48 protein-coding genes and 1 tRNA gene (1 of these 49 running past the window's edge) are annotated in these 57,671 nt (G+C 37.2%); 24 read left to right on the top strand and 25 right to left on the bottom strand.

The features are described 5' to 3' along the window. Positions 1-59 precede the first annotated feature (59 nt). A complete protein-coding gene (locus PTQ27_RS10335; RefSeq protein ID WP_273748753.1) occupies positions 60-1,544 on the top strand; it encodes a nicotinate phosphoribosyltransferase in 1,485 nt (494 codons plus the stop codon). 86 nt (positions 1,545-1,630) lie between these two features. Here PTQ27_RS10335 and cpdB read toward each other — a convergent pair whose 3' ends face one another. Then, positions 1,631-3,610, bottom strand: coding sequence for a 2',3'-cyclic-nucleotide 2'-phosphodiesterase (gene cpdB / locus PTQ27_RS10330; RefSeq protein WP_273748754.1), 1,980 nt, complete (start codon positions 3,608-3,610; stop codon positions 1,631-1,633). 275 nt (positions 3,611-3,885) lie between these two features. Between cpdB and PTQ27_RS10325 the strand changes: the two genes are divergently transcribed. From PTQ27_RS10325 to tadA, 8 genes are all read left to right on the top strand, one after another. After that, on the top strand, positions 3,886-5,094 hold the full coding sequence (locus PTQ27_RS10325) for an acetate kinase (RefSeq protein ID WP_273748755.1): 1,209 nt from the start codon (positions 3,886-3,888) through the stop codon (positions 5,092-5,094). Positions 5,095-5,145: 51 nt separating this feature from the next. Beyond that, the gene (gene pta / locus PTQ27_RS10320; RefSeq protein ID WP_273748756.1) at positions 5,146-7,281 is read left to right on the top strand and encodes a phosphate acetyltransferase; all 2,136 of its coding nucleotides are present in this window, start codon (positions 5,146-5,148) and stop codon (positions 7,279-7,281) included. A gap of 129 nt (positions 7,282-7,410) precedes the next feature. Then, the gene (gene sodC, locus PTQ27_RS10315) at positions 7,411-7,959 is read left to right on the top strand and encodes a superoxide dismutase [Cu-Zn] SodC (RefSeq protein WP_273748757.1); all 549 of its coding nucleotides are present in this window, start codon (positions 7,411-7,413) and stop codon (positions 7,957-7,959) included. Between the two features lie 109 nt (positions 7,960-8,068). Beyond that, positions 8,069-8,368: a hypothetical protein gene (locus PTQ27_RS10310; protein ID WP_273748758.1), complete on the top strand. Its 300-nt coding sequence runs from the start codon at positions 8,069-8,071 to the stop codon at positions 8,366-8,368. Between the two features lie 299 nt (positions 8,369-8,667). Then, the gene (gene pnp, locus PTQ27_RS10305; RefSeq protein ID WP_273748759.1) at positions 8,668-10,812 is read left to right on the top strand and encodes a polyribonucleotide nucleotidyltransferase; all 2,145 of its coding nucleotides are present in this window, start codon (positions 8,668-8,670) and stop codon (positions 10,810-10,812) included. Between the two features lie 79 nt (positions 10,813-10,891). After that, entirely contained in the window at positions 10,892-11,815 is a 924-nt protein-coding gene (nlpI, locus tag PTQ27_RS10300; RefSeq protein WP_273748760.1) for a lipoprotein NlpI, read from the top strand. A 195-nt stretch (positions 11,816-12,010) separates the two neighbouring features. Next, on the top strand, positions 12,011-13,825 hold the full coding sequence (locus PTQ27_RS10295) for a DEAD/DEAH box helicase (RefSeq protein ID WP_273748761.1): 1,815 nt from the start codon (positions 12,011-12,013) through the stop codon (positions 13,823-13,825). 66 nt (positions 13,826-13,891) lie between these two features. Beyond that, the gene (tadA, locus tag PTQ27_RS10290) at positions 13,892-14,413 is read left to right on the top strand and encodes a tRNA adenosine(34) deaminase TadA (RefSeq protein ID WP_273748762.1); all 522 of its coding nucleotides are present in this window, start codon (positions 13,892-13,894) and stop codon (positions 14,411-14,413) included. 38 nt (positions 14,414-14,451) lie between these two features. On the opposite strand, the gene PTQ27_RS10285 is transcribed toward tadA, so the two are convergent. From PTQ27_RS10285 to rnd, 15 genes are all read right to left on the bottom strand, one after another. Beyond that, positions 14,452-15,546 (bottom strand): lytic murein transglycosylase, encoded by a 1,095-nt coding sequence (locus tag PTQ27_RS10285; RefSeq protein ID WP_273748763.1) that lies wholly within the window; start codon positions 15,544-15,546, stop codon positions 14,452-14,454. A 3-nt stretch (positions 15,547-15,549) separates the two neighbouring features. Further along, positions 15,550-16,473, bottom strand: coding sequence for a tRNA pseudouridine(55) synthase TruB (gene truB, locus PTQ27_RS10280; RefSeq protein ID WP_273748764.1), 924 nt, complete (start codon positions 16,471-16,473; stop codon positions 15,550-15,552). Positions 16,474-16,475: 2 nt separating this feature from the next. Beyond that, positions 16,476-16,856, bottom strand: a complete 381-nt coding sequence (gene rbfA / locus PTQ27_RS10275) for a 30S ribosome-binding factor RbfA (protein ID WP_273748765.1) — start codon at positions 16,854-16,856, stop codon at positions 16,476-16,478. Between the two features lie 116 nt (positions 16,857-16,972). Beyond that, positions 16,973-19,465 (bottom strand): translation initiation factor IF-2, encoded by a 2,493-nt coding sequence (infB, locus tag PTQ27_RS10270; protein WP_273748766.1) that lies wholly within the window; start codon positions 19,463-19,465, stop codon positions 16,973-16,975. A gap of 17 nt (positions 19,466-19,482) precedes the next feature. After that, entirely contained in the window at positions 19,483-20,979 is a 1,497-nt protein-coding gene (nusA, locus tag PTQ27_RS10265; protein WP_273748767.1) for a transcription termination factor NusA, read from the bottom strand. A gap of 15 nt (positions 20,980-20,994) precedes the next feature. Further along, entirely contained in the window at positions 20,995-21,456 is a 462-nt protein-coding gene (gene rimP, locus PTQ27_RS10260; RefSeq protein ID WP_273748768.1) for a ribosome maturation factor RimP, read from the bottom strand. A 236-nt stretch (positions 21,457-21,692) separates the two neighbouring features. Then, positions 21,693-21,769, bottom strand: a tRNA-Met gene (locus PTQ27_RS10255). Positions 21,770-21,817: 48 nt separating this feature from the next. Continuing rightward, positions 21,818-23,956 (bottom strand): transglycosylase SLT domain-containing protein, encoded by a 2,139-nt coding sequence (locus tag PTQ27_RS10250; RefSeq protein ID WP_273748769.1) that lies wholly within the window; start codon positions 23,954-23,956, stop codon positions 21,818-21,820. Between the two features lie 282 nt (positions 23,957-24,238). Continuing rightward, entirely contained in the window at positions 24,239-24,526 is a 288-nt protein-coding gene (gene rplY, locus PTQ27_RS10245; protein ID WP_273748770.1) for a 50S ribosomal protein L25, read from the bottom strand. A 205-nt stretch (positions 24,527-24,731) separates the two neighbouring features. Further along, positions 24,732-25,424 carry a tRNA (adenosine(37)-N6)-threonylcarbamoyltransferase complex dimerization subunit type 1 TsaB gene (tsaB, locus tag PTQ27_RS10240; protein WP_273748771.1) on the bottom strand — a complete coding sequence of 231 codons (693 nt, stop codon included), beginning with the start codon at positions 25,422-25,424 and terminating at the stop codon, positions 24,732-24,734. Positions 25,425-25,498: 74 nt separating this feature from the next. Next, positions 25,499-26,581: a 3-deoxy-7-phosphoheptulonate synthase AroG gene (gene aroG, locus PTQ27_RS10235; RefSeq protein WP_273748772.1), complete on the bottom strand. Its 1,083-nt coding sequence runs from the start codon at positions 26,579-26,581 to the stop codon at positions 25,499-25,501. A gap of 116 nt (positions 26,582-26,697) precedes the next feature. Further along, positions 26,698-27,531, bottom strand: coding sequence for a KPN_02809 family neutral zinc metallopeptidase (gene ypfJ, locus PTQ27_RS10230; RefSeq protein WP_273748774.1), 834 nt, complete (start codon positions 27,529-27,531; stop codon positions 26,698-26,700). Positions 27,532-27,673: 142 nt separating this feature from the next. Further along, entirely contained in the window at positions 27,674-30,361 is a 2,688-nt protein-coding gene (locus PTQ27_RS10225; protein WP_273748775.1) for a DNA translocase FtsK, read from the bottom strand. Between the two features lie 10 nt (positions 30,362-30,371). After that, positions 30,372-30,854, bottom strand: coding sequence for a leucine-responsive transcriptional regulator Lrp (lrp, locus tag PTQ27_RS10220; protein WP_273748777.1), 483 nt, complete (start codon positions 30,852-30,854; stop codon positions 30,372-30,374). A 48-nt stretch (positions 30,855-30,902) separates the two neighbouring features. Continuing rightward, a complete protein-coding gene (gene rnd / locus PTQ27_RS10215) occupies positions 30,903-32,021 on the bottom strand; it encodes a ribonuclease D (protein WP_273748778.1) in 1,119 nt (372 codons plus the stop codon). A 132-nt stretch (positions 32,022-32,153) separates the two neighbouring features. Here rnd and PTQ27_RS10210 point away from each other — a divergent pair, with 132 nt between their 5' ends. Next, on the top strand, positions 32,154-33,341 hold the full coding sequence (locus PTQ27_RS10210) for an ROK family protein (protein ID WP_273748779.1): 1,188 nt from the start codon (positions 32,154-32,156) through the stop codon (positions 33,339-33,341). 51 nt (positions 33,342-33,392) lie between these two features. Further along, complete coding sequence (gene bioD, locus PTQ27_RS10205) at positions 33,393-34,112, top strand: dethiobiotin synthase (protein WP_273748780.1); 720 nt, start codon at positions 33,393-33,395, stop codon at positions 34,110-34,112. A gap of 56 nt (positions 34,113-34,168) precedes the next feature. Here bioD and PTQ27_RS10200 read toward each other — a convergent pair whose 3' ends face one another. Then, positions 34,169-34,366 carry an alternative ribosome-rescue factor A gene (locus tag PTQ27_RS10200; protein WP_273748781.1) on the bottom strand — a complete coding sequence of 66 codons (198 nt, stop codon included), beginning with the start codon at positions 34,364-34,366 and terminating at the stop codon, positions 34,169-34,171. Positions 34,367-34,518: 152 nt separating this feature from the next. On the opposite strand from PTQ27_RS10200, the gene PTQ27_RS10195 reads away from it, so the two are divergent. From PTQ27_RS10195 to PTQ27_RS10185, 3 genes are read left to right on the top strand one after another with little or no spacing between them, the layout of a single operon-like run. Next, positions 34,519-35,274: a class I SAM-dependent methyltransferase gene (locus PTQ27_RS10195; RefSeq protein ID WP_273748782.1), complete on the top strand. Its 756-nt coding sequence runs from the start codon at positions 34,519-34,521 to the stop codon at positions 35,272-35,274. 59 nt (positions 35,275-35,333) lie between these two features. Continuing rightward, positions 35,334-36,410 carry an AI-2E family transporter gene (locus PTQ27_RS10190; RefSeq protein ID WP_273748783.1) on the top strand — a complete coding sequence of 359 codons (1,077 nt, stop codon included), beginning with the start codon at positions 35,334-35,336 and terminating at the stop codon, positions 36,408-36,410. A 16-nt stretch (positions 36,411-36,426) separates the two neighbouring features. Further along, the gene (locus tag PTQ27_RS10185; RefSeq protein ID WP_273748784.1) at positions 36,427-37,344 is read left to right on the top strand and encodes a gluconeogenesis factor YvcK family protein; all 918 of its coding nucleotides are present in this window, start codon (positions 36,427-36,429) and stop codon (positions 37,342-37,344) included. 55 nt (positions 37,345-37,399) lie between these two features. Here PTQ27_RS10185 and topA read toward each other — a convergent pair whose 3' ends face one another. Continuing rightward, a complete protein-coding gene (gene topA, locus PTQ27_RS10180) occupies positions 37,400-40,006 on the bottom strand; it encodes a type I DNA topoisomerase (protein ID WP_273748785.1) in 2,607 nt (868 codons plus the stop codon). A gap of 129 nt (positions 40,007-40,135) precedes the next feature. On the opposite strand from topA, the gene PTQ27_RS10175 reads away from it, so the two are divergent. Further along, entirely contained in the window at positions 40,136-41,026 is an 891-nt protein-coding gene (locus PTQ27_RS10175; protein WP_273748786.1) for a LysR family transcriptional regulator, read from the top strand. A 58-nt stretch (positions 41,027-41,084) separates the two neighbouring features. On the opposite strand, the gene PTQ27_RS10170 is transcribed toward PTQ27_RS10175, so the two are convergent. The 4 genes from PTQ27_RS10170 to PTQ27_RS10155 form a co-directional block, all read right to left on the bottom strand. Beyond that, on the bottom strand, positions 41,085-41,345 hold the full coding sequence (locus tag PTQ27_RS10170; RefSeq protein ID WP_273748787.1) for a GlsB/YeaQ/YmgE family stress response membrane protein: 261 nt from the start codon (positions 41,343-41,345) through the stop codon (positions 41,085-41,087). Positions 41,346-41,491: 146 nt separating this feature from the next. Beyond that, complete coding sequence (locus PTQ27_RS10165) at positions 41,492-42,451, bottom strand: ABC transporter substrate-binding protein (protein ID WP_273748788.1); 960 nt, start codon at positions 42,449-42,451, stop codon at positions 41,492-41,494. Positions 42,452-42,640: 189 nt separating this feature from the next. Next, the gene (locus tag PTQ27_RS10160; protein ID WP_273748789.1) at positions 42,641-43,048 is read right to left on the bottom strand and encodes a ClpXP protease specificity-enhancing factor; all 408 of its coding nucleotides are present in this window, start codon (positions 43,046-43,048) and stop codon (positions 42,641-42,643) included. Next, positions 43,048-43,692: a glutathione S-transferase N-terminal domain-containing protein gene (locus PTQ27_RS10155; protein WP_273748790.1), complete on the bottom strand. Its 645-nt coding sequence runs from the start codon at positions 43,690-43,692 to the stop codon at positions 43,048-43,050. Before PTQ27_RS10155 ends, PTQ27_RS10160 begins: the two co-directional genes overlap by 1 nt. A 222-nt stretch (positions 43,693-43,914) precedes the next feature. On the opposite strand from PTQ27_RS10155, the gene purE reads away from it, so the two are divergent. Genes purE through purK form a run of 3 tightly spaced genes read left to right on the top strand, consistent with a single transcriptional unit; the run spans position 43,915 to position 46,500 of the window. Further along, positions 43,915-44,412 (top strand): 5-(carboxyamino)imidazole ribonucleotide mutase, encoded by a 498-nt coding sequence (purE, locus tag PTQ27_RS10150; RefSeq protein ID WP_273748791.1) that lies wholly within the window; start codon positions 43,915-43,917, stop codon positions 44,410-44,412. A gap of 11 nt (positions 44,413-44,423) precedes the next feature. Beyond that, positions 44,424-45,389 (top strand): asparaginase, encoded by a 966-nt coding sequence (locus tag PTQ27_RS10145; RefSeq protein ID WP_273748793.1) that lies wholly within the window; start codon positions 44,424-44,426, stop codon positions 45,387-45,389. A gap of 22 nt (positions 45,390-45,411) precedes the next feature. Beyond that, the gene (gene purK, locus PTQ27_RS10140) at positions 45,412-46,500 is read left to right on the top strand and encodes a 5-(carboxyamino)imidazole ribonucleotide synthase (protein ID WP_273748794.1); all 1,089 of its coding nucleotides are present in this window, start codon (positions 45,412-45,414) and stop codon (positions 46,498-46,500) included. 101 nt (positions 46,501-46,601) lie between these two features. Here the strand turns inward: purK and PTQ27_RS10135 are convergent, their stop codons facing one another. Next, positions 46,602-47,480: a LysR family transcriptional regulator gene (locus PTQ27_RS10135; RefSeq protein WP_273748795.1), complete on the bottom strand. Its 879-nt coding sequence runs from the start codon at positions 47,478-47,480 to the stop codon at positions 46,602-46,604. Positions 47,481-47,613: 133 nt separating this feature from the next. On the opposite strand from PTQ27_RS10135, the gene PTQ27_RS10130 reads away from it, so the two are divergent. The 5 genes from PTQ27_RS10130 (at position 47,614) to hcr (ending at position 53,538) form a co-directional block, all read left to right on the top strand. Next, positions 47,614-48,702, top strand: coding sequence for an alpha/beta hydrolase (locus PTQ27_RS10130; RefSeq protein ID WP_273748796.1), 1,089 nt, complete (start codon positions 47,614-47,616; stop codon positions 48,700-48,702). A 57-nt stretch (positions 48,703-48,759) separates the two neighbouring features. Continuing rightward, entirely contained in the window at positions 48,760-49,200 is a 441-nt protein-coding gene (locus PTQ27_RS10125) for a cyclophilin-like fold protein (RefSeq protein ID WP_273748797.1), read from the top strand. A gap of 221 nt (positions 49,201-49,421) precedes the next feature. Next, entirely contained in the window at positions 49,422-50,507 is a 1,086-nt protein-coding gene (gene queA, locus PTQ27_RS10120) for a tRNA preQ1(34) S-adenosylmethionine ribosyltransferase-isomerase QueA (protein WP_273748798.1), read from the top strand. Between the two features lie 262 nt (positions 50,508-50,769). After that, positions 50,770-52,431, top strand: a complete 1,662-nt coding sequence (hcp, locus tag PTQ27_RS10115; RefSeq protein WP_273748799.1) for a hydroxylamine reductase — start codon at positions 50,770-50,772, stop codon at positions 52,429-52,431. Between the two features lie 87 nt (positions 52,432-52,518). Beyond that, entirely contained in the window at positions 52,519-53,538 is a 1,020-nt protein-coding gene (hcr, locus tag PTQ27_RS10110) for an NADH oxidoreductase (RefSeq protein ID WP_273748800.1), read from the top strand. Positions 53,539-53,609: 71 nt separating this feature from the next. Here the strand turns inward: hcr and yedE are convergent, their stop codons facing one another. Together yedE and parC are read right to left on the bottom strand one after the other, a co-directional pair. Beyond that, positions 53,610-54,671, bottom strand: a complete 1,062-nt coding sequence (yedE, locus tag PTQ27_RS10105; RefSeq protein WP_273748801.1) for a YedE family putative selenium transporter — start codon at positions 54,669-54,671, stop codon at positions 53,610-53,612. 296 nt (positions 54,672-54,967) lie between these two features. Beyond that, the gene (gene parC / locus PTQ27_RS10100; RefSeq protein ID WP_273748802.1) at positions 54,968-57,214 is read right to left on the bottom strand and encodes a DNA topoisomerase IV subunit A; all 2,247 of its coding nucleotides are present in this window, start codon (positions 57,212-57,214) and stop codon (positions 54,968-54,970) included. A 186-nt stretch (positions 57,215-57,400) separates the two neighbouring features. Between parC and ycaO the strand changes: the two genes are divergently transcribed. Beyond that, a protein-coding gene (gene ycaO, locus PTQ27_RS10095) for a 30S ribosomal protein S12 methylthiotransferase accessory factor YcaO (protein WP_273748803.1) crosses the window boundary here: on the top strand, positions 57,401-57,671 show its beginning. It continues 1,493 nt past the right edge of the window; the window shows 271 of its 1,764 coding nt (coding positions 1-271); it begins with the start codon at positions 57,401-57,403; its stop codon lies off the right edge, out of view.

Below are 57,671 nucleotides of genomic sequence, written 5' to 3'. Positions count from 1 at the left end.
AAATACTTTACATTATGATATTTTGTATCAATCATTTAATAGAACTTAAAATGTAAAATATGCATAACTTATCTAATAAAAAAATACGTTCTACAGCTATTCCGTCTTTATTATGTGATTTTTATAAAACATCACACCGAATTCAGTATCCAGAAAACTCACAGTTTTTATATAGTACATTCACCCCTCGTAGTAATGCAAATGCACCATTTCTTACTCAAGTCGTTTCATTTGGATTTCAAGCTTTTATCAAAAAGTATTTAATTCATTATTTTAATGATAATTTCTTTACTCGCTCTCAAAACGAAGTGGTATCGGAATATACAACCTTTATTGCTGATACTTTGCAAATAAGCGATAACGGTGAACATATTGCTCAATTACATCAGTTAGGATACTTACCTATTCGAATTAAAGCGATTCCAGAAGGTAAATCCGTAGCAATTAAAGTACCGATGATGACGATTGAAAACACCCATCCAGATTTTTTCTGGCTTACTAACTATTTAGAAACTTTAATCAATGTTTCTTTATGGCAACCTATTACTTCTGCATCTATTGCATTTGCTTATCGTAAAATTCTAACTGAATTTGCGAAACAAACTTGTGATAATCAAGCTCATATTCCATTTCAATCTCACGATTTCTCTATGCGAGGAATGAGTTCTTTGGAATCGGCGGAAAGTTCGGGAGCTGGGCATTTAACGGCTTTTTTAGGCACAGATACCATTCCTGCAATTTCATATGTTAAGACATATTATGGTGCTACATCACTTATTGGCACTTCTATTCCAGCCTCTGAACATTCAGTAATGAGTTCACACGGTGTTGATGAGCTGCCAACTTTCCGTTATTTAATGAAAAAATACCCTAATAATGCTCTCTCTATTGTCGCTGATACTACAGATTTTTGGCACAATATTACGGTAAATCTCCCCTTGTTAAAAGGTGAAATATTAGCTCGACCTGAAAATGCAAAAGTGATTATCCGTCCTGATAGCGGTGATTTTTTTACCATTATTTGTGGCAATCCAAATGCGAAAACGGAATATGAACGTAAAGGATTGATCGAGTGTTTATGGGATATATTTGGCGGAACCACAAATAATCAAGGTTATAAAGAGCTCGATTCGCATATAGGAGCTATTTACGGAGATGGTGTCACTTATGAAAAAATGATTACTATTTTAGAAGGTTTAAAAGCCAAAGGCTTTGCATCAAGTAATATTGTGTTTGGTGTCGGTGCACAAACCTATCAACGTAATACACGTGATACCCTTGGTTTTGCCATTAAAGCGACATCAATTACTATTGATGGCATTGAAAAGGCAATATTTAAAGCCCCTAAAACGGATTCTGGATTAAAAAAATCGCAAAAAGGACGTGTAAAAGTGACTTCGCTAGACTCTTATGTTGATGGCTTAACTGCCCTTGATGATTTTTCAGATGATCTTTTAGAAGTGATTTTTGAAAATGGTAAATTAATAAAATTAACCAATTTTGATGAAATTCGCCAGAATATAGACAGTCAATTTAACGGGTAAATAACCTTTAAAATCAAGCGGTTAAATTTGCAAAATATTTTACAAATTTAACCGCTTGTTTACTTGTTTCGTTTATGAAATCGTCCTTATTTTGTTAAATCAACTCGATACACTGCAAAACCTATCTCATCATTTTCCACATATTCCATTGGATATTGTGCATTAGTTTGAATAAAGGCTTTTGCTTTTTCTGTTGGCGATGTTTCAAAGCGAATATCTAATTTCACGTTTGATGAAATTGGTGCAATTCGCCAGTTGTTGTCTGCTTTTGGACTTACTTTTCCGTGTGCTTTAGTTTCTGCTGAAATATAGTTTGCTAACACTTGACGGTTTTCATCAGGAGCTGCAAACACAATGTGTTTATCGCCTGTACCCGGGAATTTACCACCATAAGCACGATAGTTATTCGTTGCAATTAAAAACTCTTGTTTTTCATCAACAGGTTTACCGTTAAAAGTCAGATTAACCACACGGTGTGAATCTTTATTAATAAGTTTGCAATCGCCATCGTAACGAGCTGGCTGAGTTAAATCAAATTGATATTCTACCCCATCAATAACATCGTAATTATAGGTACGGAAACCTGTCCAATCTAATAGATATTGCGGTTTATCGCTAGTCACATCAATCTGTTTGAACATACCCGCACTACATTCCAACCATTCTTTTAGTTCTGCTCCTGTTGCTTTTACTACAACTAAAGTATTTGGATATAGATATAAATCAGAGGCATTACGGAATGTTAATTCGCCTTTATCAACTTCTGTATAACCTGTAGGATCGTTTTTACGACCACCGGCTTTAAATGGTGCTCCAGCACTTAAAATAGGTAAGCCTGCAAGTTCAGGTAAACCTTTAACAACATTTTCTACATAAGCTTTTTGAGCTTGGTTTACAATTTGAATAGTCGGGTCATCTTGTACTAATGCGAGGTAGCTATACATATTGTCTGTTGCATTACCAATCGGTTGAGAAACAAAGCTACGTGTTGCTTCGTGAGTTTCTTTTAGTAATGCGACCATTTCAGGGTGATTTTCAACAGTTGCTTGTTTCTTCTCAGCATCATAAATTGGACGTAATGCTGCTCTACCATCTACAACCGCCCATTTACCGTTGTTTTCCGCAAGTGTTAAATCAATCACACTAATATTGTTGCCCCAATAGCCTGCCATACTTTCTGGTACACCTTTCATTGTGCCTTTTTCAATGTCAGCATTTGGTGAGCTTGCAAATTCTTTATTTGGGAATAAGCGATGTGAATGCCCAAATACAACCGCATCAATATCTTTTACGTCAGCTAAATAAAATGCTGAGTTCTCTGCCCCTTCTTTATAAGGTTCATCAGACGGGCCAGTATGAGCAAGTGCAACAACGACATCTGCCCCCTCTGCTTTTACTATAGGCACATATTTTTCTGCCGTTTTAACAATATCTCGGGCTTCTACTTTACCCTCAAGGTTGGCTTTGTCCCAAATCATTACTTGTGGCGGCACAAAGCCGATATAACCAATTTTTACAGTTTGTGTATTACCGTTATTATCTACAATAGATTTTTCTTGAATGAAATAGGGTTGGAAGAAAGGTTCATCTGTGCCTGGTTTAACAATATTTGCATTGATGATTGGGAATTTTGCTTGTTTGATAGCGGTATCTAAATAATCTAAACCGTAGTTGAATTCGTGATTGCCTAGCGTTCCTACTTCATATTGCATTGCATTTAATGCCATAATTGAAGGTTCAGGCTTCCCTTCTTTGGAACCTTTAGTTGATTGGTAATCTGAAATTGGATTGCCCTGAATTAAATCGCCATTATCAACTAATACGCTGTTTTTTACTTCTGCTCTAGCCTGTTTGATTAATGTTGCCGTTCGAGTAAAACCAAATTTTTCTGTTGGAGCATCTTTATAATAATCAAAATCTGTCAAAAAACCGTGAATATCGGTTGTTGCAATAACACGTAAATCTGCCTTACTGGTTTTTGCTCCGGTTGCAAATGCAAATCGATTAGAACCCAACACTAACATTGCACTTGCACCTAATTGAATGAAACGTCTTCTATTAAGCATAATAATTTCCTTTATAATTGTTTATAGGTATAAAATTGGGGGCATATATTTTAATAAAAAGAAGACTCCATTCTCTACTCTTTTTTTGAGAAGTAGATCACAAAAATGATTTTTTATGCAAAAAGTCTTGTTATGTCAAAAAAATGTAACATTTTTTCCAAATAGAATTTATTTTAATACGTTAAAAGTGTATCCTTATCAAGATTGCATATAATGAATTTGTATGCGTAATATATATACTCCTTTCATAAAACACGTAAAAAGGTAATTTGACAATGTCTAAAAACTTAATCTTAATCCTTAACTGCGGTAGCTCATCTCTTAAATTTGCTATTTTAGATCCTGTAACTGGTAACGAGAAATTATCAGGTCTTGCTGAAGCATTTCATTTGGAAGATGCCCGTATTAAATGGAAATTAAACGGTGAGAAAGGTAATGCAGATTTAGGTGCTGGTGCAGCACATAGTGAAGCACTTACATTCATTGCTGAAAAATTATTATCTGATGAATTAAAAGCAAGCATTGGTGCTATTGGTCATCGTATTGTTCACGGTGGCGAAAAATTTACTGCTTCAGCATTGATTACAGATGAAGTTGTTAAAGGTATTGAAGATGCAATTCAATTTGCACCATTGCACAACCCTGCTCATTTAATTGGTATTAAAGAAGCATTCCGTATTTTCCCTGAATTAAAAGATAAAAATGTTGCTGTATTTGATACAGCATTCCACCAAACTATGCCAGAAGAAGCATACTTATATGCTCTTCCATATAACCTATATAAAGAGCAAGGTATCCGTCGCTACGGTGCTCACGGTACTAGCCATTTATTCATTACTTCACAAGTTGCAGAGCTTACAAATAAACCAGTTGAACAAACTAATGTTATCGTGTGCCATTTAGGTAACGGTGGTTCGGTTTCTGTTGTTCGCAATGGTAAATGTATCGATACCTCAATGGGCTTAACACCATTAGAAGGTTTAGTAATGGGTACTCGTTCTGGTGATATTGACCCTGCCATCATTTTCTACCTATACAAAAATTTAGGTATGTCAATGGAACAGATCGAAGATACTTTAGTGAAAAAATCTGGTCTTTTAGGTTTAACTGAAGTAACAAGTGACTGCCGTTATGCGGAAGATAACTATGATGATGCATCAAAACCAGAAGCAAAACGTGCTTTAGATGTATATAGCTATCGCTTAGCTAAATATATTGGTGCATATATGGCTATCTTAGGCGATTCTCACTTAGATGCTATTGCATTTACAGGCGGTATCGGTGAGAACTCAGCTCACGTACGTGAATTAACATTAAATCATTTAAAATTATTCGGTATTAAATTAGATAACGAACGTAATCTTGCTGCTCGCTTTGGTAAAGAAGGAGTTATTACAACTGATGATTCAGCTTTCAAAGCTGTAGTTATTCCAACTAATGAAGAATTAGTTATCGCACAAGATACAGCTAAATTAGCATTATAATTATAGGGGCAGATATTCTGCCCTTTCACTTTATTAAAATCGGAAATTATTATGTCTAGAACTATTATTCTTATTCCTATTTCAACCGGTGTTGGTTTAACAAGTGTAAGCTTAGGTTTAGTCCACGCATTAGAACAAAAAGGTTCTAAAGTTGGTTTTTTAAAACCTATTTCACAGCCTATTAGTGGTGAAGATACATTAGACCGTTCTACAACAATTATTCGTGCCGATCAAACAACAGAAGTGGGTGAACCATTTATGTTAAGTGAAGCGGAAACACTTATTGGTCAAAATCAAACAGATGTTTTATTAGAAAAAATTGTAGAACGTCATCAGAAATTATCTAAAAATAATGAAATTGTTGTTATTGAGGGGTTAATTCCAACCCGTAAAAACTCTTATGCTAATAGCATCAACTATGAAATGGCTCAAGCATTAGATGCTGAGCTTGTATTAGTTGCAGCTCCTGCATCAGATACTCCGGCACAATTAAAAGAACGTATTGAAGCAGCTGCATCCGAGTTTGGTGGCCGCAGTAATCCTAATTTACTTGGTGTAATTATTAATAAATTTAATGCACCTGTTGATGAATCAGGACGTACTCGCCCAGATTTAACTGAAATTTTTGATTCATTCCAACACTCTAGCAATAATGTTGCTGAAGTGGAGAACCTATTTGCAAAAAGTCCAATTAAGCTTTTAGGTTGTGTTGAATGGAAAGCAGATCTTATCGCAACTCGTGCTATTGATGTAGCAAAACACTTAGGTGCTTCTATCTTATATGAAGGTGAAATTAGAACTCGCCGTATTCGTGGTGTAACCTTCTGTGCTCGTAGTCTTCCACATATGGTCGATCATTTTAAAGCGGGTAGCTTATTAGTAACTTCTGCAGATCGTCCAGAGGTTTTAGTTGCAGCATCACTTGCAGTAATGAACGGCGTTAAAATTGGTGCAATCTTATTAACAGGTGGCTATAAAGTTGAATTACCAATTTCAAAACTTTGTCAGCAAGCCTTTGAAACCGGTGTGCCTGTATTCCGCATTGAAGGAAATACTTGGCAAACAGCATTAAGTTTACAAAGCTTTAGCTTAGAAGTGCCTGTAGATGATAAAGAACGTATTGCTGAAATTAAAGAATATATGGCAAGCCAATTTAACGCAGGTTTTGTTGATGAAATTTCAAAAGCAGCAAGCCGTGCACGTCGTTTATCTCCTGCAGCGTTCCGTTATCAATTAACTGAATTTGCACGCCAAGCGAAAAAACGTATTGTATTACCAGAAGGTGATGAGCCTCGTACGGTAAAAGCCGCTGCATTATGTGCTGAACGTGGTATTGCAGAATGTGTACTATTAGCAAATCCAACTGATGTTCAACGTGTTGCTGAAGCACAAGGAGTTAAATTAGGTTCAGGTATTACTATTATCGATCCTGAAACAGTAAGCGAAAACTATGTTGCTCGTTTAGTGGAATTACGTAAAGCAAAAGGTATGACAGAAGTTGTTGCACGTGAGCAATTAACCGATACCGTTGTGTTAGGTACAATGATGCTAGAAGCTGGCGAAGTTGATGGTTTAGTTTCAGGTGCTGTTCATACTACTGCGAACACCATTCGCCCACCAATGCAAATTATTAAAACAGCACCAGGTAGCTCTATTGTTTCATCAATCTTCTTTATGCTATTACCAGATCAAGTATTAGTATATGGTGACTGTGCTGTAAATCCAGATCCAACAGCAGAACAATTAGCAGAAATTGCAATTCAATCTGCAGAATCAGCAAAAGCATTTGGTATTGACCCACGTGTGGCAATGATCTCTTACTCAACAGGTACATCAGGTTCTGGTGCAGATGTTGAGAAAGTAAAAGAAGCAACACGTATTGCTCAAGAAAAACGTCCAGATTTAATTATTGATGGCCCACTACAATATGATGCAGCAGTAATGGAAGATGTGGCTCGCTCTAAAGCTCCAAACTCTCCTGTTGCGGGTAAAGCAACTGTATTTGTATTCCCAGACTTAAATACTGGTAATACCACATATAAAGCAGTACAACGCTCTGCTGATTTAGTCTCAATCGGCCCAATGTTACAAGGTATGAGAAAACCAGTAAATGACTTATCTCGTGGAGCTTTAGTAGATGATATTGTTTATACCATTGCATTAACTGCAATCCAAGCAACACAATAATCACCCACTATAAATATAATGAAATGCCCTTATTTTTAGGGCATTTTTTTATTTACAAAATTTGGCGACTGTGGTTAAAATGGCTTGCCACTTAAGGCAAAACCACCCAAATTGAATAAGGATGATTTTATGAGAATGAAAACAGTATTGGCTATTGCATTAGGTTCTTTACTTGGTATTTCAACATCAGCTATGGCTGCTGAGCAAAATGCAAAAATTGTGGTTAGTGTTCAGCAATTAGATGCAGAAAAAGGTAATAAAGATATTGGTACAGTGGAAATTACAGAATCAGCTTATGGGCTAGTTTTCACACCTAACTTAACGGATTTAACGGAAGGTTTACACGGTTTCCATATCCACGAAAATCCAAGTTGTGATCCTAAAGAAAAAGATGGTAAATTAACGGAAGGTTTAGCTGCTGGGGGCCACTGGGATCCAAATAAAACAGGTAAGCACGGTTTCCCTTGGGCTGATGATGCACACTTAGGTGATTTACCTGCATTAACAGTTCTACACGATGGTACTGCAACCTATCCAGTTTTAGCACCTCGCTTAAAAAAATTAGATGATGTTAAAGGTCGTTCATTAATGATTCACGCTGGTGGCGATAACCACTCAGACCATCCAGTAGCACTTGGTGGCGGTGGTCCTCGTATGGCTTGCGGTGTAATTAAATAAAATTTGATCTAAATTAGTAAAGTGTTGGTTTTAAGCATTATTTCCAACACTTTTTTATTTTTAACGATACAATGAATCACTTCAACTTAATTTAAATAAGGACATTTCTATGACGAATCAGTTATCTTCTAAAAAAGCATCTTGTAAAGTCATTCCTGAGCAAATTTCTTTTTCATCATCATTACCTGTGTATATCCCTCTTTTTTTTGCAGATAAAACTAAAAAGATACAATCCGTATGGGAGTTAGAACTTGAAAATGGTGAACGTGATGCTGGTCCAGTAAAGCGTAATCGTATCCAATTTAGTCGCTTACCTGTAGGTTCTCACAAATTAACCGTTATTATCGGCAAACCGCTGTTAGGGAATGGAACAAAGATTTATCAATGCCTTTTAAATATTGAGCCTTAATTTTCATATGATTTTTTATCCACTACCTATGTAATCATTACATAGGTATAAACTTATTTTTTAGATTGAAAAAGTTAGCATTATCGTGTTGAGTGTTTAATACTCAATATAAAAAGCCCCGCCTTTAAAATCAAAATAATAGGCGATTTTTTGTGAAAATCTCTATATAATAGACAAGTTTTATTTTTTGTATTGAGAGGCGGCTATCAAAAACCCTTTTAAGATTAAGAGTGTTTTTGCTAGTCGCAATTTTAAAAGATAAAACGAAAAATAATTTTATTCGTTAAAAGGAAAACAGAATGAATCCAATTGTAAGACAATTTAAATACGGTCAGCATACCGTAACATTAGAAACAGGTGCGATCGCACGCCAAGCAACTGCTGCCGTAATGGCTAGTATGGACGACACAACCGTTTTTGTAACTGTTGTTGCGAAAAAAGATGTGAAAGAAGGTCAAGATTTCTTCCCATTAACCGTAGATTACCAAGAGCGTACTTATGCAGCCGGTCGTATTCCTGGTGGATTTTTCAAACGTGAAGGCCGCCCTTCTGAAGGCGAAACTTTAGTTGCACGTTTAATTGACCGTCCTGTTCGCCCACTTTTCCCTGAAGGTTTCTTCAATGAAATTCAAGTTATCGCAACCGTGGTTTCTGTAAACCCTCAAATTAGCCCAGATTTAGTTGCAATGATTGGTGCTTCAGCTGCATTATCCTTATCAGGAGTGCCGTTTAACGGCCCAATCGGTGCAGCTCGTGTTGGGTTTATCAATGATCAATTCGTACTTAACCCAACAACATCTGAGCAAAAACTTAGTCGTTTAGATTTAGTGGTTGCAGGGACAGACAAAGCAGTATTAATGGTTGAATCTGAAGCTGATATTTTAACAGAAGAACAAATGCTTTCAGCGGTCGTATTCGGTCATCAACAACAACAAGTTGTTATTGAAAATATTAAAGAATTTGTAAAAGAAGCTGGTAAACCTCGTTGGGATTGGGTGGCTCCAGAGCCAAATACCGATTTAATCAATAAAGTTAAAGCATTAGCAGAAAGTCGTATCGGCGATGCTTACCGCATTGTTGAAAAACAAGTTCGTTACGAGCAAATTGATGCCATTAAAGCAGAGGTAATTGCACAATTAACTGCTGAAGATGAAAATGTATCAGAAGGTGCTATTGTTGATATTATTACCGCATTAGAAAGCCAAATCGTTCGTAGCCGTATTATTGCTGGCGAACCTCGTATTGATGGACGTACAGTTGATACCGTTCGTGCATTAGATATTTGCACAGGTGTATTACCACGTACTCACGGTTCTGCTATTTTCACTCGTGGCGAAACTCAAGCATTGGCAGTAGCAACTTTAGGTACTGAGCGTGATGCACAAATTATTGATGAATTAACAGGTGAAAAATCAGACCGCTTCTTATTCCACTATAACTTTCCTCCATACTCTGTAGGTGAAACTGGTCGTATCGGTTCACCAAAACGTCGTGAAATCGGACACGGTCGTTTAGCTAAACGTGGTGTATTAGCGGTAATGCCAACAGCAGAAGAATTCCCGTATGTTGTACGTGTGGTGTCTGAAATTACTGAATCAAACGGTTCGTCTTCAATGGCTTCTGTATGTGGTGCATCATTAGCATTAATGGATGCTGGTGTGCCAATTAAAGCTGCAGTTGCAGGTATTGCAATGGGCTTAGTGAAAGAAGATGAGAAATTTGTCGTTCTTTCAGATATTTTAGGTGATGAAGACCACTTAGGCGATATGGACTTTAAAGTAGCAGGTACTCGTGAAGGTGTTACTGCTCTTCAAATGGATATTAAAATTGAAGGCATCACACCTGAAATTATGCAAATTGCCCTTAACCAAGCAAAAGGTGCCCGTATGCACATTTTAGGGGTAATGGAACAAGCAATTCCTGCTCCACGTGAAGATATTTCTGACTTTGCTCCACGCATTCACACAATGAAAATTGATCCTAAGAAAATCAAAGATGTCATTGGTAAAGGTGGTGCGGTTATTCGCTCATTAACTGAAGAAACCAATACTTCTATTGATATTGATGATGATGGTACTGTAAAAATTGCAGCAACCGACGGTAATGCAGCAAAAGCAGTAATGGCTCGTATTGAAGAGATTGTTGCTGAAGTTGAAGTTAATGCAGTTTATACTGGTAAAGTAACTCGTGTGGTTGATTTTGGTGCATTCGTTTCAATTTTAGGTGGTAAAGAAGGTTTAGTTCATATTTCACAAATCACTAATGAGCGTGTTGATCGTGTTGCTGATTACTTATCTGTCGGTCAAGAAGTTCAAGTAAAAGTAGTTGAAATTGACCGCCAAAATCGTATTCGCTTAACAATGAAAGATCTCAATAATACTGAGAATACTGTAGAGCCTGTGAGCGAAGAAGTAGTAGCTGAAGAACAAGAAAATAATATCTAGTTCTAAAATAAATCGTGAATAGCGGACATTATGTCCGTTATTCAGTTTTTATGATTAATTACATAAAGGCTATTTAGTAATGGTACAACTGTTTAAGTTGTTTAGAATTCGTTTCTTTTTACTTAACCTTATTTCTATTTTAGTGCTGACAGGTTGTAGTAATCGATATTCTGAATTAATTTCTACAAGAAACTTAGCATTAGCTGAATTAAACCCACAACTCCGTTTTGAACAAGAAGCAATGGTTGTTCGTTTAAGTCAAGTTTTAGAAGAAGCTGAATTAAATCCATCAGAGCAAGCTGACCTCTATTTTGAGAGAGGTGTCATTTATGATAGTTTGGGCCTATGGTCTCTTGCCCGTTATGACTTCGTGCAAGCAATCTCACTAAATCAAAGAATGGCGGCCGCTTATAATTATATGGGGCTATATCTGCTTTTAGAAGGTGATTACGACAGTTCCGTAGATGCATTTAATGCTGTGCTAGAATTAGATAATGAATATAGTTATACCTATCTTAATAGAGGTTTAGCATTTTATTATAGTGGGCGTTATTCAGAAGCTGAACGTGATCTACTGCGTTTTTATGAAGAAGATAAAAAAGACCCGTATCGTGTCTTATGGCTCTATTTTAATGAGCTAGAATTTACACCATTAGAGGCTAAAAATAATTTACAAGAACGTGTAAAACTACTCTCTCCTGATTTTTGGGGAACAAATATTGTGAATTATTTCTTAGGAAATACAAATTTAGCTAAACTTCGTGCTATAATGGATTCTGTGGCTAAAGAAAATAGCTCACAATATGCTGAAATTTTAACTGAAACATATTTTTATTTAGCAAAACAACAACTCAAATTAGATCGTAAAGATGAGGCTATTAGCCTTTTCCGTCTTTCTCTTGCAAATCAAGTGTTTAACTTCGTTGAGTATCGTTTTGCCCTGTTTGAGCTATCACAACTACGTAATATGACTCAAACAACTCCCGTTGTTGGGAACGATTAGGACAATACAAGCGGTTGAATTTACAAATTATTTTGCAAATTCAACCCTTATACTCAGGGGATTGTTAAAGCGTTGATTCTGCTTCGTTATTTCATTTTTTCTTCCTAAAAAAGACTCAACAATATAATTTTTATCGGATAAAACAGAAGATTTTTAAATTTCTTGTGTTTTTATCTCTCATTTTAATGGTTTTTTATGACAACTGAATCTTTAACTTTTGCCGATTTAGGCTTACCTCAACCTATTCTTGATGCTGTAAATGATATGGGATTTGTAACCCCATCACCTATTCAACAAGAATGTATCCCTCATTTATTAGCTGGCCGAGATGTACTTGGTATGGCACAAACAGGAAGCGGAAAAACAGCAGCTTTCTCTTTACCTTTACTTGCTCAAATTGACCCAGCACAACGCCACCCACAAATGTTGGTAATGGCACCAACTCGTGAATTAGCAATTCAAGTTGCCGATGCTTGCGAGCAATTTACTAAGAATATGAAAGGTATTCGTGTTGTTACTGTTTACGGTGGGCAACGCTATGATATTCAATTACGTGCATTAAAAAATGGTTCACAAGTTGTTGTTGGAACACCTGGTCGTATTCTTGACCATATCCGCCGTGGCACATTAGATTTATCAGCTCTTAAATGTATTGTATTAGATGAAGCTGATGAAATGTTACGTATGGGTTTCATTGATGATGTTGAAACAGTAATGGCAGAATTACCTGAAGATCATCAAACAGCATTATTCTCAGCAACAATGCCTGAGCCAATTCGCCGTATTACACGTCGTTTTATGAACGATCCTCAAGAAGTTAAAATTAAAGCGACCGAACGCTCTGCACCAGATATTGACCAAAGCTATTGGTTAGTTAATGGCTTCCGTAAAAATGATGCATTATTACGTTTCTTAGAAGTTGAAGATTTTGATGCAGCAATTATCTTTACACGTACTAAAACAGGTACTATCGACATTACAGAATTATGTGAACGTAATGGCTATCGCACTGCAGCATTAAATGGTGATATGACCCAGCAAGCACGTGAACAAACATTAGAAAAATTACGTTCAGGTCGTCTAGATATTCTTGTAGCAACCGATGTTGCTGCTCGTGGTATTGATATTGAACGTATCAGCCTTGTTGTGAACTATGATATTCCACTTGAAGAAGAATCTTATGTTCACCGTATCGGTCGTACTGGTCGTGCAGGTCGTTCTGGGCGAGCATTATTATTTGTAGAACCTCGTGAACGTCGTTTATTACGTAATATTGAACATTTAATCAAAAAGCCGATTGAAGAAGTTTCAATTCCAAATCACGAAGTTCTAATGGAAAAACGTCGTGAAAAATTTAAAGCACGTATTTCCAAACAATTAGAACACCACGATTTAGAAAAATATCGTGAATTATTAGAAGACTTATTCACTGCAGACCAAGATCACGAAGAGCTTGCTGCAGCAATGATGATGCTATTACAAGAAAAACAAAAACTTATTCTTCCTCCAGACCCTGTTGTACGTGCAGCTCGTGCTGAACGACGTGATCGTAACAACAGAAATGAGCGCCGTGGAGGACGCGAACATCGTGAAAATAACGGTGTTGCAATGGACTTATACCGCATTGAACTTGGTCGAGAAGATGGGGTAGAAGTACGCCATATTGTTGGTGCTATTGCTAATGAAGGCGATATTAGTAGCCGTTATATTGGACATATTAAATTACACGATAAATATTCAACAATTGAACTACCACAAGGTATGCCAAATCACTTAATCCAACACTTCGCACAAAAAGCTCGAGTTTTGAATAAGCAAATGCAGATGTCATTGTTAGGCCCTGCGAATGGCGGTAATAGCCAACCATTTGAAAGCCGTGGACGTGGAGGCGAACGTCGTAACGACCGTAGTGGTCGCCGTGATTTTAAAGATAGTGGATTTAATAAAGATCGCAAAGGTGGTTTTAAAGAAAAACGCTTTAATGATAAAGGTTGTGGCCGTAGAGGCTAATTAATAGAATGCCCCACTTGTTGGGGCTTTTTTCTAGCGGTATAACAAGAGGAATTTTTTACAAATATGTTTATTAAACCCAATCAGACTTTGTGTAACATTAGCATTTCTGAGCAAGATATTGCTTTTATGCAATATGCTCTCGACCTAGCTGATTTAGCAGAAGCTAAAGGCGAAATTCCTGTTGGTGCAGTTTTAGTTGATAAAAATTATAATATTATTGGTAGAGGTTGGAATCAAACTATCCAACTTAATGATCCTTCTGCCCACGCAGAGATGCAGGCTATTCGTCAAGCAGGACAAACTATAGAAAACTATCGTCTGTTAGATTGTACCCTTTATGTTACTCTAGAACCCTGCCCTATGTGTGCTGGTGCTATTTTGCATAGCCGAATTAAGCGATTGGTTTTTGGAGCAAGTGATTATAAAACAGGTGCGGTAGGTTCACGTTATCATTTATTTGAAGATTATAAAATGAATCACTTTTTAGAAATTCAAGGAAATGTATTAGGAACAGAATGTAGTCAGCGAATCAGTCAATTTTTTAAACAACGTCGCTTAGAACAAAAGCAAAACAAAAAAGCATAGTCAGAGCCTTGCCCTTACTATGCTTTTATCTCATTATTTTATTGGCCCACAGCTGATAAAATTCTATCTGCAAATTTACCTACACTAATACCGAAATTATTCGATCTATTCCAATCCATTAGCGTACGGAAATTATTTGAGACTAAGAATACTCTCCCTACCTCTTTATCTGGGCGAATAAGCCAGAGTTTTTTACCATTTAATCTAGCTAACTTAGTTGTTTCTTGAGCATTGGGATAAGCAAGATAGACACCTAAAGCTTGCCATTCTGCTAATGTTTTTGCTTTATTTAGTTCAATACCAGAAAAAGCTAAATCCATAGGGCCTGATAATCGAACCTCTACACCCCAAGGTAATTTATTATCCCAACCGACACTAGAAAGATAATTTGCAATAGAAGCAAAAGCATCATATTCATTATGCCAAATATCTTTTTTACCATCACCATCGCCATCAGCGGCATATTTTAGATAAGAGGTTGGCATAAACTGAGTTTGCCCCATTGCTCCTGCCCAAGAACCTAATAACTCATAGCGTTTAATCACACCATCATCAAGCAGTTTCATTGCATTCACAAACTCTTGAGTAAATAATTTCTCACGACGACCATCAAAAGCTAATGTCGCTAATACAGAAAGAACATCAAAATCGCCTTGGTAACGTCCGAAACTGCTTTCCATACCCCACAATGCCATAATGTACTCTTTTTGCACACCATATTTTTGACTAGCTCGATTAAGTTGTGAACTATAGCGATCCCAATTTTGGGCAGCAATATTTACCTTAGCTTGAGTTAGCACCCGGTTTAAATAATTAGTAACACCATTTGGATTTGGTGGTGGCGGTGGTGTATTTGGATCTCGACGGCGAGCCGCTTGTTGTTGGTCTAACTGAACTGCTCTTGCATTATATTGAATAAAATTTTGTTCTTTTAATGTTTTTGTTGAAACACCTGCCCCAGCTGCTTTTTGCTTAAGGAAGTGAACATAATCATTAAAATTGCTAAAAGTTCGAGATTTAGTATATTTAGACTCTAAATCTAATTTGGTATAAGAGCTACCTTGATCGCTAGAACAACCTGATAGTGCTAATGTTATAATTGTTAAAGGGAGAGTAAAAAGTTTCAATTTCATCTTCTATTCTGTTAAATTAACCATTCTATTTGGGCGAATCACATTATCTTGTGTTAATTCAGCCACACCTAAAAACTGCTCAGTATCAGAGAATAAACGAACTAAACCATAAATCTGATTTGCATTCTCATATTTGATTCTTTGACCAAAACCAACCGCTTTAGTTTGCTCTTGTGTTAAATTTATTTTAACCAAATTTGAAACGGCAGTATCTATTGGTAAGAGATGTTTATCTAATTCTGCAAGCGGTGCTTTTTCAGCTAAATTTTGCAAATCAGCATAGCTCATCATCGCTTCAATAGGATAACTTGAAACAGCTGTTCTACGCAGCATTGTAACATGAGCGCCACAACCTAATACTTCGCCTAAATCATCTACTAAAGTACGAATATAGGTTCCTTTTGAGCAATGCACTTCAAGGGTTAAATATGGAGCTCGGTATTCAATAAAATTTAACTCAAAAATCGTAATCGGACGAGCTTCTCGCTCCACGGTAATACCTGCTCGGGCATATTCATACAAAGGTTTGCCATTATGTTTTAATGCAGAAAACATTGTCGGCACTTGCAAAATATCACCCCGGAATTGCTCTAAAGCCGCTAAAATTTCTGTTTCACTCACATTAACAGCTTTAGTTTCTACTACTTGCCCTTCCGCATCGGAGGTATCGGTTCGCTCGCCTAATTTTGCTGTTACTAAATAACGCTTATCGGAATCTAGCAGAAATTGGGAAAATTTTGTCGCTTCGCCTAAACAAATAGGCAACATTCCTGTCGCCAAAGGATCTAATGCTCCGGTATGCCCTGCTTTGTTGGCTTGGAATAAACGTTTTACCTTTTGCAGAATATCGTTAGAGGACATTCCTTGCGGTTTATCCAATAAGAAAACGCCGTGAATATCACGGCCACGCTTACGAGGTCTAGACACAATTAGTCCTCTTTATGCTTTTCTTCATCATTTTTGATCACATTAGACACAAGATTTGACATACGCATACCTTCTACTAATGATTCATCGTAAACAAAGCGTAGTTCAGGCACAATACGTAAACGCATCGCTTTGCCTAATAAACTACGAATATAAGGGCTTGCTTTTTCTAAACCTTTCATTCCCTGTTTAATCGCTTCAGGATCGTTATCAAATAAGAAAGTAACGAATACTTTCGCATAGGCTAAATCTCTGGATACTTCTACATCAGAAACCGTTGCCATACCAATACGTGGGTCTTTTACCTCACGTTGTAAAATCACCGCAACCTCTTTTTGTAGCTCTTGAGCCACACGGTCACTACGTTTAAATTCTCTAGACATATTCTATTTCCTATAATAGCGGAAAAGGCACGCGTGAAAGCACGCGCGCCATTTTAATCAGCAAGCGGTCGAATTTTGTAAATTTTTTGCAAAAACAGACCGCTTGTTAAGCGATATTAGATTGAACGTTTAATCTCAACTACTTCGAATACTTCGATTTGGTCACCGACTTTTACATCGTTGTAGTTTTTCACGCCGATACCACATTCCATATTGCTACGTACTTCTGATACGTCATCTTTGAAACGGCGGAGAGATTCTAGCTCGCCTTCAAAAATTACAACGTTATCACGTAAAACACGGATTGGGTTGTTACGTTTAACCACACCTTCCGTTACCATACAACCTGCGATTGCACCAAATTTCGGGTGGCGGAATACATCACGCACTTCAGCCAAGCCAATAATTTCTTGTTTGAATTCTGGCTGTAACATACCACTCATCGCTGCTTTCACATCATTTAATAGTTCATAAATGATTGAATAGTAGCGTAGGTCAATGCTTTCGGTTTCAATTACACGACGAGCAGATGCATCGGCACGCACGTTAAAACCAACCATAATCGCATTTGACGCTGCTGCTAAGGTTGCATCTGTTTCAGTAATACCACCTACACCAGAACCAACAATACGGACTTTTACTTCGTCAGTTGAAAGTTCCATTAGTGATTGGCTGATAGCTTCAACAGAACCTTGTACGTCTGCTTTCACGATAATATTCAATTCTGCCACATCGCCTGCTGCCATATTGCTAAACATATTTTCAAGTTTCGCTTTTTGCTGACGAGCAAGTTTCACTTCACGGAATTTACCTTGACGATAAAGGGCAACTTCACGAGCTTTCTTCTCATCACGTACAACAGTTGCTTCATCCCCTGCTGCCGGTACGCCAGATAAGCCTAATACCTCAACTGGAATTGAAGGGCCTGCTGAATTGATATCTTTACCATTTTCATCACGCATTGCACGAACACGGCCATACTCAAAACCACAAAGTACGATATCGCCTTTGTTTAAGGTTCCTGATTGAACAAGAATAGTTGCCACAGGGCCTCGACCTTTATCTAAGTATGATTCAATAACCACACCGCTTGCCATACCTTCTTTAACAGCCGTTAATTCAAGTACTTCCGATTGTAAGATAATCGCTTCAAGTAAGTCATCAATACCCATTCCTTTTTTCGCAGAAACCGGTACGAATTGAACATCACCACCAAATTTCTCAGAAATTACTTCGTGTTGTAGTAATTCTTGCTCAACACGATCAGGGTTGGCTTCTGGTTTATCAATTTTATTTACCGCAACAACTAATGGAGCCCCAGCCGCTTTTGCGTGCTGAATCGCTTCGATTGTTTGTGGCATTACTCCATCATCAGCGGCAACTACAAGTACAACGATATCCGTTGCTTTCGCACCACGTGCACGCATTGAGGTAAATGCTGCGTGTCCCGGAGTATCTAAGAAGGTAATCATTTTGCCTTCATCAGTTTCAACGTGGTATGCACCGATGTGCTGAGTAATACCACCAGCTTCGCCTGCTGCAACTTTCGCTTTACGAATATAGTCAAGCAGTGAGGTTTTACCGTGGTCAACGTGTCCCATAATGGTTACAACAGGAGCACGAGTTACTTTTTCAGCATTAACATCACGATCTTCTAATACTGCTTCTTCTAATTCATTCTCTTTACGAAGAATCACTTTATGACCCAATTCTTCTGCTACTAATTGTGCCGTTTCTTGGTCAATCACTTGGTTGATTGTTACCATCTCGCCCATTTTCATCATCATTTTGATGATTTCTGTTGCTTTGATTGACATTTTGTTTGCCAATTCAGCAACCGTAATGGTTTCACCAATCACGACATCGGCTTTAGCAACTTGAGCGGGTTTAGTGAAAGCTTGCTGAAGTGCTGCACCTTTTTTGCCGTGCTTACCTTTGCCTCTTACTTCTTTTTGGTTGCGACGGTCTGCACTACGCTCATTTTTATCATCTTCACGGCCACCTTTTTTCGATTTAGCAACTCCGTTTTTATTCCCACGTCCACGAGCTGACTCACTACGACGGTCATTATCTCGTTCAGCTTCACGAGCATAAGAAGAAGTAAAACGTTCATCATCAAAATCTTCAGCATTACTATTATCGACAGATTCTTCACGTTCCATTTCTGCTAAGCGACGTGCGTTTTCAGCAGCACGTTTCGCTTCCATTTCAGCTTTTTCACGAGCTAACTCTTCCTGCTTGCGACGTAACTCTGCTTCTTCTTTACGTTTTGCTTCTTTTTCAGGATCTAATGCTTTTTCTTGTTTTACTTGAGGCTGAGCCTTCTTCTCTTCTTTTGCTTTTTTAGCAAGAGCTTCTTTCTCAGCTTTCGCCTTTGCTTCAGCCTCCGCTTTTTCTTTCGCTAATTTTTCAGCAGCTTCTTTTTCCGCTTTTGCTTTTGCTTTTGCAGCAGCTTCTCTTTCAGCTTTTTCTTGTAAAGCTTTTGCATCAATTCTTGGCTTTTTTTCTTTAACTTCAACAGCTTTAACTTTTCCGCCTGTTGTCGTTGCGTTTACTTTACTCGCTTTACGAGCTCCACCAAGTGAAAGTGTTTTTTTCTCTTCTGTCATTTTTTATCCCCTCTAACTTAGCTGAACCAACAAATTTGACGTGCGGCCATAATTAATTCACCTGCTTTCTCTTCAGATAATTCTTCAATATCGGCTAAATCATCAACCCCTTGCTCAGCTAAATCTTCAAGAGTAGTAATTTGTTTTTCAGCTAATCTAAATGCGATATGGCGTTCCATACCTTCAAGTGCTAATAGTTTGTCTTCAATATGAGCAGCTTCTAAGGCTTGCTCTTCTTCTAATGCTTTCTTAGTGATTGCATTTTTAGCACGGCTTTGTAGTTCTTCAACTAAATCTTCATCTTCTAAACCATCAATCGCTGTTAATGCTTCAACAGGAACATAAGCAACCGCTTCTAATGAAGTAAAGCCTTCCTCAATTAATACTTGAGCAAACTCATCATCAATCTCTAAAGCTGAAGTCAGTAAATCAATGACTTTACCATCTTCTTCTTCATTTTTCTTTGTTAGCTCTTCAACAGTCATCACATTTAAAGCCCAACCTGTTAATTGCGTTGCTAAACGAACATTTTGACCGTTACGACCAATAGCTTGTGCTAAATTCTTCCCTTCAACAGCAATATCCATTGAGTGAGCTTCATCATTAATTACAATAGAATTAACATCTGCAGGAGCCATTGCGTTAATCACAAATTGTGCTGGATTATCATCCCATAGAACGATATCTACACGCTCGCCACCTAATTCACTACTAATTGCTTGCACACGAGCACCTCGCATACCAACACAAGCACCAACAGGGTCAATACGTTTATCGTGTGTTTTTACTGCAATTTTTGCACGAGAACCAGGGTCACGAGCAGAACCTTTAATTTCAATAACTTCTTCACCAATTTCTGGCACTTCTAACCTAAATAGCTCTTCAAGCATTACTGGTTTTGCACGGGTAACAAATAATTGTGGTCCTTTTGATTCAGGCTTAATATCGTACAATACACCACGTACACGGTCACCAGGGCGGAAATTTTCACGTGGTAACATATCTTCACGTACAATAATTGCTTCGCCTTTAATATCTTCTGTTTTACCTTGAAGCTCTAAGAAAATATTATCACGTGTTACTTTTTTAACGGTTGCAATAATAATTTTGCCTAAATCAGAACGGAACTCATCAATAATTTTTGTTTTTTCCGCTTCACGAATTTTGGTTTTAACCACTTGTCCAAAAGTCTGAATTGCGACACGACCAAATTCAATCGATTCAACTTCATCTTCAACAAAATCGCCTAATTGCACATTTTGATCTTCAAATTGTGCAGCTTCTAAGCTGATTTCACGAGTCATATTGTTTACATTTTCAACCACTAACCAGCGGCGGAATGTTTTAAAATCACCGGTTTTACGATCAACTACAACACGTACATCAATATCTAAATCACGGCTTTTTTTGGTTGCAATCGCTAATGCGGTTTCTAATGCCTCAAAAATAGCTTCTTTTGGAAGTTGCTTTTCGTTTGATACTGCTTCTGCAGCTAATAAAATCTCTTTACTCATTATAAGTTTGCCTTATTAAAAATCGAAAACTGGGACTAAATTTGCTTTTTGAATATTACCAAATGCGAATTGGCGTTCTTCATTCTCTACAACTAAGGTAATTAAATCGCCATCTACTGCTTTAATCTTACCTTGCCACTTACGGCGATCGAACATCGGAATACGTAGATGAATAACAACTTCTCGATCAATAAAACGTTGATAGTGTGCGGTTGTAAATAGTGGTCTATCTAAACCCGGTGAAGAAACTTCTAAGTTATATTTATCAGTAATTGGGTCTTCAACATCAAAAATTGCACTTACCTGACGGCTAACATCGCTGCAATCATCAATAGTGACACCACCTTCTTTATCAATATATAAACGAACCGTTAAAAAACGCCCCGCTCGTTGGCATTCAATACCAACTAATTCAAAGCCTAATGCCTCAATAGAATCAAGTACTAGCTCTTCTAATTTTTGTTCTAATGTTGCCAAGTTAAAATCTCCAAATATAAAAAAAGCCGGATATACCAGCTTTTGATACGTTAAACCTGTACCAATTTCCGCAAAAAAGCCCCAGACGGTAAACCGTGGGGCTTTAAGCGATTTGTTTTTCTGATGTTAAACCGACAAAACAAGCGGTCTATTTTTTCAAATTTTATGCAAATAAAAATTGAATACATCATATAAAACAAAACTCACAACTTTAACCAAAGCTGTGAGCTTAAAACTGGTTGCGGGGGCCGGATTTGAACCAACGACCTTCGGGTTATGAGCCCGACGAGCTACCAAGCTGCTCCACCCCGCGTCTGATGGAGGTTATTATATGCTTTTTAATAAAGAATGCAAGCATTTTTTAATATTTTTGCGTTAATTCCTCTTTATAGAACATTTTTAACTCTTTTGTTTGCTTTTGATGTTCATTAGCATAAAGCGTATGATAGTAATAATCATAAGCTAGCACATTTTGAACATAGCCTCGAGTTTCATAAAATGGAATAGAGGCAATAAACTCATCCATTTCTAGCGTTCCTTGACTACGAGCAAGCCAGCGTTCGACTCTTCCTGCACCAGCGTTATAGGCTGAAGCAATTAAGATTCGATTATTAGGATATTTTTCATTTAGTTCTGCTAAATGTGTTGTACCTAACATAATATTATTAAATGGCCTAAATAAATCACTCTCGTTTCTAAACGGTAGATTATTATCTTTAGCCGTTTTTGCCGCTGTTGTAGGTAACATCTGCATTAACCCCATCGCATTAGCGTGAGATTTTGCTTGTGCATTCCAAGCACTTTCTTGACGTGCGATAGCTTGAGCAAATGTTTTGCTAATGGCTTTATCTTTTAAATTAAGGTCAAACCAATCGGAATAAGCATTTGGTAAACGTAAATCTATATAATCAAATGCTTTTGCTTGAATAGTTCCCTCAACGGCTAAATCAAACCAATCTTGATCTTTTGCATATGCAATAACGGCTAATTTTTCTGTGTGAGATAACTCTTTTAAAAATGCTATCCATACCGTTTTAGCTTGATTAAAACGCTCTAATTGGCGTAACTCACGAATTCTATCGAATTGAGTTTTATAACTACTATATTGTTCTTGAGTTAATGTTGAATATGCGATCGCTGGTAATTGATAAACCTTACCTAATTGTTGAGACGCTAGCATTGGGTAGAACCCTCGTTCTTCAGATAAAGCTTCCCAAACTGCTTTTCTCTGCTCCTGATTTTTATTAGCCTTCGCTGCCCAGTAACGCCATTCAGCTTTCGCCTTGCCTTCCGTTGAAAGTAACGTTAGCCACTCATTTAAGTCAGATTTTTGCCAAATGGCCATTCGTAAACGACGTTCTGTTAAATTATCTGCTTGTAATTCTTTAATTTGCTCATCACGCCATAGTTGGAATGTCGGTTCTTTATTATCAAACAATCGATTAATAAACGTAATTTTCCACGTTCTAATTTCATCAGCACTCAGTTGATATTTTTCTGCCCATAATTGGTACGGAGCAAACGTTGGGCTTTCTAAATTTTCTGATAATGTACGAATGTATTTTGGAAACAACTGTAAAATAATTGCTTTATTTTCTGCATAAAATGGAGATTCAAGCGGTTGATTTTCGACAAAACTTTGCAGTTCTTTCGCTGAATTGGCAATAGCTGAAATGGAATTTAACCAATTTTTTAGCGTTTCATCCGTAACATTTATTGCTAAATTAGTAATTTCTGCATTTGCATTTTGTTTCACTAATTCAACCGCTTTCAAGCGAACTTTTTCATCTGTCTTTAACCCTTGATCTCGCCAATAATTTTCTAAATTAGCACAATCAGATGTTAGTTTAGGTGTTGTTAGCCAAAAATCATCAAACTCTTTAACTAAAGTTGCCAACTCAGGATTATCATCTTTTACACCCTCTGCTTGGCTAGCCTCAGGATTAATTTGAGCTTGGCTCGCAAGCACCTCATATTGTGCAGAGAAAAGTCTGCATTTATCTGCAACTGAACTTGGCTTTATTTCTTTGGCATATGCTATTAATTCTGCAAATTTTTGCTCTTGGTATAACCGTTCAAAACCAGATTGCTGTAAGCGGCTTTTGTATAACGAATTGGGATATTTTGCTAGAAACATCTGTATATCACTCTCTTTTAGCTGTTTAAGAGAGTTTTTAGCATTGAGCAATGCCCAATCAGCCTCCATTTCTAGTGGGTACCCTGATAAAGTTGATAATAAACGTTGAATAACTTGTTCTGTCTGAAAAGGTAAACTTTTCTGACTAAGTACAATATCAATTAAATTCATTACCTGTTGAAAATTCTGGCGTTGCTTTATCTGTAACTGTTCTGCGTATTGCAACTCTTTTTGATAAATATTTAACCAATCATTTTTTAATTGTTTTAGTTCTGCTTCAGTATAATTTTTACTGCTCTCTAATGTTGTTGCACTAGCATAATTACTTGCTAACACCAATGCTAATAATGTTTTCTTCCACATAGTTTCTCCTCATAATCTTATTTAGGCAGAAAAAATAGATTGAAGTTTCATAAAAAAATAAATTTATCGCTATGCCTTAATGTTAAGAATATCGAAAACTTGAATATGGCGACATCAAACCATAAAAAAATGGCTCTTTTGCCAAAGACAAAAGAGCCATTTAATCACTTAAAATCTGTTCCGAAACTATTTTATAAATAATTGATTTTATTAGCCTAAAAAACTATAAAACCGTAAAAATTTCGGAACAAAAAACAGCGTCAAACCCTTACTAATAAAGGATTAAACACGTTTAAAGTCTAAGTGTACTAATTTTGGTTTAGTTGGGTGACGTTGAATTGCTTGTACTTTAACTTGCTCTTCTTTACCACCAACAACGATAGTTAAAACTTCGTTGTAGAACGCATCGTGTACTTGTGCGTTGTTTACATCATCGTGGTTTAATACGATTGATACAGGCTCTGCACTGCCACCGTAGATGATTGCAGGAACTTGACCATTGTGACGCAGGCGGCGGCTCGCACCCTTACCTTGCGCTAAACGAACTTCAGCTTCAAATTTGAATGACATTGTTTGATTCTCTTAAAGTAAAATTGGGGATTTCCCCGTTAATATAAAAAACAGCAGGCGACCCAGCTGTTTCCGAAAAAACATCGGCATATCTGTTAAGAAATGCCGAGTGCGTATTCTACTTGAATTATTATTAAATGAAAAGCAAAAATAGAGATGTAATACTCTTAGTAAGATTCTTTTACATTACCATTTCTTAATTAATTTAACGTTTATTCGGTAGTTTTTCCCAAGTGACTTCGTTGCGTAAATACACAGGTTCAATATCTAAAGCAGAGAGTGTATTGCCTTTTTGAATTTCTCTTTTTGCGATTCCGATCATATATTGACTTGAAGATAAATGAATATCTGTTATAATAAGCGGTAGATTTTGCTCAGAAAATTGCGAATATGCAGACCAGCCAGTACCGACAACAACAGTATCTTGTTCTAATTGAAATTGGCTAATCGCTTTTTCTGGTGAACAGACTTGCTCAGCAACAACTTCTTTCCACTCATTTTCTTCTCTTTCAAACTGAGCGAAATAGACTTCATTCATTCTGGCATCAATTAAGGCAATAACTTTTTTTGCCCCTAACTTTTGGAATGCTTCTTCCGCCATTGCTTTTAGGTTAGAAATTGCCACAACTGGTAAATTAGCTCCCATTGCCAGCCCTTGAGCAACACTCACACCAACCCTAACACCAGTAAAACTCCCTGGCCCTCTGCCAAAAACTAAAAAATCGACTTGATTGATTGTAATATTGGCTCTAGTTAGCAATTCATCAATCATAGGTAAAATGCGTTGAGTATGGCTTCGTGGACTAATTTCATTTAATGTAGTTACATTATCGTGATGTTGTAACGCAACAGAACAAGCCTCTGTTGCCGTATCTAAAGCAAGAATTGTATAAGTCATAATTATCTATCTAAAAATAACAAAAGGCATACGTTTTAAACGTACGCCATTTATAAAATATATTATCTATTAATTTATGGGTGATGTTGGCGACGCTGTTCTACCGCTTCCGCTAAAGCAAATAATGCTTTTTCGCTATCTTCCCAACCAATACAAGCATCAGTAACACTTTGCCCATAAACTAACGCTTCTAATCCTTTTCCATCAACTAAGTCTTGTCGGCCTTCAACTAAATGGCTTTCAATCATTACCCCAGAAATTAAGTTTGAACCATCTGCAATTTGCTTGCAAACTGTTTCACAAACATCCATTTGACGTTTGAATTGTTTTTGGCTATTAGCGTGACTAAAATCAATCATTACGTGTGGACGCTCACCCGTTTTCTCAATCGCCGCACAAGCTTCTTCGACAGATTTAGCATCATAATTCGTGCCTTTATCTCCGCCACGTAAAATAATATGGCAATCTGGGTTTCCTTGGGTCGAAACAATCGCTGAATGTCCAAATTTGGTTACTGATAAAAAGTGATGAGGTGATTTAGCCGAAGAAATGGCATCTAAAGCAATTTTTACTCCGCCATTTGTGCCATTTTTAAATCCTACTGCACAAGATAATCCTGATGCAAGCTCACGATGGACTTGCGATTCTGTCGTTCTTGCCCCAATCGCTCCCCAGCTCATAAAATCAGCCACATATTGTGGGGTAATCATATCTAAAAATTCACCCGCAGTCGGCACGGTTAAATCATTAATATCCGATAACACTTTACGAGCAATTCGTAATCCATCATTTAAAGCATAGGTTTCATTGAGATATGGGTCATTGATTAACCCTTTCCAACCAACTGTAGTACGAGGCTTTTCAAAATATACTCGCATTACCACTTCTAAATTTTGGTTGATTTTAGGATTAGCTCGCATTGCTTTAATTTTATGTGCATATTCAATCGCAGCTTTAGGGTCGTGAATAGAGCAAGGACCAATAACAACTAATAAGCGATCATCTGCCCCGTGTAAGATCTTATGAATAGCTTTTCGTGCTGCTTCCACCGTTTCCACTGCAACTTCACTCGCAGGGAAGCGTTCAAGCAAGGCTATTGGGGGTAATAGCTCTTCAATATTTGTGATTCGAACATCATCGTTTTTATTATAAGACATTTGCTTTCATTCTCTGAAATAAGGAATAAGTAGAAATAAGTTAAATCAAACTGATTTACTTGTCAATTAAAATTGCACTATTTTAATAGTACAATGATACAGTATTATTTTTTTGATTAAAAAGTATCACACACGGCAGGGTTACCTGATGTTAATCCTTTTTTAAACCACGCTAAACGCTCTGCTGATGAACCGTGCGTAAAGCTATCTGGCACAACATAACCTTGGCTTTGTTGTTGTAATCTGTCATCACCTACTGCTTGTGCCGCATTAAATGCATCTTCAATATCATTATTTGTTAATCTACCTTCTTTAGCGAATTGATGGCCCCAAACACCTGCAAAGCAATCCGCCTGTAATTCAACATTAACTGAAATTTGATTAGCTGCAATTTTTGTACCAGCTCTCATTTGAGCACTTTGCGTTTTAGCGGTAATACCAAGTAGATTTTGGACGTGATGACCAACTTCGTGTGCAATAACATAAGAAAAAGCAAATTCACCAGAGGCTTTTAATTGTTTACGCATATCATCATAAAACGATAAATCGAGATAAACCTTCTGATCAACTGGGCAGTAGAAAGGCCCCATTGCAGATTGCCCTGTCCCACAAGCTGTTGGTGTGATGTTTCTGTACAATACTAATGTTGGGTGCTTATAGCTCATTCCATTTTGCTTAAAATAAGCTCCCCAAATATCTTCTGTACTGGCAAGTACTTTTGAGGAAAGATCTTCTAATTTTGCTTCTTCTTGGCTATTTAGTGATGAGGTGTTATGCTGATAACTATCGCCACCGCCACTCATTAACCCGCTTAAATCAACACCATAGTATGCCCCTACAAGTACAATGATAAAGGTTAAAATCCCCCCTTTCCCTCTACCAACAGAAGGTCCTGATTTTGCTCTTCTATCTTCCACATTTTTACTGCGTCTTAAATCATCTAATTTCATAATACACTCCACCTAATAAGGTATAAATTAGGTTAATTTTAACTGAAACACGAGTATTCTACTATCGTAAAAAACAAGCGGTCAGATTTTTCATTAAATTTGCAAAAATTTACAAAAATCTAACCGCTTATCGTACTTACTATTATCGTGCTAATACTTCTCGTTTTCCGCCTTTCCCTGGCTCAGAAATAATACCTTGAGCTTCCATTTGATCCACAATTCTCGCAGCTCGGTTAAAACCAAGAGAAAAACGACGTTGAAGATGGCTTATAGAGACAGAGCCTGTTTCAATTACATAGGCTACAACTTCATCAAATAACAGATCAACCTCTCCGCCTGCATTTTCATTTTTTGCATCTGCGTTTTCATCTTTGGATTCAACAATACTATCAAGATAGTTTGGCTTGCCTCTCGCTCGCCAGTTGTCCGCTACACGTTGCACTTCATCATCGCTCATAAAGGCTCCGTGAACACGAATAATATCTGGACTACCTGCACCGGAATATAGCATATCCCCTCTGCCTAATAAGGCTTCTGCACCGCCGGCATCTAAAATAGTTCTGGAGTCAATTTGACTTGCCACGGTAAATGCAATTCGGCTTGGAATATTGGCTTTAATAACCCCCGTAATGACATCTGTTGATGGGCGTTGCGTTGCCAAAATTAGGTGAATACCAACAGCTCGTGCTTTTTGTGCAATTCGCATAATGTATTCTTCCACTTCTTTGCCTGCAGACATCATCAAATCGGCAAATTCATCAACAATTAAAACAATATAGCTTAATTTTTGTAATGGCGGTGGTAATTTATCCATTGAATCGCCTGGTCGCCAAGTCGGATCAGGAATCGGGAAATTCATTGCTGCTGCTTGATCAATTTTATCGTTATAGCCTTCAATATTACGCACCTGTAAACTGCTTACCAATAAATAACGACGTTCCATTTCTTCTACCGCCCAACGCAATGCGTTGGCTGCTTTTTTCATATCGGTAACCACTGGTGTTAATAAATGCGGAATATCATTATAAATAGATAATTCTACCACTTTTGGGTCGATCATAATAAAGCGGACTTGTTCAGGGGTAAGCTTAAATAATAAGCTTAAAATCATTGTATTTACCCCGACAGATTTACCGCCACCAGTCTGCCCTGCGACTAATAGATGTGGCATTTTAGCCATATCGACAACCACAGGTTCACCACTAATATCTTTACCTAATGCCATTGGCAAAATCGCTTTAGTTTGGCGGAAAGCCTCACTGTCTAAAACATCACGCAACCAAACAGTTTCTCGATGCTTATTAGGGGTTTCAATCCCCATATAAGGTTTGTTTGGAATTACATCGGTAATACGAATTGCTTTAAACATTAAACCACGTGCAATATCGCTAGCTAAATTGGTGATTTTAGACGCTTTTACCCCTGCCGCAGGTTGAATTTCATACCTTGTTACGACAGGGCCGACAAGCACATCTTCAACTGTAGCTTTTACCCCAAAATTTGCCAATTCTTGCTCTAAACGAGCTGATGTTTCACGAATCTCTTGTTCCGTAATTTGTTGTGTTTGAACTGGGGCTTTATCTAATAAATCCAAAGTTGGTAAAGGAGTCGTTGGTTTTTCTGTACTTACTGTTCGTTGTAAGAACGGATGTATCAAGGTTTCTCCATAGCCTTTCGGATAGGTTGGTTTTTCACTAATATCTTCCATTACTTTTGGATGAGCAACAACAAAATCGGGGGTTACTTCTCGTATGTCATTATGTTCTTTGACGATATTTTCTTTATAAACCTCTTCCTCAAGAAATCCATTCTTTTCTTCTTGAGCTAAAAGATTCTCTCTTGGGCTAAAAGTAACTTCTTCTCTTATTGTTTCAGCTTCTTGTTCTGCTGTTGTATGCAAACGTATTTGAGGTAATTTAACATCATTAGGCACGGATAATGGCTCATCGTAACTAGAATGTTCTGTAACTTCAGCTAATGGGCTTGTATCAAGTTGCAGATTAATGTTCACTGTTGGCAGAACTAAATCACGCTCAGCATTATACATTTCAGCAACACTTTGCTCATCATTAAGTGATTCTGTTTCATTATTAGGATGCTTTAAGCCACTAATATTAGGACGTTTGAATGCTGTAATATCGGTAAATTGTGATTGTAGAGTAGCCTCTTCATTTGTTACCTCAGCTATTTCTTCTACAGGCGGTTGATTTTCAACTTCTTTTTGCACTTTTTTAGTCGAGCCTACTGGCTGAGCGTCAGATTTTGCAGTCACCCAATCATAAAACTGAATGAGAATAGGAAATAAAGAGTGAGCCGAACAAAAATATAAGCCTGCAACAGTACAAAGCATTGCAATAAATAATGCTCCAAATTGCCCTAAGCTTTCGCCAAGCACACTCTGCCAAACCCCACCTATAAAACCACCAGATAAGTAATAAGCACTATTTGAGAATAATACACTAAATAGGCCTGATAACCCTGTCATTAACAACAGAAAACTCATCAATCTTAAGAAGAAAACCTTCCAGCTCATTTCATTAGTTAATCCCATTCCAAGTACATAGATAGAAGAAATAATTAATGAAAAAGGAATTAAGACAACAGTTTTACCAAACATTGCATAAAGCATATCAATGCTCCAAGCTCCAAAACTGCCTGTTTTGTTTAATGTATTTTGTGTAATACTGCTAGATACTGTCCAACCATTATCTAATTGGCTATAACTTGCCCAAGCAATAAGTAGGTATATACCGAAACAGCAATTAAATAATAATATGAGTTTAATAAAATTCTCTTTACTTTTTAGGTGGGGCTTAAGTTGTTCTATCACCTAATTCTCCTTATTTTAATAGTAAATAGTTCGTTTGTTTGACTTCTTCCATTACAACATAAGTTCGAGTATCGTTTACCCCTGGTAGTCGCAATAATGTTGTGCCTAATAGCTTACGATATGCCGCCATATCTGCCACACGGGTTTTCAATAAATAATCAAAATCGCCTGAAACTAAATGGCACTCTTGGATTTCATCAAGCAACTGAATTGCTTTATTAAATTCTTCAAAAACATCTGGCTTACCACGCACTAATGTAATTTCTACAATCACTAATAAGGGGGCCTCCAATAATTCTGGATTAAGTAACGCTTTGTACCCCATAATAACATTGTGCTTTTCTAAACGCTTTACCCTTTCTAAGCAGGGGGTCGGTGACAGCCCTACTCGTTTAGATAATTCAATATTTGAAATTTTTCCGTTACGTTGTAGCTCATTTAGAATTTTGAGATCGATAGCATCTAGTGCTTTAGGTAGTTTTTTATTTTCCATATCAGTTCCTTTTTAAGCTCTTTAATCTATGAGGTTGTGTTTGATGGTTTAAGATAACACGCTTAATAATTGCTCACCAAATGGTTTTCGCCATCCTATCAATAATTCAGGGAGTTTTTCTTGTGGCTGCCCATCAATAAACCATTTAAAAAGCTGATTTAATTGCCGTCTGCTCGCTAATAATTCTGTGGCAAGGTCAAGCGGACGAATTTCATCTAATTTTTGCAACATTGCCTGCAAGTTATATTTATAACCTTGTTCATCAACTAATCGAATAATCGGAGCAGGCTGTGCATCAGGCTCAACCGCTTTTCCTTGCTCGACCAACCACAATATTTTTTTACCGTGAATTCTAACTTCATTGGGGTGCATAAACTCTAAAAGTTGAGATGTATGCTTCGGCTGAATTTTTGCAATTTGCCATAAGCTCGCTTCTTTAACAACAAAGTTAAGTGCTAGATTCCGCTTTTGTGCTTCCTCAATACGCCATTTAGCCAATAGCTGTAAAATAGCTAACTCTTGTGTATTTAATCGCCACGCATTAGTGATGTTTTTGTAAGCTTTATTTTTATCTTCAATAATCTTTCGCTTTCCTAATAAAGCTTCACATTCTTCATTCACAGCTTTTTCCCATCTGCTATTTTCTAATGCTTTTGCTAATTCTTCATAAATAGGCAATAGAAAACATACATCCGCAGCAGCATATTGTAATTGTTCTTCACTTAATGGACGAGCTAACCAATCAGTACGTGAAGCACCTTTGTCTAACTCAATATCTAAATAATGTAAAACTAATTTAGCAAATCCTATTGATGTCCCAACTCCTGCAAAACCTGCCATAATTTGGGTATCTAGCATTGGCTGAGGTAATTGGTTAAATTGATGCTCAAATACTTCTAAATCTTCACTACAAGCGTGCAACACTTTGGTTGTATCAGGATCCGCTAATAAGGCAATAAATGGAGCAAAATCTGTAATGGCACAAGGATCTATCAAACTCACTTGTTTACCATCAAACAACTGGATAAGCCCCAAAATGGGATAATAGGTCCGAGTACGAATAAACTCAGTATCTAATGCAACTACTTTTGCTTTTCTAGCCTCTTCGCATATTGTTGATAACTGACTATTTGTATTTATCCATTGATAGCTAATTAACGATTTCACTACTCTCTTCCTAATTTTTTAAAAAAGTAAAATAATTATGTGATCTATTTCTCATTATAAACAAAAAAAGATTGTTATTTTTTTTATATCAAAAAATAATTACCATTTAAAATGCCAACACAAGGATTTAAAATGTTTTCAGACAATAAAGCTCAGCATTTAGGGAAAATTTATCGCCTCATAGAGCAATTCGAACTTATTTCTCGAACCGACTTAGCTAAATTATCAGGGCTTGCTCCAGCCTCTGTCACAAATTTGACAAAAATTTTAATAGATAAGCACTTTATTCTAGAAAGAACGGTTCAAAATAATTTATCTCGAGGCCGCCCTGCCGTTGGATTAGCAGTATCTAATTTTTTCTGGCAATTACTTTGTATTACGATATCTCCCCAAAAAATTGAAATTTCCCTCTGCCAATTAAATGGTACGCAGGTTTATAAGCAAGATTATACCGTTTCTTTAGAGAATTATCCTAATTTAGAGAATTATATCCTACAAATTGTAAAAGAGTTCTATCAAACCTATGGCATTGACTCTCATCACTTACTTGCAGTATCTGTTAGTGTTGTGGGTAAAATTAATGCGGAAAAAAACAGCATTTCTCAATTAGGTAATCAAACAATTCATTGTAATATTACACAAAAACTACAAGAGTTATTTAATTGCCCAATATTACTGAGTGAACATTTCAAATTGTGGTTGCTAGCTGAATCGACACTTGGTTCTTTAATTAGTAACAATAATGTTATCTTTTTACAGCTAGATGATACCGTCAATCTAAGTGTTTTACTCAATGGCACTCTCTTACATAAACAATCTAAAATGAATGTCGATACAATGCTAATGCCTAGATTTAGTCATTTGAGTGATGACATATTCCCCGAATTAGATAATATTCATCGCTATCAGTTAGCAAATCAAATTACTTTTCCTGCTCTGGTAAAATTAATTGACCGCTACTTGCCAAATGATCTGGCTTCGCAAGAACAAAAAATTTCAATGTTCTGTCAAAAAATTAATGAAAATCAACCGCTTGCATTAGAAATTTTAGAGCATATTAGTGATAATATTGCTTATGCGTTAATGAATTTAGTCAATATCTTTTCAAGTGAACGTATAATGCTGAATTCTCCCTTATTACAAGCGAAAGATCCTTTGTTTGCTCAAATATCCGAAAAATTACACAAAAATCTCTTACAAGAGGGGCTAAAAATTGATTTAGTTACTAGTCAATATGATTGGAATAGTCCATTAATTGCGTGTTCAGCAATAAAACAAGGAGTTTATGACGGAAATTTGATCAAAGACAGTATAAATTAATTTTTTCTTCGTTAAACTACGTGGCATAATTTTTTCTAAAAGGAACCACTTATGCCCTCATTATTTATTACCGGAACAGATACCAACGTAGGGAAAACTGTGGTAACTCGAGCAATTATCCAAACACTTGCCGAACACAATTTCCCTGTTGTTGGTTATAAACCGATTGCCTGTGGTGGCGATGATTCACTACCAACAGAGCCTAATCAGTATGATTATGCTGCTGAAGACAATACAGATGTTTTAACTATTTTAGATAGTTGCCCAACAGATGTCAGTTATCGAGATATTAATAGTTATACCTTTATTCATTCCAGCACCCCTGTATTTGCTGCATTAGATGCTGTTCACCATATTCAAGTTGAAAAACTCAACGCAGATTTAAAACGGTTAGAAGAAAACTACCCTAATGTTATTGTTGAAGGCACTTATGGCTGGCTAACACCTATTAACAAAGATTATAGTTTTGCAGATTGGGTAGAACAAAATAATATGCCGGTTATTTTAGTGGTCGGAATTAAAGAGGGATGTGTAAATCACGCACTTCTTACGGCAAATGAAATTTTACAAAGAGGTATGAAACTAGTAGGTTGGGTAGCTAATCGTATTAATCCAGGATTACGCCATTACCACGAATTAATAGAGCTTTTAAGTAAAAAAATCAATGCTCCATTACTTGGGCAATTTCCTTATATGGGACACCCTGAACGTAAGGAACTCACTGCTTATATTCAAAACCCAGAACCATTGTTTGAGTATTTCACCAAATAACAAGCGGTTAAAAAAAATAATTTTTTTGCAAAAGAAAACCCCATATAAAAAAACTCTTAATGAATACTTTTATATGGGGTTTCGCCTTTGCGATAAGCTGCATTTTTATGTTTTTCGTGTCGGCGATAACTACCTTTGCCTTTACGATTTTTCTCAACTCGGCTTCTAAACAATGGGTCAGTTACAAGTGCTTTTACTGCACTCTCTTTAATTTCCCCTCGAGTATGTGCATAGCTATTATCTCTTTTTGTCATTTTATGTTTCCTCTTATTTTAAAAACGTGGCATATTCTGCCAAAATCCCTCATTGTTGTATATAAGAAAACAAAAAAATTGGGTATAATTATTTAATAAATCCGATACAAGCGGTCTGATTTTTATAAAATTTTGCAAATTCAGAGGTTTTTATGAAAAAAGAAGAAGTTGGCCATAATTTTTTAGCCCGTTTAGGCAAAACTCGTTTACGTCCAGGCGGTAAATTAGCAACCGATTGGCTGATTGCTAATGGTGATTTTAGTAAAGAAAAAAAGGTTCTTGAAGTTGCGTGTAATATGGGAACAACTTCAATTCAATTAGCAAAACAGTTTGAATGTCAAATTACTGGTATTGACTTAGATGAAGAAGCGTTAGAAAAAGCTCGCCAAAACATCAAAGAAAATGAAGTTGAACATTTAGTACAAGTTCAGCGTGCTAACGCCACAAAACTGCCTTTTGAGGATGAAAGCTTTGATATTGTCATTAACGAAGCAATGCTAACAATGTTGCCGATTGAAGCAAAAGAAAAAGCAATTCGAGAATATTTTCGAGTCCTCAAACCAAATGGCTTTTTACTCACCCACGATGTTGTTTTAAACACAGAAGAGGCTGAGCCAATATTAGCAGAGCTACGTGATGCAATTAACGTTAGCGTAACGCCATTAACCAAAGTAGACTGGAAAAATCTATTTCATCAATGCGGATTTCGTAATGTAGATACTTTTTCAGGCGAAATGTCTTTGCTCTCTCCTAAAGGTTTAATTTATGATGAAGGTGTTTTAGGTGCAATGAAAATTATTGGCAATGCCTTAAAACCTGAAAACAGAGAAATCTTCAATAAAATGTATAAAACATTCAATGATCCTGATAAAAAAATGGGGTTCATTGCAGTTTGTAGTCAAAAATAATCATTATCTCGCCCAAGTTATTGGGCGGATAATTATCCTCTCATAAAAGGCAATTCTATATGTTTCAAATGTTACAAGATTGGTATCGAAAAAAGTTTACTGACCCCCAAATTGTAGTTTTGCTTGGAATTTTAATTATTGGCTTTGGCATCATCTATTTTTTTAGCCATTTATTGATGCCACTTTTAGTTGCGATTGTTTTTGCTTATTTACTAGAATGGCCAATCCGCTTTTTATCTGCAAAACTTAAATTCCCTCGCACCTTAAGTGTAATTGTTGTACTTGGGGGCTTTATTACAATTTTATCTTTTTTAGGTGTAGTGTTATTACCTACACTTTGGAATCAGGCGGTAACTTTCATTCAAGATCTTCCTTCAATGTTTAATTTATTGAATGCTTGGTTACAAGCCTTACCTGAACATTATCCAGAACTAGTTGATTATGCTACGCTAGACTCAATGCTCAGTACAATTAAAAGCAATATTCTAAAAATGGGAGAATCATTACTCGCAATTTCTATTAACTCTATTATTAGCTTAGTTGGTTTAGGTATTTATACCTTTTTAGTTCCTTTAATGGTATTTTTCTTATTAAAAGACAAAATGGTGTTAATGCGATCATTTAGTCGATTCTTACCAGAAAACCGTCTCTTAGCTACTCGAGTATGGTTTGAAATGCAACAACAAATTGCTAACTATATTCGAGGTAAATTTTTAGAAATTATTATTGTTGGTGTTGTTACCTACATTATTTTTCTCTTTTTTGGTTTACGTTACCCGTTACTACTCTCTGTTGCTGTCGGTGTTTCGGTATTAGTGCCTTATATCGGTGCGGTATTAGTGAGTATTCCAGTGCTACTGGTTGCGTTATTCCAGTTTGGATTATCTCCTGAGTTCTACTACATAATGCTTGCTTTTGTGATTAGCCAAATTCTTGATGGAAATGTTCTCGTACCTTTCTTATTTTCTGAAGCGGTTAATTTACATCCCCTTACAATTATTATTGCTGTGCTTATCTTTGGTGGCTTATGGGGATTTTGGGGTGTATTTTTTGCAATACCGCTTGCGACTTTAGTTAAAGCTGTTATTAATGCGTTACCATCTAATAATGCAGAAACCATTATTTTAGAAAAATAAAAATGGGAAGGTTTTAATGTCAGAATACAAAAAACCTCGCCATTCTAATCTAAATCAACTAAATTCTGTGGTTGCGTTAGGTGGTGGGCACGGGCTAGGACGTTTGTTGTCTGCCCTTGCCTTTTTAAAAGAGCGTCTAACAGGCATTGTCGCAACAACAGATAATGGAGGCTCAACAGGGCGAATTCGTTCTCAGCAAGGTGGTATTGCGTGGGGAGATTTGCGAAATTGTCTAAATCAGATTATTGCTAAGCCAACAGTTGCCTCTAACCTTTTTGAATATCGTTTTGGAGGTAGCGGAGAATTAGAAGGACATAATCTTGGCAATTTGATTTTAACCGCCTTAGAAAATATGCAGATTAGACCGCTTGAGGGAATAAATCTGGTGCGAGATTTATTACGTGTTAAGTCAAAGCTCATTCCTATGTCTGAAATGCCAGTGCATTTAATTGCACAACTAACATCCGGCAAATCTGTTTTTGGAGAAGTTGCGATTGACGCTCTGAATGAGGTACCCAATAGCTTATTACTAGACACTAATGTGCTGGCAACCCCTGAAGCTATCATTACGCTCCGTGAGGCCGAATTAATTCTATTGGGGCCTGGTAGTTTTTTTACCAGTATTATGCCAAATTTATTGGTTGCAGGAATTGCCCAAGCCATTACTGAAAGCTCAGCTCAGGTTATTTTTATTGATAATATTGGGCAAGAACACGGGCCTGCTGGAGAATTATCGCTTAATCAGCGTATTCAATGGATTGAAAATTGCATTGGTCAATCTCGTGTTAATGCCGTTATTACAACAGATGAAGAACAGGCTATACTACCCGCCAATATCAATGTATTACGACAAAATCTCTCGGCAGAAGATGTTTATTACCGTCACGACCGCAATAAATTAAGCAAAGCGATTGATTCACTCATTATTGTATAAATATAAAAAAACAAGCGGTAACATTTTTAAAAAATCTTACCGCTTGCAATATTCATTACTTAGTTCGTTCTATCCATTTTCCATCAAGGTAATCGACAATCCATTTTGTGGCTTTGCCATTTTTCTCTGAGGTAACATATTGGCGTTTTTCTTTACGACTAAAACGTACTATCGCTTCATTTCCTTCAGGATCTTGCTGTGGAGCATCGGCTAAATACTGTAGTTTTTCTGGTAAACGTTCACGGTATAATGCTAACTCCGCCACTTTCGGTGCTCGGCTTTCCCGCACTTTCGGGAAATTGTGAGCCGACATAAAGACCCCACTTGCTCCGTCACGTAATACAAAATAAGCATCAGCTTTTTCGCATTTTAATTCTGGGAAATGAATTGGATCTTCTTTAGGAGGTGCAACTTCCCCATTTTTCAAAATCTTACGAGTGTTATCACAACTTGTGCACCCCATATATTTGCCGAAACGTCCTAATTTCAAATGCATATCGGCACCGCACTTATCACATTCAACAACCGGGCCATCATAGCCTTTAATTTTAAATGAGCCTTTTTCAATAATATAGCCATCACAATTTGGATTATTTCCACAAACGTGCAATTTACGTTCAGCATCAATTACATAGCTATCCATTGCAGAATCACATTTCGGGCAACGTTTGCGAGCCATTAAGGCTTTAGCTTCTGAATCAGAATCTAAAACATTTAAAAATTCCGCTTCAGGAATCAAATTCATTGTGGTTTTGCAACGTTCTTTTGGCGGTAATGCGTAACCTGTACAACCTAAGAATACACCTGTAGAAGCAGTGCGAATTGCCATTTTTCTGCCACAAGTCGGGCAATCAATATCGGTTGGCACAATGCTATTTGGTTTCATTCCACCTTCAAGCTCATCTAATTCTGCTTGTGTTAGCTCTTCGGAGAAATGTTTAAAGAATGCATTTAATTCCTCTTTCCAATTCTTATTGCCTTCGGCAATTTGGTCGAGGACTTCTTCCATATTGGCGGTGAAATCATAGTTCATTAAATCTTTGAAGGATTCATTTAAACGATCCGTTACTACTTCACCAATTTTTTCTACATAAAAACGTTTATTTTCCGTTCTAACATAACCACGTTCTTGAATGGTTGAAATAATAGAAGCATAAGTCGAAGGGCGACCAATTTTACGCTCTTCCAATTCTGTTACTAATGAAGCTTCATTAAAACGTGCAGGCGGCTTGGTAAAATGTTGGCTTGGCACTACTTCATCTAATGTCAGTTTTTGATTGAGACTAACTGCCGGTAGCTCTTGATCTTCAGGATTTTTACCTTGCACCGGCAACACTTTTGTCCAACCATCAAAACGCATTACACGTCCATTCGCTTTTAATTCATAATCGCCTGCCGAAACCGTTAATGATGTGGAGTCATAACGAGCTGGCAACATTTGACAAGCTAAGAAACGACGCCAAATCAAATCATATAAACGCTCAGCATCTTTATCCATACCTTTTAAATCAGCCATTTTTACATTCACATCAGACGGACGAATCGCCTCGTGAGCTTCTTGTGCGTTATCTTTGCTACGATACATATTCGGTTTTTCAGGCAGATAGTTTGCCCCAAAATTCTCTTGGATATAACCACGAGCCATTCCTAACGCATCTTTGCTTAAGTTCGTTGAGTCGGTACGCATATAAGTGATATAACCTGCTTCATATAAGCGTTGGGCTAACATCATTGTCTTTTTCACACCAAAACCTAAACGGGTGCTTGCGGTACGTTGTAACGATGAAGTGATGAAAGGAGCGGCAGCACGAGAGCTGGTTTCTTTCGCTTCAATATTAGAAATAATGAATTCACTCTGCTCTAATGCTTTAACCGCTGTGTTAGCTTCAGTCTCATTTTGAGCCGAGAATTTCTTGCCTTTATAGTGCGTTAATTCAAGCGGTAGTTTTTTACGGTTAATTTGCGTATTGGCTAAGATTGTCCAAAATTCTTCACTTTGGAACGCCTTGATTTCACGCTCACGCTCCACCAATAATTTTACCGCGACAGATTGCACACGACCGGCTGATAAACCACGGGCGACCTTTTTCCACAGTAATGGCGAAACCATAAAACCCACCACTCTATCTAAAAAGCGACGGGTTTGTTGAGAATTCACTCTGTCGATATTTAATGGTTGTGGAGCTTCAAAGGCTTTTTTGATAGCGTCTTTAGTGATTTCATTAAATACCACTCGGCTAAAACGGCTTTCATCGCCACCAATAATTTCACGCAAATGCCAAGCTATTGCCTCCCCCTCTCTATCCAAGTCGGTTGCCAAATAGATATGGTCTGATTTTTTAGCGAGTGATTTGAGTTCTGAGACAACTTTCTCTTTATCCGGCATTATTTGGTAGTTTGCTTTCCAGCCATTATAAGGGTCGATCCCCATACGCTTAACCAATGCAGTACGTTCTTTTTCGGCTTTTATCTTCGCTTTTTCTTCTGCGCTCATACCTTTGGTTGAAATTGGTTTGGCTTTTTCTGCTTTTTCATCACTACCACTTTTCGGTAGATCACGAATATGCCCGACACTTGATTTCACGACATAATTGCTGCCCAAGTATTGATTAATTTTTTTTGCCTTAGCAGGAGACTCCACAATAACAAGTGATTTGCCCATAATTTATTACCTAATTTTTAATAATTATCTTAAATAACGTGAAATTATTTCTTTTTGAGTTGATTTTTTCACACACTATTTTTACGATAGCAAGCCTACCATCAAATTACAATATAAAGAAGAGAGAAAATGGACAAACTAAACGCAATCAGTTTATTTTGCAAAGTAATAGAGACTCAAAGTTTCACGCAAGCGGCTCAACAAGCCCAAATTTCTCTACCAATGGCAAGTAAACTTGTTGCTCAATTAGAAGAACACCTCAATGTGCGTTTATTACAACGAACAACCCGAAAAATAACACCTACTGAGGCAGGACTCCTTTACTATCAACACTGCTTACCTATATTAAATGAATTAAAAGAAGCAGACGCTAGTGTGAGTAATATCAGCTCGACTTTGCAAGGTAAAATTACAATGTCTGTGCCAATGGATTTCGGCTCTCGCTTTATTGCCCCTTATTTAGGGAGGTTTATGGAAGACTACCCTAACCTAGAGCTCCATATTGAATTTAGTGATCGCCGAGTTGATGTTATTGCGGAAGGTTTTGATTTGGTGCTACGCATTGGAAGCCTTGCCGATAGCTCTATTGTCGCCAAAAAGATTGCCGATTCACATTTAGTACTAGCTGCCTCTCCTACATATTTAAAAAAATTTGGTGAACCTAAAAATTTAGATAAGCTAACCAAAACAGATTGTTTGCTTTATGAAAACCATACCCAATGGAAATTTATGCAAAACGGGCAGAAATATAACGTCAAACCAGAAGGAAAAATTTATAGTAATAATGGTTATGCTTTAGTGCAAATGGCAAAAGCGGGATTTGGGATTATCAATATTCCTAAATTTCTAATAAAAGAAGAACTGAATAGTGGTGAACTGGTGCCAATTATGCCGTTTTTAGAACAGGAAACACTGCAGATCAGCTTACTTTATCCGAACCGCCGCTATCTTTCCCCAAAAGTACGCGTGTTAATTGATTTCTTCTCACAACTGATGCAAGAACAACAACCTTATCTATAACATAAAATAAGGCATTATTTTGGGTTAAATAATGCCTTTATTTGTAATGTTATTCACTTTAACTAACAAGTTTTAATTTTCTTAAAATAAAAATTAATATAATTGCACCTAATACTCCAAAAAAGATGCCAATAACATTAAATTGACCAGCTGCATAGGCAGAGCCAATTCCCATTAGATCACCAAACACCCAACGACCTAAAGAAGAGCCAATAATTCCAATGATAATATTTAAGCATAAGCCAGTATTGCTTTTCATTGCTATTGAAGCAAGCCAACCAATTAATCCACCAATAATAATGGCTGCGATCCATTCCATAATAGACTCCTTACGAGTTTAGGTTATTCACACTATCAATTAAAATTTGATAGGCTTTCACTTTACTATATAAAAATGGATAATACAAATTAGGGTGTGTTGCCGTTTCACTACAAACCTCAACACACCCTATTATTTATACCGTTTTAGAAAGTTTCTTTAGCTTCTTTTAGTAAACTTTCTGGCACGTCAATACCTAACTCTTTTGCTGTTTTGGTATTAATAGATAATTCCATTTGGCTCACTTCTTGAGTTGGAATGCTACCAGCTTTCTCGCCTCTTAACACACGGGCCGCACTTTTACCTGTTGCCACGCCAATATCGTATTGGTTTACCGCATAAGCTGCAACGGCACCACGTTGAACCGTATCTCTATCTGCCGCAATCACTGGGATTTTTGCCTCTAATGCGGCTTTATGTAATGCTTCATAAGCCGAAACCACCGCATTATCTTCTGAAATATAGATGGCCTGCACTTTACCATTTAAGCTACGGGCTGCCGTGCCAATATCTGCACTGCGTTGAACCGCAACTGGCACAACATTTAAGCCTTGTTTTTCAGCTTCTTGTTTTAATTCCTCTAATACGATTGCAGAATTTACTTCACCAGCACTATAAACATAACCAACCGCCTTTAATTCCGGCACTAATTTTTTAATTAGAGCGACTTGTGGTGCGATTGGTTTATGATCTGAAATCCCCATCACATTCGTGCCTGATGGCTCCCAAGATTTCACTAATTTTGCCGCCACAGGGTCTGTTACCCCTGAAAAGACAATCGGAATAGAACGAGTAGCAGCCACAACAGGTTGAGCTGAAGGTGTAGTAATTGGGATAATAATATCTGCTTTATCACCTACAAATTTACGTGCGATCTGAGCAGCTGTCGCAGTACTGCCTTGTGCTGATTGATAGTCAATTTTAATATTTTTGCCATCAACAAAACCTTCTCTTGCTAACTCTTCAATCACCCCTTTACGAATAGAGTCTAATGCAGGGTGCTCAACGATTGCAGTAATGGCAACATTTTGAATTTTATCTTGAGCAAAAGTAGTAATAGAAAAAGCACTTAATAATGTAACTAATAATGTTTGACGAAATTTCATAAATCGCTCCTAAGCCAAAAAGTAAATGTACTATTATAATAGTACAAATTAACTAAAAGATAAGCAATTTATACAAGAAGTGCAAGCAGTATTTTTGATTATTTAAAGAAAAACAAACAAACGGTTAAATTTTGAACAATTTTTGCAAATTATCAAGAAAATTTAACCGCTTGAATGTAATAAGAAAAACTATTTAACTAGCTTTAAAGTAGATGTTTTTTTCACTTTTGCTTTTGCAGATTTTTCTGATGCACCCGTTCGAGCTTGATAAGCCTCTACACTGTAATATTCTTCAGCTTGAAACATAATGCCATCACCTGTTTCTTGAGCATAAATGGCTTCCATTGCCGCAAAAGGAATATAAATATCTCTTAGCATTCCCTGAAAGCGAGCACTAAAACTAATATATTCTTCAGCAACAATATATTGCCCAATAGAACGAGAAGAAATATTTAAAATAATTTTCCCTTCTTTTACGAATTCTGTAGGAACATCTACATCAGGGAATTGTGCATTAACTAAAAGATAAGGTGTATTATCGTTATCAACAATCCAATTATAATAGGCATTGTAAAGATAAGGTCTTAATGGTTTCATTACTCTTTGTCATCCAATAAATGTTTTGGTGCTTCGCCACCAATCGATTGAATAAAACTATCACGTTGAGAAACTCGAGTCATATAAGCATTAATTGGTTTTGCACTAGCTCCACTGAATTTCACACCTAATACTTGCATACGCCACAGTAACGGTGCGATGTAGCAATCTACAAGGCTAAAATCTTCACTCATAAAATAAGGCTTATCTGCAAAAACAGGAGCTAGAGCCAATACATCTTCTTTTAACTGTGCTAATGCTTTTTTACCCTCTACTGACTCAGGATCTTTATTCACTAAATCAATTTGCGAATACCAATCTTGTTCAATACGGTACATATTTAAACGATATTGACCACGAAAAACCGGATAAACAGGCATTAATGGTGGGTGTGGAAAACGCTCATCTAAATATTCCATAATGATACGAGGATTAAATAAAACCAGTTCACGATCAACTAATGTCGGGATATTGCCATAAGGATTTAATTCTAATAAATCTTCAGAAATGCTACCTAGCACAGCGTTCTCAATTTCATAAGGTACTCCTTTTTCGGCTAAAACAATACGTACTTGATGGCTATATATATCATTTTTATCTGAAAAAAGAGTCATTACTGAACGCTTGTTTATACTACTCGTCATTTATATCTCCGATGATTAAATTAAAAAAATAAACTAATTGGTAATTGTATCATATTTTAACCAATAGATAACAGACCTAAATGCTGTTTTATCAAAGATAAATAATAGAAAAGCGTTTCAAATAAAAAAATAAAATTAACACTATACACATAAAGCAAACGTTTGCTTTATGTGTTAAACTACAATTTATTTTACATATCAATAAGAATATAGGAATTAAATATGACTCAACACGTCAATATCGCCATTGTTATGGGGTCTAAAAGTGACTGGGCAACAATGTCTGAAGCAGCTCAAATTTTAGATGAAATGGGATTAGCCTATCACGTAGAAGTCGTTTCGGCTCATCGAACACCGGATAAACTCTTCTCATTTGCCGAAAATGCACAAAAAAACGGATATAAAGTTATTATTGCCGGTGCCGGTGGTGCGGCTCATTTACCTGGTATGATTGCTGCAAAAACAATTGTTCCTGTTTTAGGCGTTCCGGTTAAAAGCTCTATGCTAAGCGGGGTGGATAGTCTATACTCTATTGTGCAAATGCCAAAAGGAATTCCTGTTGGTACACTTGCGATTGGCCCAGCTGGGGCAGCTAATGCAGGCCTATTAGCCGCACAAATTTTAGCGGCATTTAACCCTGAAATTGCAGAAAAATTGCAGGCATTTCGCCAAGCTCAAACCCAGACGGTGTTAGATAACCCAGATCCTCGAATTGAATAATCAGTTTTAAAATGTCTAAAAGTTTATTAATTCTTCACACAGGTGGCACAATTTCGATGAAAGAAGGCGAAAATGGCAAAGTGTCACCTTCAACTGAAAACCCTTTACTTGCAGCGTTAGAACGCTTAAACCCCCCTGCTAAACTTAGCCAAGAATCGTTATTTAATGTGCCTTCGCCACATATTAATATTGAACATTGGAAATTACTAAAAGCAAGAATTGAAACCGCAGTCAATCAAGAAGGCTTTGATGGTATTGTTATTACACACGGTACAGATACGCTCGAAGAAACCTCTTATTTTCTAGATTTGGCTCTACAAGTCAATGTACCCATCGCTATTACCGGAGCTATGCGTTCCAGTAATGAATTAGGTGCAGATGGTTTAATTAACCTGCAAAGTGCAATTTTAGTCGCATTAAGTGAAGAAAGCCGTGATAAAGGTGTGCTAGTTGTAATGAATGATGAAATTCACCACGCTAAATTTGTTACTAAAACTCATACTACTAACGTTGCAACCTTCCAAACACCAACCTTTGGGCCTTGTGGCTTAGTCACAAAAGAATCGGTAATTTTCTTCCAAAAATTAACCGCTTACGAACGTTTTCCAATTAATACTCTTACACAGTCCAATGTTCAACTCATTAAATCTTATGCCGGAATGGACAGTTTTTTACTTGAACAACTGGCACAAGCTCGTTGTGATGGTGTAGTAATTGAAGCTTTAGGGGCTGGCAACCTTCCGCCAAGTTGCTTAGCAGGTGTGGAATCTCTCTTACAAGCCAATATTCCCGTTGTGATTGTTTCACGTGCCTTTAATGGTATTACCCAAGATGTATATGACTACCTCGGCGGCGGAAAACAGCTAAAACAGCAAGGTGCAATTTTTACCAAAGGATTAAGTGGGCAAAAAGCTCGCATTAAATTGATGGTATTGCTCAATCAACAGTTAGAAAAACCATTAGCCGATTATTTTTAATCTTCACTTTGAGAATAGAAAAATGCAAAAAAGTGCAATCTACCCTCCCATTTATGTATTAGGTAACGGACAACTTGGCAGAATGTTACGCTATGCCGGTGCACCGCTTGATATTGAAGTCAAACCACTTGCGTTTGATGCCCCTGTTTTTGATATTGAACCTAACAGCATTATTACCGCTGAAATTGAGCGTTGGGCTGATACCCCATTAACGCAACTACTAGGCAACCATAAAAACTTTGTCAATTTGAATGTATTTGGTAAGTTAGCAGATCGTTTCACGCAAAAATCGCTGCTCGATGAGTTAAATCTTTCTACCTCGCCTTGGCAATTAGTCGAAAATGCAAACCAATGGCAAGATATTTTTCAAAACATTGGCGAAAAAGTGGTGGTAAAACGTCGCACAGGTGGTTATGACGGACGAGGGCAATGGATTGTTACGGCTGATTCAGTCAATCAAATTAGTGATGACCTATTTGGCGAAGTAATTGCAGAAAAATTTATTCCATTTGATGGTGAAATTTCAGTTGTTGGGGCTAGATTCCGTGATGGCTCAACGCGTTTCTACCCAATTTCTCATAATTTACAGCAAAATGGGATTTTGCGTTATTCTGTTTCAGATACAAATTTACCCAACCAAGCTATTTACCAACAACAAGCCGAACAAATGCTAAGTGCGGTAATGCAAAAACTTGAATATGTTGGCGTGATGGCAATGGAATGTTTTATTGTCGGCGACAAGCTACTTATTAACGAACTTGCCCCACGAGTGCATAACAGCGGGCACTGGACACAACTCGGTTGCTCAATTAGCCAATTTGAGCTGCATTTACGTGCGTTACTCGATTTACCAACACCTGAGCTAAAACAAATTGCTCCAAGTGTGATGGTTAATTTAATCGGAATTGAACACTCAAACCAATGGCTAAATGTGCCATTTTCACAACTACATTGGTATGGTAAAGAAGTACGAGCAGGAAGAAAAGTTGGGCATATTAACCTAACACACCCAGATAAAAACACGCTTATCACACTGCTTGAACAATTAAGACCAAACCTCACAGAAGATTTCAATTCAGGCTTAGATTGGGCAATCTATAAATTAAAATAAGCGGTCAAATTTTTAAAAATTTTTGCAAATTTACTGCTTTGCCTAATTTCCTTGTTACGCTGGCACGAGTGCTCCACTCGTGCCAAAAAACTTGTCGGAAATTACACTTTTAGATTATCAATAACTACTCTCAAAGCAGGCGAAATATTGCGATGTGGATAGTACAAATAAAGTGCAGGTAAAGATAAACAAAACGGCTGTAACACGCTAATCAGTTCACCTGTTGCTAATTCACTTTGCACCAAACTTTGGGGCAAATAAGCTAACCCTAATCCCTTTAAACACGCAGTTTTAATGGCATTATCATCATTACATACAAACTGAGCAGACGGTGTAATTTTGACTGTTTGTCCTTTCTCAACTAATTCCCATTCATATAATTTACCTGTACTCATCACATAACCTATGCTTGGAAATCTGCTTAATTCATTTATCGATTTGATAAATCCATAGTGCTCAAATAAAGTAGGCGACCCTACCATACACATTTTTATCGGCTGACTGATTTTTACTGCAATCATCATCTCATTAACATCATCGCCTAATCGTACACCGGCATCAAAACCTTGGCTAATAATATCTACAAACTGATTCTCCGCATGAAACTCAAGCACAATTTCAGGATATTGTTCTTTAAAATGAGCCAACCGAGGAATAAGTATATCTTGGACAATCTGCAAGCCAGCTGTAACCTTAATTTTACCTGTAGGCATCTCACGATAATGAGCGAGACGATCAAGCCCATTATTCAGGTTATCAAAACTTTTTTGAGCAGTGATAAAAAGTTGCTCTCCTGCTTGGGTTAATGCTACGGTACGAGTTGTTCGATTAAAAAGTTGCAATCCAAGCCGTTTTTCAAGCAGGCGAATGGTTTTAGAAAGAGCTGAGGGAGATATTCCTAATTCCTGAGCAGCACGGGTAAAATTCTTTTCTTGAGCAACCAACCAAAAAGCATATAAGTCGTTATAGTTTTCTCTCATTATCTTTCTTTTTTTCTAAACATTGTGAACCTGTGGTTCAAATTCTATCAACTTTTTGCTCTATTATCAGTTTATTTTTGATTTCATATAATAAATATCAAGAATTTGAGATATTTCTACAGGAGTTATATTGATGAAATTAAAAAGCTTATCTACCGCACTTTTAACCACTTTTTTAGGAGTTAATACGATGGCAAATGCATTACCAACATCTGCAACACAGATAAATATTCCAGCACAAACAATTAATCTTACCCAAGAATGGGATAAAATTTTCCCTAAATCCGATTTAGTTGAGCACCGTAAAGTGACCTTTAAAAACCGCTTTGGTATTACTTTGGTCGGTGATCTTTATATACCTAAAAATGCTTCAGGAAATATGCCTGCTATTGCAGTAAGCGGACCTTTTGGAGCAGTGAAAGAACAGGTTTCAGGGCTGTACGCTCAGACATTGGCAGAACGGGGATTTGTTACGCTTGCTTTTGACGGTTCGTATAGCGGCGAAAGTTCAGGCTTACCGAGAAATATGCCTAGCCCTGAAATCTATACCGAAGACTTTTCTGCCGCAGTCGATTTTTTAGGTAATCTTGATAATGCCAATCAAAGCAATATCGGTATTTTAGGTATCTGTGGTTGGGGTGGTTTTGCCTTAAATTCAGCTATTCTAGACACCCGTATTAAAGCGGTTGCAACTAGTACGATGTACGATATGACTCGAGTAACAGCCAACGGTTATAACGATTCATTAGATGCCGATGCTCGCTATAAAATGAAACAGGATATTAATCAGATTCGTTTTTCAGCAGCTCAAAAAGATTATACGGAACTGTTGCCGCCAAATAACCTTCGAGCCAAAGATTTCAAAGCTGATACTCCACAATTTATTAAAGAGTATTCTGATTTTTATACAACCCAACGCGGTTTCCACATAAGATCAGCAAACTCAAACCCTGAAGGCTCTTGGGCAACAACAGGATTTTTGGGATTGATTAATATGCCAATTCTACAATATGCCAAAGAAATGCGTACACCAACCCTGATCGTACACGGCGAAAATGCCCATAGCCGTTATTTCAGTGAAGATGCTTTTAAAGCACTAGGTAATGCTGATAAAGAACTGTATATCGTCCCTGATGCTACTCACGTCGATTTATATGACAATCAAGCGGGCAAAATTCCGTTTGATAAGTTCGAACAGTTTTTTAAAACTAATTTGAAATAGACAAGCTACCGTCTGAACGCATATAACTTTCAGACGGAATTTTTAGCAAATAGCCCTATGAAATATATATTAATTTTAGCCACATTAGCTACGGCAAGCTGTTATGCTATACAAGAACAAAAAACACTGACTATGAATATACAACAGAACATCGTAAAGTTGAGTGTTAATCAACAATCATTTGACTTAATGCTAGAAAATAATGATACTGCCCGAGCCTTCGCTCATTTGCTACCATTAGATTTGACGATGCAAGATCATTTGAAAAATGAAAAATTTTCGACTTTACCCCAAGCTTTACCGAGCAATGACAAACGAGCTGGGTATATAGAAGCAGGCGATGTTATGCTATTCCAAGATAATACATTAGTGATTTTTTATGAAAATTTTAATAGTAATTACTACTACACTAGAATAGGTACAATTACCAAAACAGAACAATTAAAACAGCTTTTAGGCAACGCCCATATTCAAGTGAGAATTGAGAAAGATAATTAAGCTAATACATCATATCTCTCGAGAACTGAAATATCCCCCCCCCCGATAGCGCCAGCGTCCACGCTGGTGCTTGATTAGCTTTAGGCACAAGCGGTTAATTTACTACCAAATTTTGCAAATTATTAAATATAATTTACCGCTTGTAAAACTCTCCCCTGCCTCTATCAGCCATTTTATGCTATCATTCCCGCCATTTTGACAAGATAAACAAAGGATATTTCGTGTTAGTTTCAGACTTTCATTTTGACCTACCTGATGAACTGATTGCTCGTTACCCAACGGCTGAACGTTCTGCAAGCCGTTTGTTGCATTTAAACGGGGAAACAGGAACAATTGCTGACCAACAATTTACCGATTTATATCATCATATCAATGAAGGCGATTTGCTGATTTTTAATAACACCCGTGTGATTCCTGCCCGTTTATATGGCAGAAAACCAAGTGGTGGTAAAGTTGAGGCATTAGTTGAGCGAGTGTTAGATGAGCATCGTTGCCTAGCCCACGTTAAAGCCTCAAAAGCACCTAAAGAAGGAGCTGAATTAATTTTTGGGGAAGATAAACTCGGCGAAGGTAACGGCTTTACGGCAACGATGGTTGCTCGCCACGATACGTTATTTGAATTAGCATTTAATGCCGAGCAATCATTATTCGATTTATTACAACAAGCAGGACATATGCCTCTGCCTCCTTACATTGACCGCCCTGATGAAGATGCCGATCAAGAGCGTTACCAAACCGTTTATAGCAAAGTGCTTGGTGCGGTGGCTGCCCCAACGGCAGGGTTACATTTTGATAATGCCATGTTAGAAAAATTGAAAGCGAAAGGGGTTGATACGGCTTTTGTAACGCTTCACGTTGGGGCTGGCACATTCCAACCTGTGCGTGTTGAAACCATTGAAGATCATAAAATGCACGCAGAATATGCCGAAGTAAGCCAAGAAGTTGTGGATAAAATCTTAGCCACTAAAGCAAAAGGCAAACGTGTAATTGCGGTGGGTACCACTTCTGTTCGTTCAGTTGAAAGTGCGGCTGAGGCAGCTAAAAAAGAAGGAAAATTGATTGCTCCGTTTTTTTCTGACACCTCTATTTTCCTCTACCCCGGCAAAACATTTAATGTAGTAGATGCGTTGGTAACAAACTTCCATCTGCCTGAATCTACTCTCATTATGCTAGTTTCTGCTTTTGCGGGTTATAAAAACACTATGAATGCTTATGCTCACGCTGTGAAAGAGAAATATCGTTTCTTTAGCTATGGCGATGCAATGTTTATCAATAAAAACCCAAATGCGTTAAACGACATCCCATAAATCATTTTGTTTAGAAGGTGAGCAATGCTCGCCTTTTTCTTATCTTCAAATTTTATTAAGAATAATTCTTAATAAAAACAATAAGTTAATTACTACCTAAGAATAAGTAATTCACTTGAACTAAATCAAACTTTTGTGATTTTTACTAAAATCTTCCTTTTTATTCTGTTTTCTAGCTTTTATTATTAGCTCAACTTAAAACCTACTATTTTAGTAGGTTATTGAGAGTTGTTTTTATTTAAATTTAATTTGGAGTGATTTTATGTATTGCGTTCAATGTGAACAAACAATGGTTACCCCAGTGGGCAACGGTTGTAGCTTTTCTCAGGGTATGTGTGGAAAAACAGCGGAAACTTCAGACTTACAAGATCTTCTGATTGCTACTCTTCATAGTTTATCAGCTTGGGCATTAAAGGCTCGTGAATTTAATATTATTAATCTTGAGGCGGACGCATTTGCCCCTCGTGCATTTTTTGCAACTTTAACGAATGTAAACTTTGATTCGGCAAGAATTGTAGGCTATGCACAGCAAGCTCTTGTTTACCGTAACGAATTAATCAAAGCGATTAATGAAGTTACACCAAATACGAATATTGATCATCCACTTGCTCATATTGAGTTAAAAGGCATTTCGATTGACCAATTAGCTGAACAAGCAAAAGAATTTGCCTTAGATGTCGATCGTGCAGAAATTGGCGAAGAAGCTCACGGTGTACGTTTATTATGCTTATACGGCTTAAAAGGTGCAGCCGCTTACCTTGAACACGCTTATGTATTAGATAAATTCGATAGTGAAATCCACACGGAATATCACGAATTTATGTCTTGGTTAGGTACTCAGCCAAGCGATTTAAATGAATTACTTGAAAAAGCATTAGCTATTGGTGCGATGAACTTTAAAGTAATGGCATTATTAGATGCGGGCGAAACAGAACATTTTGGTAACCCGGTGCCAGCTTCGGTAAATATCCGCCCTGTAAAAGGTAAATGTATTTTAATTTCAGGTCACGATTTAAAAGATCTTAAAGAGCTTTTAGAACAAACTGAAGGAAAAGGTATTAACATTTATACTCACGGTGAAATGTTACCGGCTCACGGTTATCCAGAGCTTAAAAAATATAAGCATTTAGTAGGTAACTATGGTTCTGGCTGGCAAAATCAGCAAAAAGAATTTGCCCGCTTCCCTGGCTCTATCATTATGACGTCAAACTGTATGATCGACCCAAATGTTGGGAATTATGCAGATCGTATCTTCACTCGTAATATAGTTGGTTGGCCAGGTGTAACTCATTTAGATGATCACGACTTCTCGCCTGCTATCGAAAAAGCATTAGCTTGTGATGGTTTCCCATATACTGAATTAGAACATTACATTACTGTTGGTTTTGGTCGTAAAACATTAGTTGATGCTTCTGATGCCGTTATTGATTTAGTAAAAGCCGGTAAATTAAGCCATGTGTTCGTAATTGGTGGTTGTGATGGCGATAAAGAAGAACGTCACTACTACACAGACTTAGCTTATGCACTACCGAAAGATACAGCAGTTTTAACCCTTGGTTGTGGTAAATATCGTTTCAATAAATTAGATTTCGGTACTATTGATGGCGGTTTACCTCGCCTATTAGATGCGGGACAATGTAACGATACCTATTCAGCAATTATGCTTGCGGTAACCCTTTCGCAAAAACTGGGTATCGGCTTAAATGAATTACCACTGTCTATCGTGCTTTCTTGGTTTGAACAAAAGGCGATTATCGTATTATTAACTCTGTTAGCATTAGGCGTAAAAAACGTGTATTCAGGCCCAAGTAAACCTGCATTCTTAAATGATAATGTAATGGCTCTATTACACGAAAAATTTGGTTTAAGTGGCTTAACAACACCAGAACAAGATTTTGGGCACATTATCAATAAAAAAGCTTAATCATTAGTTAATAACAAGCGGTTATTTTTGTTTGAAAATTTGCAAAATTTTAACTAAAAACAACCGCTTGCTAGAAGGAATTTTAAAATGGCAAATACAAATAAAAATCCATTATGTATCAATGAATTACAAGTTCATTCAATTATAAAAGAAGCACCAGGTGTGACTACCGTTAATTTTATTGCTCAAGATTTCTACCCTTACCAAGCTGGGCAATATGCATTAGTAAGCATTAAAAACACACCTCACATTACTCGTGCTTATTCATTATCTTCAACACCAGGGCAAAGCCGTTTTGTTACAATTACAGTGCGTGAAATTGAAGGTGGCGTCGGTTCTAGCTGGCTTAATAATGATGTTAAGGTAGGCGATCAAGTTTGGTTTTCTGACCCAATGGGTGAATTTTCTTGCCAACAGGTCATTGCAGACAATTATCTATTAGTGGGTGCGGGCAGTGGTGTTACACCAATTATGTCAATGGCTCGTTGGTTGTTAAATAATCGTCCTGAAACCAATGTGACTGTTATTCACAGTGTACACTCCCCTAATGATGTGATTTTCAAACAAGAATGGGCTGAGCTTAAAGCACAATTCCCTCGTTTAAATCTTGTTATAAATGCTTCTGTTGATGCGACTGAGGGTTTTGAATCAGGTCGTATTAGCCAAGAAATTATTCGCAAAGCGGTGCCCAATATTGCTGACTACACGGTTATGACTTGTGGCCCTCAAGCGTATATGGACGCTTTAAAAGAGATTGTGTTATCACTAGGTGTATCAGAAGATCGTTTCTTTACTGAAGCATTTTTTGATACTGCTTTAGCAAGCGAAATCAGCTCAGATGAAAAAACAACTTTAACTATTAATGGTGTATCTCAAATTAAAGCTGAAGTGCCAGTTGGTATGACGCTACTTTCAGCATTAGAAGCTCAAGAGCAAGCGGTTGTTTCTGGTTGTCGTACCGGTTTATGCGGCTTATGTAAAACACAGGTAACGGGTGGAGAATATGAAGTGGTTAAAACAGGTGATTTAACCCCTGAAGAAATTGCCCAAGGCTACGTATTAGCTTGTAGCTGTCGTGTAAAAGCAGATGTTTCTGTAAATATCTAATTACAAAGAGCTAGCGTAAAACTAGCTCTTTCTTTTTATCAACGCATTCTATAAGTTGTTACTCAATTTGCTTAACTCACCTTACGAGTCAGTCCAATCCAAATACAGAATACAAAACCTATTGCTAATGCGTAAGGTGTTGCGGAATTGATACCCGCTCCTGATGCAGCAATATTAAATTGATGTGCAGCACCGCCACCTAATAACATTCCTAGCACAAAAATAGCGGAATCATTATCGCCTTCGCCAATATGAACTAAATGCTTACCTGGGCAACCGCCGCCTAATGAAAAACATAATCCACAAAGCACCATTCCTAAAAAGCTCCAGAAATGTTGAGTATGAGCGATAGGTTGGCTTTCAAAACCGAATTTAAATTGCCCTAAAACAAGATTGGTTATGGTAGCAAAAACAACGGTTGCAATAACACCATTTAATAAACTCATATCTCGAGATAAAATCACATTACGAAATGCCCCTATAGAACAAAAACGTGATTTTTGCATTACCACACCAATTAGTAACCCTGCCCCTAAAGATAGCCATAAGCTAGCTTGTTGAGAGCCTGGCCCTTTTTCGGAAAAATGAATCGGTAAGCCTTCTCCAAAACTAAATCGGGTAAGTAGCAAAACAAATAAAATAATTGTAATAATAATACCGATTATGCCTACCCCTGTTGATTGTGTTTTTGCTCGCCCTAATGAAAAGCCTTTTTTAACAAAAAAGAGAGAAATAACAATACCAACAAAAAGCCCGACAATCCCAGCTAAACTAGTTAAATCCCCTCCGCCTAAACGTAAATAGGCTCGCCAAGGGCAACCTAAAAATGTTAATGCCCCAAACATCGCAAAAAAGCCGAGCAATAAACGGGTTAATGGGGAAGATCCCCCTCTCGGGCGAAAATCTTTCGTAAAAAAGATTGCACTTAATAATGCACCAAATACCAACCCGATAAGCTCTGGGCGAATATATTGTAATGGTGCAGCAGAATGTAGCCCTACGGCACCTGCCGTATCACGCAAAAAGCAGGCTGCACAAAAGCCCATATTGGCAGGGTTACCATTATAACTAAGTAAAGGGGCAACAATGCCTAACACAGAGCCTGCTAAAACCGGCCAAGAAAGCAGTTTCATACGGACTCCTGTTGATGTTGAGAAAAAGTTGAAAGGTAAAAATAAGGCAGGTCTAGTGATCTTGATGGAGATTCAAGCATCACGCTGACCAGCGCTGATGGTTTGAAAATCATATTAACTCCTTAATAACGGCGAAATGCCATTTTTATTATAGCGAATAATATGCTAATCAACTGTGATTAATGTCACAAAATATGATTTTGATTTTCCATCTTAGTGCTTATAATTTTATATAGTTCTAAAATCAAAACTCCCCCTTTAAATATTTAAGGGGGAGCTTTGATATTGTGATAATGCTATTCAATAATTTCTACTGTAGAATTTATACTCAAGCCTCTTACAAGTTGGGAGCCTTTTCTTGCTCGCTCACCACGGTAATTATCTATATCACTTGGCTTAAGGGTAATTTTACGCTTACCGGAAACAAAAACTAATGAATTCGTTGGCTTAATTACCAATAATCGAGCGAGGTATTCATCACCAGATTTTGCAGCCGCAGCAGAAATATTAATGATTTTATTCCCTTTCCCTTTGGATAATTCAGGAAGTTCACTGACTGGGAATACTAACATTCTACCCACATTACTCATCGCAACCAGCGATAAATCCTCCCCATTTTCAAGTAACTTCGGCGGTAATACTTTTGCATTTTCGGTTAAAGAAATAACCGCTTTCCCTGCTTTATTACGAGAAACCAGATCGTCAAACGTGCAAATAAAACCATAACCAGAATCAGATGCCATTAAGATTTTCGTCTCAGCATTTGCCATTAATACTTGCTGAACCGTTGCTCCTTCCGGTAACGTAATTTTACCTGTTAGCGGTTCGCCTTGCGAACGAGCCGATGGTAGTGTGGTTGGTTCTAAAGCATAAGCTCTACCTGTGCTATCTAAAAACACAACGGGCTGATTACTTCTACCCCGTGCGTGAGCCAGATAACCATCGCCCGCACGGTAACTTAATGCTTCAACATCAATATCGTGCCCTTTTGCACAACGTACCCAACCTTTTTCAGATAGAATTACGGTAACATCTTCTGCTGGTGTTAAATCACTTTCTGAGATTGCTTTTGCCTCTGCTCGTTCAATTAATGGCGAACGACGAGGGCTGGCAAAGGTTTTTGCATCGGCTTGAATTTCTTTCTTAATTAAAGTGTTTAAGCGACGCTCAGAACCTAAAATCAGTTGTAGTTCATCTCGTTCTTTTTCAAGTTCTGATTTTTCTGCCTGTAATTGATGTTCTTCTAATTTGGCTAAATGACGTAAACGTAAATTTAAAATGGCTTCCGCTTGTTGTTCACTTAAATTAAAACGAGCCATTAATTCAGTTTTCGGCTCATCTTCATTACGAATGATCTCAATCACTTCATCAATATTTAAAAAGGCAATCATCAAACCTTCTAAAATATGCAAGCGGTTTAAAATTTTATTCAAACGGTAATTTAAACGACGAGTGACGGTTGTACGACGGAACATCAACCATTCGGTTAAAATAGTATGTAGATTTTTAACCGCAGGCTTGCCATCTAGCCCAATCATATTCATATTGGCACGGTAGCTTTTTTCAAGATCTGTCGTAGCAAATAGATGATCCATTAACGCTTCAAAATCAATACGATTTGAACGAGGTGCAATCACTAAGCGGATTGGATTTTCGTGATCAGATTCATCTCGAATATCATCAACCATTGGCAATTTTTTATTACGCATTTGGGCCGCAATTTGCTCAATAATTTTTGAAGGCGATGCTTGATGTGGAAGTGCAGAAATAACGATCTCCCCTTCTTCTTTCTTCCATACTGCACGCATTTTAATTGAACCACGACCTTGCTCATACATTTTGGCAATATCTGCTTTTGGTGTAACAATTTCTGCCTCAGTCGGATAATCAGGGCCTTGAACCACCGTTAAAATGTCGTCTAAGGTGGCTTTTGGATTATCTAGCAACATAACACTTGCATCAGCTAATTCATTAATATTATGTGGCGGAATATCCGTTGCCATACCGACTGCGATTCCCATTGTACCGTTAAGCAAAATATGAGGAAGTCGAGCAGGCAAATACTTCGGTTCTTCTAATGAGCCATCAAAATTCGGTTGATAATCAACCGTGCCTTGCCCTAGTTCTCCAAGTAACACTTCTGCAATTTTAGACAATTTTGATTCTGTATAACGCATTGCTGCAAAAGATTTCGGATCATCAGGTGCCCCCCAGTTCCCTTGTCCATCAACTAAAGGGTAACGATAAGAGAACGGCTGAGCCATTAAAACCATCGCCTCGTAACAAGCACTGTCGCCGTGAGGGTGGAATTTACCTAAAACATCCCCGACAGTACGAGCAGATTTTTTATATTTGGCAGAGGCATTTAAGCCTAATTCAGACATTGCATAAATAATTCGACGTTGTACCGGTTTCAAGCCATCACCAATAAATGGTAATGCTCTATCCATAATTACATACATTGAATAATTGAGATAAGCATCTTCGGTAAAACGCTTAATTGGCATTTGCTCAATGCCTTCATAATTGATTTCTGTGGTCATTTTATTAAATTTATATAAGTAATTCTTTTATAAAAACAGGCTTATTTTCTACGATTTAGACCATTTAGTCCAGCTTGAAACGTTTTGCTGAATTCATATTAAAATTTGGGGCTAATTTATTTCTCCATTTTTATTTGATTTTTGCTAGAATAGCGAGATTTTTCCGCCCTCAATTAAAGGTAAACAATGTCAGAACAAACTTTTATTACCGGTAAAGATGCTGCACTTGAAGACAGTATTTCTACCTTTCAACACAAATTAAAAACGCTTGGCTTTAATATTGAAGAGGCCTCTTGGTTAAACCCTGTGCCAAACGTGTGGTCTGTGCATATTCGTGATGCAGATTGTCCGCAATGTTTCTCAAACGGTAAAGGTGCGAGCAAAAAAGCGGCTCTTGCCTCTGCTCTTGGGGAATATTTTGAACGTTTATCAACCAACTATTTCTGGGCAGATTTCT

Source organism: Mannheimia cairinae, from assembly GCF_028649535.1.
Lineage (GTDB): Bacteria > Pseudomonadota > Gammaproteobacteria > Enterobacterales > Pasteurellaceae > Mannheimia > Mannheimia cairinae.
This window is presented reverse-complemented; position numbering and strand designations above follow the sequence as displayed.

Excerpts from the sequence above, each read along its gene's own strand:
- PTQ27_RS10145 (WP_273748793.1), top strand. The coding sequence starts at position 44,424 with ATGTCTAAAAGTTTATTAATTCTTCACACAGGTGGCACAATTTCGATG.
- PTQ27_RS10210 (WP_273748779.1), top strand. The coding sequence starts at position 32,154 with ATGTTTTCAGACAATAAAGCTCAGCATTTAGGGAAAATTTATCGCCTC.
- pnp (WP_273748759.1), top strand. The coding sequence starts at position 8,668 with ATGAATCCAATTGTAAGACAATTTAAATACGGTCAGCATACCGTAACA.
- PTQ27_RS10190 (WP_273748783.1), top strand. The coding sequence starts at position 35,334 with ATGTTTCAAATGTTACAAGATTGGTATCGAAAAAAGTTTACTGACCCC.
- PTQ27_RS10130 (WP_273748796.1), top strand. The coding sequence starts at position 47,614 with ATGAAATTAAAAAGCTTATCTACCGCACTTTTAACCACTTTTTTAGGA.
- PTQ27_RS10285 (WP_273748763.1), bottom strand. The coding sequence starts at position 15,546 with ATGAAATTGAAACTTTTTACTCTCCCTTTAACAATTATAACATTAGCA.
- aroG (WP_273748772.1), bottom strand. The coding sequence starts at position 26,581 with ATGTCTTATAATAAAAACGATGATGTTCGAATCACAAATATTGAAGAG.
- PTQ27_RS10295 (WP_273748761.1), top strand. The coding sequence starts at position 12,011 with ATGACAACTGAATCTTTAACTTTTGCCGATTTAGGCTTACCTCAACCT.
- PTQ27_RS10200 (WP_273748781.1), bottom strand. The coding sequence starts at position 34,366 with ATGACAAAAAGAGATAATAGCTATGCACATACTCGAGGGGAAATTAAA.
- yedE (WP_273748801.1), bottom strand. The coding sequence starts at position 54,671 with ATGAAACTGCTTTCTTGGCCGGTTTTAGCAGGCTCTGTGTTAGGCATT.
- tadA (WP_273748762.1), top strand. The coding sequence starts at position 13,892 with ATGTTTATTAAACCCAATCAGACTTTGTGTAACATTAGCATTTCTGAG.
- parC (WP_273748802.1), bottom strand. The coding sequence starts at position 57,214 with ATGACCACAGAAATCAATTATGAAGGCATTGAGCAAATGCCAATTAAG.
- nusA (WP_273748767.1), bottom strand. The coding sequence starts at position 20,979 with ATGAGTAAAGAGATTTTATTAGCTGCAGAAGCAGTATCAAACGAAAAG.
- PTQ27_RS10165 (WP_273748788.1), bottom strand. The coding sequence starts at position 42,451 with ATGAAATTTCGTCAAACATTATTAGTTACATTATTAAGTGCTTTTTCT.
- PTQ27_RS10310 (WP_273748758.1), top strand. The coding sequence starts at position 8,069 with ATGACGAATCAGTTATCTTCTAAAAAAGCATCTTGTAAAGTCATTCCT.
- PTQ27_RS10160 (WP_273748789.1), bottom strand. The coding sequence starts at position 43,048 with ATGAAACCATTAAGACCTTATCTTTACAATGCCTATTATAATTGGATT.
- infB (WP_273748766.1), bottom strand. The coding sequence starts at position 19,465 with ATGACAGAAGAGAAAAAAACACTTTCACTTGGTGGAGCTCGTAAAGCG.
- PTQ27_RS10335 (WP_273748753.1), top strand. The coding sequence starts at position 60 with ATGCATAACTTATCTAATAAAAAAATACGTTCTACAGCTATTCCGTCT.
- lrp (WP_273748777.1), bottom strand. The coding sequence starts at position 30,854 with ATGGAAAATAAAAAACTACCTAAAGCACTAGATGCTATCGATCTCAAA.
- PTQ27_RS10125 (WP_273748797.1), top strand. The coding sequence starts at position 48,760 with ATGAAATATATATTAATTTTAGCCACATTAGCTACGGCAAGCTGTTAT.
- cpdB (WP_273748754.1), bottom strand. The coding sequence starts at position 3,610 with ATGCTTAATAGAAGACGTTTCATTCAATTAGGTGCAAGTGCAATGTTA.
- nlpI (WP_273748760.1), top strand. The coding sequence starts at position 10,892 with ATGGTACAACTGTTTAAGTTGTTTAGAATTCGTTTCTTTTTACTTAAC.
- topA (WP_273748785.1), bottom strand. The coding sequence starts at position 40,006 with ATGGGCAAATCACTTGTTATTGTGGAGTCTCCTGCTAAGGCAAAAAAA.
- PTQ27_RS10175 (WP_273748786.1), top strand. The coding sequence starts at position 40,136 with ATGGACAAACTAAACGCAATCAGTTTATTTTGCAAAGTAATAGAGACT.
- PTQ27_RS10250 (WP_273748769.1), bottom strand. The coding sequence starts at position 23,956 with ATGTGGAAGAAAACATTATTAGCATTGGTGTTAGCAAGTAATTATGCT.
- hcr (WP_273748800.1), top strand. The coding sequence starts at position 52,519 with ATGGCAAATACAAATAAAAATCCATTATGTATCAATGAATTACAAGTT.
- pta (WP_273748756.1), top strand. The coding sequence starts at position 5,146 with ATGTCTAGAACTATTATTCTTATTCCTATTTCAACCGGTGTTGGTTTA.
- PTQ27_RS10135 (WP_273748795.1), bottom strand. The coding sequence starts at position 47,480 with ATGAGAGAAAACTATAACGACTTATATGCTTTTTGGTTGGTTGCTCAA.
- purK (WP_273748794.1), top strand. The coding sequence starts at position 45,412 with ATGCAAAAAAGTGCAATCTACCCTCCCATTTATGTATTAGGTAACGGA.
- ypfJ (WP_273748774.1), bottom strand. The coding sequence starts at position 27,531 with ATGAAATTAGATGATTTAAGACGCAGTAAAAATGTGGAAGATAGAAGA.
- PTQ27_RS10170 (WP_273748787.1), bottom strand. The coding sequence starts at position 41,345 with ATGGAATGGATCGCAGCCATTATTATTGGTGGATTAATTGGTTGGCTT.
- PTQ27_RS10155 (WP_273748790.1), bottom strand. The coding sequence starts at position 43,692 with ATGACGAGTAGTATAAACAAGCGTTCAGTAATGACTCTTTTTTCAGAT.
- sodC (WP_273748757.1), top strand. The coding sequence starts at position 7,411 with ATGAGAATGAAAACAGTATTGGCTATTGCATTAGGTTCTTTACTTGGT.
- rplY (WP_273748770.1), bottom strand. The coding sequence starts at position 24,526 with ATGTCATTCAAATTTGAAGCTGAAGTTCGTTTAGCGCAAGGTAAGGGT.
- PTQ27_RS10185 (WP_273748784.1), top strand. The coding sequence starts at position 36,427 with ATGTCAGAATACAAAAAACCTCGCCATTCTAATCTAAATCAACTAAAT.
- hcp (WP_273748799.1), top strand. The coding sequence starts at position 50,770 with ATGTATTGCGTTCAATGTGAACAAACAATGGTTACCCCAGTGGGCAAC.
- PTQ27_RS10325 (WP_273748755.1), top strand. The coding sequence starts at position 3,886 with ATGTCTAAAAACTTAATCTTAATCCTTAACTGCGGTAGCTCATCTCTT.
- rbfA (WP_273748765.1), bottom strand. The coding sequence starts at position 16,856 with ATGTCTAGAGAATTTAAACGTAGTGACCGTGTGGCTCAAGAGCTACAA.
- purE (WP_273748791.1), top strand. The coding sequence starts at position 43,915 with ATGACTCAACACGTCAATATCGCCATTGTTATGGGGTCTAAAAGTGAC.
- bioD (WP_273748780.1), top strand. The coding sequence starts at position 33,393 with ATGCCCTCATTATTTATTACCGGAACAGATACCAACGTAGGGAAAACT.
- tsaB (WP_273748771.1), bottom strand. The coding sequence starts at position 25,424 with ATGACTTATACAATTCTTGCTTTAGATACGGCAACAGAGGCTTGTTCT.
- PTQ27_RS10195 (WP_273748782.1), top strand. The coding sequence starts at position 34,519 with ATGAAAAAAGAAGAAGTTGGCCATAATTTTTTAGCCCGTTTAGGCAAA.